This window comes from Microcoleus sp. MON2_D5 (assembly GCF_036701905.1).
In the GTDB taxonomy this organism is placed as follows: Bacteria; Cyanobacteriota; Cyanobacteriia; order Cyanobacteriales; family Microcoleaceae; genus Microcoleus.
Genome location: NZ_JAUBRM010000059.1, coordinates 1 through 47,624, shown reverse-complemented (window position 1 = coordinate 47,624; position 47,624 = coordinate 1). Strand labels below are relative to the sequence as shown.

General features: G+C 46.1%; 36 protein-coding genes and 2 pseudogenes. 30 read left to right on the top strand and 8 right to left on the bottom strand.

The annotated features are described in order from the left end of the window. Positions 1-651: 651 nt before the first annotated feature. The 7 genes from QUA47_RS21190 to QUA47_RS21160 all read left to right on the top strand — a co-directional run bounded on the left by QUA47_RS21190 (position 652) and on the right by QUA47_RS21160 (position 9,448). Entirely contained in the window at positions 652-1,218 is a 567-nt protein-coding gene (locus QUA47_RS21190; RefSeq protein WP_333432203.1) for a photosystem I assembly protein Ycf4, read from the top strand. 309 nt (positions 1,219-1,527) lie between these two features. Next, positions 1,528-2,313 carry a peptidylprolyl isomerase gene (locus tag QUA47_RS21185; protein WP_445302533.1) on the top strand — a complete coding sequence of 262 codons (786 nt, stop codon included), beginning with the start codon at positions 1,528-1,530 and terminating at the stop codon, positions 2,311-2,313. 218 nt (positions 2,314-2,531) lie between these two features. Next, entirely contained in the window at positions 2,532-3,788 is a 1,257-nt protein-coding gene (locus QUA47_RS21180; protein WP_333432201.1) for a beta-ketoacyl synthase N-terminal-like domain-containing protein, read from the top strand. Positions 3,789-4,124: 336 nt separating this feature from the next. Next, on the top strand, positions 4,125-5,234 hold the full coding sequence (locus QUA47_RS21175) for an ATP-binding protein (RefSeq protein WP_333432200.1): 1,110 nt from the start codon (positions 4,125-4,127) through the stop codon (positions 5,232-5,234). Between the two features lie 182 nt (positions 5,235-5,416). Continuing rightward, on the top strand, positions 5,417-7,294 hold the full coding sequence (gene mutL / locus QUA47_RS21170) for a DNA mismatch repair endonuclease MutL (RefSeq protein WP_333432199.1): 1,878 nt from the start codon (positions 5,417-5,419) through the stop codon (positions 7,292-7,294). A 322-nt stretch (positions 7,295-7,616) separates the two neighbouring features. Further along, the gene (locus QUA47_RS21165; protein WP_190736049.1) at positions 7,617-8,441 is read left to right on the top strand and encodes a SirB1 family protein; all 825 of its coding nucleotides are present in this window, start codon (positions 7,617-7,619) and stop codon (positions 8,439-8,441) included. 320 nt (positions 8,442-8,761) lie between these two features. Beyond that, complete coding sequence (locus QUA47_RS21160; protein WP_333432198.1) at positions 8,762-9,448, top strand: alpha/beta hydrolase; 687 nt, start codon at positions 8,762-8,764, stop codon at positions 9,446-9,448. A gap of 140 nt (positions 9,449-9,588) precedes the next feature. On the opposite strand, the gene QUA47_RS21155 is transcribed toward QUA47_RS21160, so the two are convergent. Continuing rightward, positions 9,589-10,053, bottom strand: coding sequence for an SRPBCC family protein (locus tag QUA47_RS21155; protein ID WP_190661051.1), 465 nt, complete (start codon positions 10,051-10,053; stop codon positions 9,589-9,591). Between the two features lie 147 nt (positions 10,054-10,200). Between QUA47_RS21155 and QUA47_RS21150 the strand changes: the two genes are divergently transcribed. The 7 genes from QUA47_RS21150 to QUA47_RS21120 all read left to right on the top strand — a co-directional run bounded on the left by QUA47_RS21150 (position 10,201) and on the right by QUA47_RS21120 (position 16,168). After that, entirely contained in the window at positions 10,201-11,418 is a 1,218-nt protein-coding gene (locus tag QUA47_RS21150; RefSeq protein WP_333432197.1) for a transposase, read from the top strand. Between the two features lie 84 nt (positions 11,419-11,502). Then, the gene (locus tag QUA47_RS21145; RefSeq protein ID WP_333217558.1) at positions 11,503-13,179 is read left to right on the top strand and encodes a mechanosensitive ion channel; all 1,677 of its coding nucleotides are present in this window, start codon (positions 11,503-11,505) and stop codon (positions 13,177-13,179) included. 303 nt (positions 13,180-13,482) lie between these two features. Continuing rightward, positions 13,483-13,638: a hypothetical protein gene (locus tag QUA47_RS21140; protein ID WP_333432196.1), complete on the top strand. Its 156-nt coding sequence runs from the start codon at positions 13,483-13,485 to the stop codon at positions 13,636-13,638. Positions 13,639-13,727: 89 nt separating this feature from the next. Beyond that, positions 13,728-13,937, top strand: coding sequence for a hypothetical protein (locus tag QUA47_RS21135; RefSeq protein ID WP_333432195.1), 210 nt, complete (start codon positions 13,728-13,730; stop codon positions 13,935-13,937). Positions 13,938-14,132: 195 nt separating this feature from the next. Further along, complete coding sequence (locus QUA47_RS21130) at positions 14,133-14,615, top strand: Hsp20/alpha crystallin family protein (RefSeq protein ID WP_333432194.1); 483 nt, start codon at positions 14,133-14,135, stop codon at positions 14,613-14,615. A 293-nt stretch (positions 14,616-14,908) separates the two neighbouring features. Further along, positions 14,909-15,046: a hypothetical protein gene (locus tag QUA47_RS21125; protein WP_333432193.1), complete on the top strand. Its 138-nt coding sequence runs from the start codon at positions 14,909-14,911 to the stop codon at positions 15,044-15,046. Positions 15,047-15,169: 123 nt separating this feature from the next. Continuing rightward, positions 15,170-16,168 carry an alpha/beta hydrolase gene (locus QUA47_RS21120; protein WP_333432192.1) on the top strand — a complete coding sequence of 333 codons (999 nt, stop codon included), beginning with the start codon at positions 15,170-15,172 and terminating at the stop codon, positions 16,166-16,168. Between the two features lie 522 nt (positions 16,169-16,690). Here the strand turns inward: QUA47_RS21120 and QUA47_RS21115 are convergent. Continuing rightward, positions 16,691-22,027, bottom strand: a complete 5,337-nt coding sequence (locus QUA47_RS21115) for an AAA family ATPase (RefSeq protein WP_333432191.1) — start codon at positions 22,025-22,027, stop codon at positions 16,691-16,693. Positions 22,028-22,409: 382 nt separating this feature from the next. After that, positions 22,410-22,646: a hypothetical protein gene (locus QUA47_RS21105; protein WP_333432190.1), complete on the bottom strand. Its 237-nt coding sequence runs from the start codon at positions 22,644-22,646 to the stop codon at positions 22,410-22,412. Positions 22,647-23,068: 422 nt separating this feature from the next. Between QUA47_RS21105 and QUA47_RS21100 the strand changes: the two genes are divergently transcribed. Beyond that, positions 23,069-23,659 (top strand): class I SAM-dependent methyltransferase, encoded by a 591-nt coding sequence (locus tag QUA47_RS21100; RefSeq protein ID WP_333432189.1) that lies wholly within the window; start codon positions 23,069-23,071, stop codon positions 23,657-23,659. A gap of 244 nt (positions 23,660-23,903) precedes the next feature. On the opposite strand, the gene QUA47_RS21095 is transcribed toward QUA47_RS21100, so the two are convergent. Continuing rightward, the gene (locus QUA47_RS21095) at positions 23,904-24,110 is read right to left on the bottom strand and encodes a hypothetical protein (protein WP_333432205.1); all 207 of its coding nucleotides are present in this window, start codon (positions 24,108-24,110) and stop codon (positions 23,904-23,906) included. A gap of 30 nt (positions 24,111-24,140) precedes the next feature. Here QUA47_RS21095 and QUA47_RS21090 point away from each other — a divergent pair. Beyond that, a pseudogene (locus QUA47_RS21090) lies at positions 24,141-24,227 on the top strand (IS1 family transposase); the annotation flags it as partial. Further along, positions 24,210-24,464 (top strand): Uma2 family endonuclease, encoded by a 255-nt coding sequence (locus QUA47_RS21085; protein WP_445302534.1) that lies wholly within the window; start codon positions 24,210-24,212, stop codon positions 24,462-24,464. The pseudogene QUA47_RS21090 and the gene QUA47_RS21085, both read left to right, overlap by 18 nt. 432 nt (positions 24,465-24,896) lie before the next feature. Here the strand turns inward: QUA47_RS21085 and QUA47_RS21080 are convergent, their stop codons facing one another. Further along, positions 24,897-25,976 (bottom strand): PIN/TRAM domain-containing protein, encoded by a 1,080-nt coding sequence (locus QUA47_RS21080; protein WP_190661066.1) that lies wholly within the window; start codon positions 25,974-25,976, stop codon positions 24,897-24,899. Between the two features lie 375 nt (positions 25,977-26,351). On the opposite strand from QUA47_RS21080, the gene hemW reads away from it, so the two are divergent. From hemW to QUA47_RS21055, 5 genes are all read left to right on the top strand, one after another. Beyond that, a complete protein-coding gene (gene hemW, locus QUA47_RS21075; protein ID WP_333432188.1) occupies positions 26,352-27,722 on the top strand; it encodes a radical SAM family heme chaperone HemW in 1,371 nt (456 codons plus the stop codon). A gap of 226 nt (positions 27,723-27,948) precedes the next feature. Then, the gene (locus QUA47_RS21070; protein WP_190661069.1) at positions 27,949-28,209 is read left to right on the top strand and encodes a hypothetical protein; all 261 of its coding nucleotides are present in this window, start codon (positions 27,949-27,951) and stop codon (positions 28,207-28,209) included. Between the two features lie 113 nt (positions 28,210-28,322). Next, positions 28,323-28,595, top strand: coding sequence for a DUF1830 domain-containing protein (locus tag QUA47_RS21065; protein WP_333289601.1), 273 nt, complete (start codon positions 28,323-28,325; stop codon positions 28,593-28,595). Positions 28,596-28,664: 69 nt separating this feature from the next. After that, entirely contained in the window at positions 28,665-29,066 is a 402-nt protein-coding gene (locus tag QUA47_RS21060) for a hypothetical protein (protein WP_333432187.1), read from the top strand. Positions 29,067-29,087: 21 nt separating this feature from the next. Then, positions 29,088-29,345: a hypothetical protein gene (locus QUA47_RS21055; RefSeq protein ID WP_333432186.1), complete on the top strand. Its 258-nt coding sequence runs from the start codon at positions 29,088-29,090 to the stop codon at positions 29,343-29,345. Between the two features lie 86 nt (positions 29,346-29,431). Here QUA47_RS21055 and QUA47_RS21050 read toward each other — a convergent pair whose 3' ends face one another. Beyond that, positions 29,432-29,785, bottom strand: a complete 354-nt coding sequence (locus QUA47_RS21050; RefSeq protein WP_333432185.1) for a hypothetical protein — start codon at positions 29,783-29,785, stop codon at positions 29,432-29,434. A 1,227-nt stretch (positions 29,786-31,012) separates the two neighbouring features. On the opposite strand from QUA47_RS21050, the gene QUA47_RS21045 reads away from it, so the two are divergent. The 3 genes and pseudogenes from QUA47_RS21045 to QUA47_RS21035 all read left to right on the top strand — a co-directional run bounded on the left by QUA47_RS21045 (position 31,013) and on the right by QUA47_RS21035 (position 36,231). Then, the gene (locus QUA47_RS21045; protein WP_333432184.1) at positions 31,013-33,550 is read left to right on the top strand and encodes a DUF7507 domain-containing protein; all 2,538 of its coding nucleotides are present in this window, start codon (positions 31,013-31,015) and stop codon (positions 33,548-33,550) included. A gap of 192 nt (positions 33,551-33,742) precedes the next feature. After that, a pseudogene (locus QUA47_RS21040) lies at positions 33,743-34,003 on the top strand (aromatic amino acid lyase); the annotation flags it as partial. A gap of 662 nt (positions 34,004-34,665) precedes the next feature. Continuing rightward, on the top strand, positions 34,666-36,231 hold the full coding sequence (locus QUA47_RS21035) for an FAD-dependent oxidoreductase (RefSeq protein WP_333432183.1): 1,566 nt from the start codon (positions 34,666-34,668) through the stop codon (positions 36,229-36,231). Positions 36,232-36,404: 173 nt separating this feature from the next. On the opposite strand, the gene QUA47_RS21030 is transcribed toward QUA47_RS21035, so the two are convergent. Then, positions 36,405-37,274, bottom strand: coding sequence for a lipid kinase (locus QUA47_RS21030; protein ID WP_333432182.1), 870 nt, complete (start codon positions 37,272-37,274; stop codon positions 36,405-36,407). A gap of 224 nt (positions 37,275-37,498) precedes the next feature. On the opposite strand from QUA47_RS21030, the gene QUA47_RS21025 reads away from it, so the two are divergent. Then, complete coding sequence (locus QUA47_RS21025) at positions 37,499-38,791, top strand: HEAT repeat domain-containing protein (protein WP_333432181.1); 1,293 nt, start codon at positions 37,499-37,501, stop codon at positions 38,789-38,791. Positions 38,792-38,903: 112 nt separating this feature from the next. Here QUA47_RS21025 and QUA47_RS21020 read toward each other — a convergent pair whose 3' ends face one another. Continuing rightward, positions 38,904-42,305, bottom strand: a complete 3,402-nt coding sequence (locus QUA47_RS21020; protein WP_333432180.1) for a PAS domain S-box protein — start codon at positions 42,303-42,305, stop codon at positions 38,904-38,906. Positions 42,306-42,918: 613 nt separating this feature from the next. Here QUA47_RS21020 and QUA47_RS21015 point away from each other — a divergent pair. From QUA47_RS21015 to QUA47_RS21000, 4 genes are all read left to right on the top strand, one after another. After that, positions 42,919-43,893 carry a LysR family transcriptional regulator gene (locus QUA47_RS21015; protein ID WP_333432179.1) on the top strand — a complete coding sequence of 325 codons (975 nt, stop codon included), beginning with the start codon at positions 42,919-42,921 and terminating at the stop codon, positions 43,891-43,893. 121 nt (positions 43,894-44,014) lie between these two features. Beyond that, positions 44,015-45,079: an anthranilate phosphoribosyltransferase family protein gene (locus tag QUA47_RS21010; RefSeq protein WP_333432178.1), complete on the top strand. Its 1,065-nt coding sequence runs from the start codon at positions 44,015-44,017 to the stop codon at positions 45,077-45,079. 166 nt (positions 45,080-45,245) lie between these two features. Continuing rightward, on the top strand, positions 45,246-45,851 hold the full coding sequence (locus tag QUA47_RS21005; RefSeq protein ID WP_333432177.1) for a molybdenum cofactor guanylyltransferase: 606 nt from the start codon (positions 45,246-45,248) through the stop codon (positions 45,849-45,851). Between the two features lie 63 nt (positions 45,852-45,914). Further along, on the top strand, positions 45,915-47,090 hold the full coding sequence (locus QUA47_RS21000; RefSeq protein WP_333432176.1) for an aminotransferase class V-fold PLP-dependent enzyme: 1,176 nt from the start codon (positions 45,915-45,917) through the stop codon (positions 47,088-47,090). Positions 47,091-47,624 lie beyond the last annotated feature (534 nt).

The window sequence follows — 47,624 nt, the reverse complement described above, 5'->3', positions numbered from 1 at the left end:
CGATCGCGTTTGAGCCAGTCGTCGAGTACATCAAAGATGCCTCTTTCGGTCTGGGCGCGTCCGACTGCGATTGTCATAAAAAAAACTGGGTAAGTGGGAAACGAGCGTGTCTTCCGACCTGAGAGGAAAACAACGCGGCGATTTCAATCGCCTTGAATCTTTCCCCTTTCGGGGTTGGAGGGGTATGGTTGCCCCTCCGATGAGGTATGGTTGCCTCAGTCTCCCTTGCGGGGTAATGTTCGCCTCGACCTGGTTATAAAGGCTTGTTAGACCTGCGACACTGTTTCAGTGACTTTAAAACTGTTTAATCGCAGGTGACAGAGCGGAAAACTGGCGTCGCATTCGCCGGTGTCGTGACCTAAATAACGTCTCCTCTTGCGAGGGGTCTGGTCAGAACAGCTTGCAATTTCTTACAAGCTCAGTGGCCTTAGCCCTTAGTTCCTGACTGCGGTAAAATCCTTTTGCTTGTTAAAAAACTAAGGTTTCTAATTAAACTTAACATAAGTATATATTAGAAGTTCAGAATTTTTCAACATAATTAGCAGGAGTTGATACACAATGCCGATCGGTAGATGACGCGATCGCGTCAGCGAAGCGTGACGCTCGGTGGACTAATTGAATTAAGATTTGGCTTTAAGGCTGTTTAATTTTATGACTGCAAAAACAACGACCTCGATCGATCCTCTCCTGCGCTACCCGGTTTTGGGCTCCCGCCGCTTCAGCAATTACTGGTGGGCGACGGTGGTCAGCATTGGAGGGACTGGTTTCCTGCTGTCGGGCATTTCCAGCTACTTGCACGTTAACCTGCTGCCTTTTGCTGACCCGACTCACCTTGTTTTCATCCCCCAAGGCATTGCGATGGGTTTCTACGGTGTCTGTGGCGTGCTGTTGGCGCTATACCTGTGGCTGACTATTCTCTGGGATGTGGGTGGCGGTTACAGCGAGTTTGATCGACAAACTGGCAAGATTCGGATCTTTCGCTGGGGTTTTCCCGGCAAAAACCGCAAGCTTGATTTTACTTGCAAGACATCGGACGTGCAATCTGTGCGGGTAGACATTAAAGAAGGTCTCAGTCCCCGCCGCAGTATTTATCTTAAGCTCAAAGACCGCCGTCAGTTTCCCCTGACTAGAGTCGGACAGCCGATTGCTTTGTCGGAAGTGGAAAATCAAGCGGCTGAATTGGCTCGATTTTTGCAAGTTCCCCTAGAAGGACTTTAGGGATTTGCGATTTTAGATTTTAGATTGGTAATGTCTCGTAGGGTGCGCCGGGCCGCGCACCTTACCTACCTGGTAAGTGAAAAAGATCGATCTGCGAGTAAGCCCGTTACCAATTTTTGAATCTATCAATTAACAATACTTCGGATAGTTTTTGATGGCCAACCGTAGAATAAGGGTTTCAAGGCTCCAATGCCTGTTCGCTACCAAAGCAAAATCGCGGGTTTCAGACTAGGAACTAAAAACAGTTCGGACTATTGAATTAAAATCTTTAGTTGCAAAGTCCGTAATTGACTCAAAGTGAAAATACAAATGCAAATGCAAATCAAAATTCAGCGGTGGTTGTTCTCACTTTTAATAATTGGCGCGTTGTTTGTCGGAGGATGCGGTAGTTCCCCTGTGGCAGACTCGACTGCGACATCGAATCCGGCGTCGGGTGAAAATATTTCTTTGTCTCCGTCTCCTTCTCCTGCTGCTGCTGCGGCGAGTTCACAATTGAGCAATTTGCCACGATTGCAAGGAAAAGCAACGGTGGTGATGACGGTTAAAGGTGCTCCAATTACGATCGAACTCGACGGCACAAATGCGCCAATTACTGCAGGCAATTTTGTCGATTTGGTTCAGAAAGGAGTCTACGACGGGCTGGTATTTCACCGAGTCGTGCGGGAACCTCAGCCTTTTGTAGTTCAGGGCGGCGACCCTCAGGGTAAAGACCCTAAATTCCCTACAGCGCGACTGGGAACTGGGGGTTTTATTGACCCAAAAACTACTACCGAACGCAGGATTCCTCTGGAAATTAAAGCTAAAGGTGCTGCCAATCCGACTTACAGCCAAACGCTAGAAGAAGCTGGGGTTAAGGAGAAACCCGTGTTGGTGCACAGTCGCGGGGCTGTTGCTATGGCTCGATCGCAGAGTCCTGATTCGGCTTCTTCTCAGTTTTACTTTACTTTGACCGATGTACCGTTTTTGGACGGCAGCTATGCGGTTTTTGGGTACGTGAAACAAGGCATGGATGTGATTGATAAGATTGAAGCGGGCGATCGCATTGAGAAGGCTACTGTTACTCAAGGTTTGGAAAATTTTAAGCCTGTTCAGTAGTCAGTAGTCAGTCGTCACTCGTCATATCAATTCCGGTTGCACGATCGAAATGATTGTTGACTGTTGACGGTTGACTCGATTTTATTATTCCGATGCAACCGGGAACGATATCAGTCGTTGGTCGTTGGTTAGTAGTTAATAATTAGTTCCAATCATAAATAACTAATGACTAACGACTAATGACTAATGACTAAAAATTTGGGATTCTGAGGGCAGATGTGGATGTTGTTGTTACGGGAATTGGCCTGGTTTCTGCTTTAGGCACTCTGGATGGTAGCTGGAAAAGATTGTTGTCTGGGGAATCAGGAATTCGGCAACATCAACCTTTTATAGAACTTGAACGGCGACCTTTGGCTTTAATTGGCACAAAACCTGTCGATTTAATAACTTTAATTCGGCAGGTTTTAACAGATGCTGTGCAAGATGCTAATTTGACTTTGCCTTTGCCCGATTGCGGAATTGTGATCGGTTCTAGCCGAGGCTTCCAGGCAAATTTGGAACTGTTGGCAAGCGAAGGAAGAGGGAAGAAGGAAGAGGGAAGAAGGAAGAGGGAAGAAGGAAGAGGGAAGAAGGAAGAGGGAAGAGGGAAGAAGGAAGAGGATAGAGAATTCTCAATTACCGATTCGCAATGCCCAATGCCCCATGCCCAATGCCCAATGCCCAATTCTCAATTTGTGAATTTTTTGCCTCACATGGGGGCGATCGCAGCGGCGAGGACAATTGGTTCGACGGGGCCGGTACTGGCGCCGATGGCTGCTTGTGCGACGGGTATTTGGTCGATCGCCCGCGCTGTTGATTTAATCCGCACCGGTGAGTGTCAGCGGGCGATCGCAGGTGCTGTCGAAGCGCCTATCACACCGCTGACTCTGGCTGGATTTAGCCGGATGGGTGCTTTGGCAAATAATGGATGCTATCCCTTTGATGAAAATCGGGAAGGCTTTGTTCTCGGTGAAGGCGGCGCTTTATTTGTATTAGAATCTGCCGAGTTGGCAAGGCGTCGTGGTGCTAAAATTTACGGGCAAATTTCCAGTTTTGGCTTGACAAATGATGCTTGCCATGCTAATACGCCGGAGCTGGGGGGGCAAAGTGCGATCGCGGCGGTAAATCAATGTTTGAAACGCAGCAATTTAGCGACGATTGATATAGATTTTATTCATGCTCACGGTACTGCAACTAAGTTAAATGACCGACACGAAGCACTGTTAATTGAGAAGTTATTTCACCCAGGAGTTGCTGTTAGTTCGACTAAGGGGGCTACGGGTCATACTTTGGGAGCTTCAGGAGCTTTGGGCGCGGCTTTTTGTTTGATGAGCATTAAATATCAGATGTTGCCGCCTTGCGTTGGAATGACAAAACCGGGGTTTGAATTAGATTTTGTTCGCTGTGCGCGATCGGCTATTGTCAGAAATGCGGTTTGTTTAAGTTTTGGCTTTGGCGGGCAGAATGCTGCGATCGTTTTATCGGGCGAGCGTTAATTTTTGTAAACTCGGTCGATCGACATTTAAATTACACGATCTCTCTACAGTTAAAATCTTCTGAGGTGGCCGGAGAACCCCCCGCACATCCAATTTAAATCTCAAAAATAGTACAATACTTATGTATTTTAGTCAATTAACTGAGGATTTTGGTGAGATTGCTGGTGCTGCTATGCTAGTCTGGCTCTGCATCCCGACGCTGATGCTTGTGTCAAAGCCTAGGAGGCTCGAAAAGAGACGCAGATTAAAGCAGTATTGTATTTTATTAACGCACTGATGGCGATCGGCGAAAATAGAAAAAAGAAACTGTTTAAATTAAGCCTCAGGTATTTTCACATGGATCTGGCCTCTCATCGATTTATGTCTTATTTTGAACCCGAGCAAGCTGCTCACCTTTACCAAATAGCTGTTTTGGAGAGTTTTGCTCAGGAAACGCTGGTTTTTGAAGAAGGAGAAACAGCGGATTTTTTATATCTAGTTTTAGAAGGTAAAGTCGAGTTTAGCAAGCGTCTTGAAAATCATAAATATCAAACTGTTGCTGTGGCTAAGCCAGACGATTATTTTGGCGAACTCGGAGTTTTAGACGGAGAACCTCGCAGTGCTAGAGCTGTGGCAGTTGCAGGCTCGACTTTGGCCAAAATAGCCCGTGAAGAACTAATAGCAACTCTCCAGTTTGCTAAAGGCAGTTCGGTACTGCAAATGTTTAGTTTCATTACTAAAAATTTACGAGAAACCACGGATCACTATGTTAGCCAGTTGGTACACAAACAAAAAATGGTATTGGTAGGAGAAATGGTGAGTACAATTATTCACGATTTCAAAAGTCCTTTTACCGGAATCAAACTCTCCATTGAAATGCTCAAAGAAATGCACGAAGATGAGGAAACTCAGGAGTGGTGCGAACTTATTCAATTGCAGGTTCATAGAATGTTGGGGATGGCTGAAGAAGTGTTAGAATTTTCGCGCGGTAATTCTGTATTAAATAAAAAACCAGTTAATCTAATTCAGACGTTGCAGCAGTTTGAAAAGTTGAACAGAGTTTATTGTGAAGCAGCAAACGTAGATTTGATAGTACGGGTGACAGAAGTCATAGTGGAAGCGGACGAAAATAAGATTTTGCGTGTTTTACAAAATTTAGTTGGGAATGCTGTTGAGGCTTTTGGCGGAAGAGGGGGTCGGGTGGAGATTGCGGTGACACAAAGTGAGGAGTGGGCAGAAATTAGCATTTACGATAACGGCCCAGGCATTCCACTGACAATTAAGGAAAAGTTATTTGAACCGTTTGTGACTTATGGCAAGCGGACTGGTACTGGGTTGGGAACGGCAATTGTTAAGTCGATCGTTGAGGCTCACAAAGGGAAAATTACTTATGAGTCAGAGGACGGAAAAGGCACAACTTTTTATATGCGCTTGCCGAAAAGCAGGGCTTTAGCCGATCAAAATTAAGTAGGGAGGAAGATATATACTTAGGACTTTCTCACTAAGCCTCAGAGACTTGGTTGATGAATAGATATCTTGTTATAAAACAATATTTTACTAATAAACCGGGTTTAAGAGCCTAAGTCCTAATACTGTGTAGCGACTTGCAGAATCAAGTAGAATTGAATTAACGAAGCGCTAAAAATCTGATGCCAGTTACTATTCAAACCTTACCCACAGAAGTTATCAATTTAATTGCCGCCGGCGAAGTGATTGACTCGATCGCCGCTGCGGTACGAGAATTAGTTGAAAATTCTCTGGATGCTGGTGCAACTCGCATAGTTGTTTCTGTCTGGCCCGAACAGTGGCGGGTGCAAGTTGCAGATAATGGTACGGGAATGGATCTGGAAAATTTGCGACAGGCGGCTTCGCCTCACAGTACGAGCAAAATTACCACTGAAGCAGACCTTTACAAAATTGATACTTTGGGATTTCGTGGGGAAGCTTTGCACAGTTTAGCTCAGTTGGGCTGTTTGGAGGTTTTGAGCCGATCGAATGATTTGGGATTGGGGGATTTTTCGGAAAATCGAGAGTCGGCGCAAACCCCCGCCAAATCTTCCTTTAACAAAGGGAGAGTTGAAAATGCTCGATCGGGCTGGCGGGTGGTTTACAATAACGCGGGCGTTGCTGTGGAGGTAGAAACAGCGGCGATCGCTCCGGGTACGGTGGTGACTGTTGATAATTTGTTTGGCAATTGGCCTGTGCGCCGCAGTTTTTTGTCGCCGGCACAGCAAATGCGATCGATCCAATTAACCCTTCAGCAAATTGCGATTTGTCACCCGCACGTTAATTGGCAGTTGCGTCAAGGAAATACGCCTTGTTTGCACGTAACTCCTGGTAGCACAGCGGAACAACTTTTACCTCAATTCGTGCGCGGTGTGCGATCGAGCGATTTGCAGTATTTAAAGTTAGATTTGCCGGCGAGTCCTCAAAATCAGAAAGCAGCAAATTTATTGATAGAAACTCAACTTGTTGGAGCTACAGTTAAGCCTAATTACCAATTACCAGTTGCCAGTTCCCATTTCCAAATGCCCAATTCCCAGCGTTTGGAGTTAGTAATTGGTTTGCCCGATCGGTGTCACCGCAGGCGGCCGGATTGGGTGAAAGTTGGGGTAAATCGGCGAGTTGTGCGATCGCCCGAATTAGAGCAAAGTATTCTCAGCGCCTTTGCCCGTACTTGTCCGCGCGATCGCTATCCCGTGTGTTTTGTCCACCTGCAAATCTCCCCTTCGGAAATTGACTGGAACCGCCACCCGGCTAAGGTTGAAATTTATCTGCATGATCCGAGTTTTTGGCAAGCACAAATTAGCGCAGCAATTGCTCGTGCTTTGCATTTGAACGACGAAGTTTTGCCGCCTGCCCCAATTCCCGATCGAGTGGGAAAATTGCTGAAGGCATCGGAACAAAAAAGTGCTTACAGTGTCGGGATTTCGGCTAGGCAGAATGATGAAGGTGGCGCACAGGAAAAAGCTAATAAAATAGGATTGATGGAATTGAGGGCGATCGCTCAAGTCCACAATACTTACATTGTTGCCGAACATTCCAGCGGAATGTGGTTGGTGGAACAACATATCGCTCACGAGCGCGTTTTATACGAGCAATTGTGCGCGGATTGGCAGCTAAAATCTCTAGAAAAACCAGTGATTCTCAGTCAATTATCGGCGCTGCAAATTGAGAATTTATCCCGCTTGGGTTTGGAAGTAGAAAGTTTTGGCGAACAGCTATGGGCTGCCCGCGAAGTTCCTGAATTGTTAGCCGATCGAGATGACTGTGCGGATGCGCTTTTTGAACTCAGTAAAGTCGCAGATTTACAAGCGGCTCAAGTTGCGACTGCTTGCCGTAGCGCTATGCGAAACGGTACTCCTTTGAGTCTTTCCCAAATGCAAAAGTTGTTGGATGAATGGCAGCAAACTCGCAATCCGCGCACTTGTCCTCACGGCCGCCCTATCTATTTTGCTTTGGAAGAATCGACTCTGGCTCGGATTTTCCGCCGCAGTTGGGTGATTGGTAAAAGTCACGGGATTTGAAAGTTGATTTGACATCCGAGGGCGTTCACCTCAATCTGGCTCGATTTTTAAAAAATCGTGAAGCTTTATTAAAAATAGTGGCGGATTTAGATGAAAAAACTTAGAATATATTAAAATTTAAATAATGCAGTGTTTTTAATATGTTTTGGGCAACAAACCAGATGGCTGTTTCACAATAAGAAGTACCTGTTTTACAATAACAAAGGTTAATTCTACTACAAAAAATGCCTGTTTCCCAGAATAATCTTTGTTGTGGAACAGGCATCTTGCCTGTTCATGATGTTGGTACAAAAAGTAAATTAAAAATAAATCAATAATAAATATGGATTTTCCGATCGCCCGACAACTCTTTTATCGAGAAATAAACCAGCCTGATGGCTCGATCGACTTGGCGAAAGCTGCTCTTTATATGGCTTTGGAAGAATACCCAAATTTAGAGCCAGAGGAGTATCTCAACGCTCTCGACACGATCGCAGATGAAGTGCGCTCACGCCTGCCGGCACAGAATTATCCGCTGCGGATTATCCAAACTATTAACGGCTATTTATACGGGGAATTGCAGTTTGCGGGCAATGATGTTGATTATTACGACCCCCGCAATAGCTTTTTGAATGAAGTGATCGATCGGCGTACTGGCATTCCGATATCTTTATCTTTGGTTTATTTGGAGGTTGCTCAGCGCATTGATTTTCCGATGGTGGGAATTGGGATGCCGGGACATTTTTTAATTAGACCGGATTTTGAAGATGCTGGTATTTTTGTTGATGCGTTTAACGGCGGCGAGATATTATTTCCTGAAGATTGTCAAGCCAGACTTTCTCAAATTTACGGTCAACCTATGGAGTTGCAGCCGACTTTTCTCGCTCCGGTAAGTCGCCGACATTTTTTGGGGCGAATGCTGGGAAATCTGAAGGCGATTTACTTGCAACAGGGAGATGCTGTGAGGCTACTCTTGGCGATAGAACGGATTTTGCTGCTGTTTCCCGATGCGCTGGGGGAACGGCGCGATCGCGGAATTCTCTATTATCAACTGGGACGCTTAGTCGAAGCGCGCCACGATTTGGAACTATACCTGAGAAATGCTCCGAATGCTCCTGATGCTGCTAGAATTCGCCAATTGGTCGATCGGCTCGATCGGGATATGTGAACATTAAATTTGGTATCGATCGCAGACTATAAGACATATTCAAGTGACACTCAATACACTGCTGCCCGACGACCAAATTTCGCTTTTATCATTTTTGCAAAGGTATGTAAAATTATTAAAAAAATAATTATAACATATTAATTGTCAATTAACACCTATCTTTTGATAGGTTAAATTTGCTTGACTTGACTGTAAAATTATAGGTCATTTACGGAAATCCCGAGTCCACTTTCCCGACTGGTACGCGCACAGATACCTGCACGGATACCGGCACAGACGAGCGATCGAAAAAGTATTTTGAAGTAAAGAGGCACAAACTCATGAACTTTCAGTTTCAACAAGGTTATCTCAACCGAATGCAACCGCTCTCAGCCCATTTAACCAAAAGAATGTTAAAGTCTTTATCATTAGGTGTGGCTCTTTTACTGGGAACAAGTGCAGTATTCCTAAGCAGCGACAAAGCCTTTGCATTAGACAATCTTACCGTAAAATACGGTGCTGTTGACGTAACATTACCGATGAGCGACTTGCAAAGCTTTGCACAAACTGGCAAAGCATCATCTCAACTGCAAAGCGTTCTGAGTCTTGCGAAACAAACTCCCGAGTCGGTGCGCGAAATATTAACGCGAGAAGTGCCTTTAGATTCCCAATTAGTAGCGCGGCTGGCAACTACTTATTTTGGGGAAATTGTTTTCAAACAATTGGGCGAGGTTGCTTATGCGCCGACTGCTCGGCTTCAAAGCGTGCCCGCACTGCGCGATGCTTTAGTCGCAGCTTCCAAAGATGGCAAAATATCGCTGATTGAAGTGATGCAAAATTACAGCCCTGCGGCTTTAGAAGTTGACGGCAATCAAGCTATTGCTATCTACGAGCGAGTGATTAAAGACGTGCAAGATTTGCAAGCTTTGTATCAGAATTCCCCGGCTTTGCAAAATACCGCCGGTCAAGCGGTGAATTCTGCCAGACAAATGATTTGTCAGCCCAGTCCATCAGGAAGTACGAAGTAAATAACTGAAATTCCAGGGAATTGGGAATTGGGAATTGGGAATTGGTGCTTTTTTTCCTATTAGCTCTTAGTTTTCCGCTATTACCAATTACCAATACTTCGGCTACGCGAGCGAACAAGTTCCCAATTACCCCTTCTCCATTACCCCTTACCCATTTTTTGAGATAGTTGCTCGGCTACCCGCTTGAGTCGGCGGAGTTGGTCTTTCATATCTTTCTGCGTCCAAGGGGCGGCAAAGCGATTGAAACCAAATCTAATTAAACGATTGGGAATTTGAAATTCAAAGCGGTTAATCAAGAGAGTTCCTTGGATTTGGGGCTGGCATTCCCAGCGATCGCATCCTTTGAAAAATCCGTCAAACCCCCACACAATTAAACCGGGTTGTCGCTCCAACACAACACTCTCTAAAGTGGGTTGCAAAACGGGAATTTTTATGATAAATAAGCTGCGACTTCCTACAGCCGTATCCCATTCGCCCTCGGGTTCGCAGCGTAGCAGGGGATTAAGCCACTTGTGCATCAAAGTTCGATCGACTATACAGCGCTCCACCAGAGTAGCAGCAGCCTGAATTTCAATGGATTGCTCGAAAACTTGACGAATTGACATGAGAACCTGCAACAACGAGGGTATTACAAAACTTTGCTTACTTTATAGTCCTTTATTTACTTGTACCGTCAATTTTTCCAGAAATTAAAAGATTGACACACTCATAAAGACAGTGTATCATCTTGAATTAAAGTATATATACCGATTATGCAGTTAGTCGAAAGGCACGTCATTAAACCAAATCATAGGTTTTATCGAGAAGCCGATCGACTGTCTTGGCTGTGCAAAAATCTTTACAATAGCGCTAACTACATCTACCGTCAAAACTTTTTCGCCAGCCAACAAACAAACGCTCTGGCTGTTTATCACACGCTCAAAACAAGTCCTGATTACAAAGCACTGCCCGCAAAGGTAGCACAAAGCACGCTCGGCTTAGTGCTCAAAGCATGGACTAGCTATTATCTGGCGGTGCGGAACTATCAGGAAGACCCAACTAAATTTAAAGCCGCCCCGAAAATCCCTCATTATAAAGGTTCAAGAGAGCGAAAAAGAGAGGACGGGCGCTATGTAGTTGTATTTAATTGTCAAGCTGTCAGCAAAAGAGCCTTAAAAAAAGGATATGCTCGTCCCTCTGGGACTAATATTTGGTTGCCCTCAAAAGTCACCTCGATTCTGGAAATCCGGATTGTTCCCAAGGTAGGTTGTTATGTTGTCGAGGTGCTCTATGAAAAGTTAGAACAGCCTTTACAAGTTAATCAGAGAGTAGCTGCCATAGATTTAGGATTAAACAATCTGGCAACATTAACCTACAATGTTCCTGGGTTAGTACCGACAATCTTCGACGGACGGGCTGTTAAGTCAACCAACCAATACTGCAATCAAGTTTCATCGGCCTTGAAATCCTTGCTGCCCGCAGCCCAAAAAACCAGTAAAAAACTCGCCAAATTGTGGCACAAGCGTAACTGTAAAGTGGATTACTACTTCCACACGACGAGCTCCGCAATTATTAAAGAACTCGTCAATCATCAAATTGGCTTGCTGGTTATAGGCTGGAACCAGGATTTCAAAGATGGGATTAAGACTGGCAAGGTTAATAATCAAAATTTTGCCTGTATTCCCCATCGCCGCTTCGTGCAAATGTTGCAGTACAAAGGACTGATTGCGGGAATTAAAGTTGTGTTAGTAGAGGATAATTACACATCCAAATGTTCAGCCTTGGATTGGGAACCAATTCAAAAACATTCCGACTACATTGGCAGTAGGGTAAAAAGAGGATTGTTCAGAACCCAAACTGGACGCTTCATTAATGCCGATGTAAACGGTTCTTTGAATATTGGCCGGAAAGCAGTCGGAGATGGGTTTGTCCCTAATTCGATAGAGGGTTTTGTAGTTAACCCAGTACGAGTAAAAGCGTACAAACATTAAATTTAGGCAATGTCTAGATTTTGTGGAACTATTATTAAAGTTTCGTCTTCTCCCTGTCAAATCTGACGTTAACCTGAGAAAAAAATGAATGAAACTTGGCAAGAAATAACTCAACCGATCTCGGGCCCAATAGCGGCTTTGTCCGATCGCATTTTGGCACAGGCCCAATCCGGGAATCCCCTGACAGATGCGGAACGCGGAATTAACAATTTCATTCAGGGCTCAAACATTGAAAATCTCCTCTGGGCCGTCGGTATCCTGCTAATTGGCTTGATAGTATCAGCCCTCGTCTCATCTGTAGTCGGGGGATTGCTCAAGAAGACTACGCTCGACAATCGGCTGGCTGCTTGGATTACCGGCCGGCCGGAAGGAGCTGGAGCCCCGCAAGTGGAAAAATGGATTTCCACAGCGGTGTTCTGGATCATTTTTATCTTTTTCCTAATTGCCTTTTTCAACCGCCTGAATCTAACGGCTGTCTCCCAACCCCTCAATACTTTTCTCAATCAAATTACCGGTTTCTTGCCGAAGTTAGCCGGCGCGCTAATTTGGTTGGGGATTGCTTGGGTGTTGGCAACTGTCGCCAAAATGGCCGTATCGCGGGCGATGCGGACTTTTAGCGTGGACGAGCGCTTGAATCAGGAGGTGGGCACTGCGTCCACTGAGCGCCCTTTGCTGCTGAGCGATACTGTGGCGAATGCGCTGTACTGGTTCATTTTTCTGCTGTTTTTGCCGCTGATTCTCGACTCACTGGAAATGCAGCAGGCTCTGCTGCCAGTTAATAATTTACTCAACCAAATTCTGGCGGCAATTCCGAAAATTCTGGAAGCTGTGCTGATTGGGTTTGTGGGCTGGCTGCTGGCTATGGTGGTGCGGCGGATTGTCACGAATCTGTTGGCTGCTGCTGGGGCGGACAGTTTGGGCGCTCGGTTTGGAATTTCGCGGACTTCGGGCGGACAATCCCTGTCGTGGATTGTCGGGACGATAGTCTATGTTTTGATTTTGATTCCAACGGCGATCGCAGCTCTGAACGCTTTGGACATTCAGGCGATTTCGCAGCCGGCAATCGCGATGCTCAACGACATTTTGGGCGCGCTTCCCAACATTTTTACAGCAGCCCTAATTCTGGCGGTTGCTTACATTTTGGGCCGCTGGATCAGCGATTTGGTGACTAATATCCTGACGGGAATTGGCTTCAACAATGTCTTTTCTTGGTTGGGAGTGCAGCCACCGAAACAGTCGCTGAGGCTACCGCCAAGTTCGATCGATCCCGACGCAACGATTCTTCAGGAACCGGAACTTCCGGCTCGCACGCCTTCGGAATTTGTCGGCATTGTGGTACAGGTGGGCATCATCCTGTTTGCTGTGGTGGCGGCTACCGACGTGCTCGGGATTCCAGCGCTGACGGCGATTGTTAGCGGTATTGTCCTGGTTGCAGGTCGGGTGCTGGCCGGTTTGGTGGTATTTGCGATCGGCTTGTATTTGGCGAATCTGGCGTTTAGTTTGATTGCCAGTTCTGGAACTCGTCAAGCGCGGCTTTTGGGCCAAACGGCTCGGATCGCGATTATTGCCTTTGTTTCGGCCTTGGCGCTGCAACAGATGGGCATTGGCAGCGATATTGTGAATTTGGCTTTCGGGCTGCTGCTCGGGGCGATCGCAGTTGGTATTGCTCTAGCTTTTGGTTTGGGCGGGCGCGAGATTGCGGCCGACCAAATTCGCGAATGGTTAGCGTCGTTTAAACAAGATAAGACGCCGCGTTTGTAATTCTATAAAAAGGCGTTTGTCAAGTACAAACGCCTTTTTTTTATAATTATCGATCTTCAAAATTGATGGTGGGTCGAGCCCGACGGGCTTCATCCATAAACAGCAACTGGGTTTGGATCATTTTAGGCTTATACTCGCATCACAGTGACACAAGAGCGCTAAACCAAAACCTCAACACGCCCGCCATGCCCAAAATCTCGGAATGCAATGGCTGCACTTTGTACTCAAACAACCCTTCCATCATTGCACCGGCAAACTAACTGAGTATTTCGCGTTTCTCCATGTCAAGGTTGTGTTGAGCGATTGGTACGAGAGGAAACGCAAAGTGCGAGGGTGATTTTGAGTTGGATGCGATCGGCGATCGAGATGGAAGATGGGGTGAGTCAAAATCCAGATGTCAACCGATTAGATAGATGCGTCGGGAGGGGCGTAGCCATCGCTCCCAAGTACAGCTATTGACTCTTACACAGTTTAGAGAAGCGCTTTGGGCTCTTACTACATGGTTGAACTAACGACACATAGCCTCTTGGGCGATCGCGTTTTTAAGAGTGGGATTATGCGAGATCCCTCATACAGCAAGCGATGGCTATAGGAAACCAGCGATAGCCGACAAATCACGTCCTTACGGTGCTACACATCATCCGCACCGCATTTTGGGTACGGTTGGCAACACCGACGATACTTCCCCCGACGATCGCGCCGTTAAGGCTTCGATCGGCAAGGTCATCATGGCGTTGGCACAGCATTTCGGTTTCTAGGAATAGCTTTGTACGGTTTTCTTCAATGCGAATTACTATGATTGTTTCGCACTAATTCTGGCAAATACGACTAACAAAGTGGGGTTTTCCTGACTGTCCCTGCCAGTTATAAAGCGGCATCATAATAACTGTAAGCAATGAGCTTCAACCCAAACTTTCCTTATAAAGCTTTACCAATCTTTGAGGTGACAGATTATGTTGATGCGCTATTGGCAACCCTTCACGGAAATTGAAACGATCCGCGAGCAACTCGATAAAGTTTTTGACCAACGGGCAGCAACGAGAGATAACTCAGAAGCCGCTTGGATGCCAGCTCTGGAATTGGTTGATGCTGGGGACAACTTCGTATTAAAAGCGCAACTGCCTGGAATTGACCCCAAAGACGTTGACGTTCAAGTCACTCGCGAAGCAATTTCTATCTCTGGCGAGCGCCGCTACGAAAACACAGAAGAAAAACCCCGCTACGTCCGCTCAGAATTCCGCTACGGCAAATTCCACCGGGTGCTTCCCTTGCCCGCACACATCCAAAACGACTCTGTGCAAGCTGAATGCAAAGATGGCATTCTAACGCTAACCCTGCCCAAAGTGACTGAAGCCCGCAATAAAGTAGTCAAGATTAATTTGGCAGAAATTGCTGGAGCTTCAACGAATCCCGCTTTGGAACAGGCTAACCAATAACGATCGGCTGTGCTTAATTGAGTGAGGCAAATTTTCCTTTCATTGAGCCTGATTGGATTTACTTAACAACAACGGAACTGGAAAAGCTGATACCGGGAGCGACCATTGCTCCCGGTATTCTTTATTTGGGGAAGCTGAGCGAAAAGCTACCTACAACTGTCCTGAGCCCGCAGTGAATTTAGTAACGCTTACAAGGCCCGCTTCCAGTAAATTCAGGAGAGCTGGACGAGCAGAATACCCAATCGTGATCCCAGGGGCATTGAAATCCCTCAGTCCTCCGTTCCACCACTTCTGTGGCAAGTAAAGAGGCTGGGATGTCTGTGGCGATGGTTGAGACTGGAGGCGATCGCGGTCATGAAAGAGCTCGTCACACCTATGAAAAGGTGGGCTTTGAGCTATTCCCAGTCGCCAGATACTTCAAGAAGCTCTAAGTGAAGATGTTAAGTCTCAAGGTTTACTTTGTTCTATAGCTAGTCAATCGCGATCGCCGAATCGACTCAGAAAAGCCATCTGTGGGACAATTGCAAACGTACTTAAGTTTGGGGAGCAACTGAATGCTATGGCTTGTTGTGCCCCTTGGGGTATTGATTGGAGTAGTCGGGCTGGGAGCAATTTATCAAGCACTTGCCACAAATCGCGATCGCCTTATGTTTCTGCCACCTGGAAAGGTAATTCAAATTGACGGCAAAAACTGGCACTATCAAGTTATGGGTGAAGGTCGCCCAACAGTCATTGTCGATAGTGGAAGCGGAGGTACTCACCTAGATTGGCAATTAGTGCAGCCCGAAGTTGCCAAATTCACAAGAATTTTGACCTACGATCGGGCAGGCTATGGCTGGAGTGATTTAAGTTCAGAACCACGCACGGCTGAGCAAGTTATTAGTGAGTTGCGGCAACTTTTGAGAGAGGTCGAAATTGAGCCACCTTATGTCTTGGTGGGGATGTCTTTAAGTGGTTTATTCAGTCGCTTATTTGCCTATCACTATCCAGAAGAAGTGGCTGGAATGGTTTTAGTGGATGTCGCTCATGAGAAAATGTACGACGAGACACCAGTCGAATGGGTTGAATTAAACAAACGACTTGAAGGACTGTTAACTTATGTAGTGCCGATTATGGGACGTATCGGTCTGCTTCGTTTGCTGGTCACTTTTGATTCTGTGCCTATGGCGGCTGGTTTATTCCAAAAATTTCCACCTTCAATGCGACCTCTTGCTAAAGCACTCTATTCTCAAACTCAGTTTGGGAAAACTTTTGCTCAGGAATCGGCGGCGGTATCAATCAGCATGAACCAGGTTAAACAGATACGTCAGACAAAGCCATTTCCTGATATTCCTCTCATTGTCTTGTCGGCTGGAAAGCCAGACTTCGACATAACACAAGATGTGCTTCAGAAACTGCAAGAATTACACGCAGATCTAGCCAATGAGTCGCCCCAAGGCGTTCACATTGTTGCTCATGAAACTGGACATGCAATCCAACTTGATAAACCAGAATTAGTCATTGATGCAATTCGTCAAGTTGTTGAAAAAGTGCGTTGCAGTAGTGAGCCCTAACAACCCTGCTGGAGCGGACTGCCGATAGATGCCGAGGAGTGTTGCCAAGGTTAATGGTAGCTGCTCAACAGGAACGTTAGCTGTCAACCTACTAGGACTGAGCTGCTGTCTGTTGTATCCAACTTAGCACTTCACTTAGTGGCAGAGGTTACTGGTTGAAGATTTTGATTTCGCGATCGCATTCTATCCTTCAACTTAATGCGATCGCCCGCTCTATTAGAAGAAACAGGTTTTAGGAGAGCTAAAGAGAGGCAAACAAGCTCCCAACTATAAGCCTGCTCAAAAAGCTTTAAGACGATTAATCGAATTGGCTACTACAACAACGACAGCAACAACCCCTTCCGAGTAATATATAGATAACTTCCCTTTCCCGTATATTACTTGAATAAGGACTTTTTGTGAGTGAAGTCAATGATTGTTGGATTCCCGGAAACGGCTCACCGGAGGCAGCTAATTGTGAAGTTTGCCAACAGTATCGATTGCTACTCAAAACCCGATTTCAAGATTTGAGCTAACGCCTCCTTAGTCCCGATCGAGTTGAGTGCAGCGCTGTTGATAAACTTGAGCCACTTTATCTGTAGGATTGCGGCGCAGGCACTCAGCAAATAATCGCTCAGCATCTCTAAGCTTTTGCCCTTGGTAGAGTAACAAAGCTTCTTCAAATAGCGTTCTCGTGGCTACCTTGCCCTCATAAGTCTCAGGCGGATCGGCATCGAAAACTTCAAACATCGATACCGCTTTTGATTTTCCCTTAACTTTTACGCGATCGATAAAACGGATAGCATACTGGTTAGAATCTGGCAAAGACTGGAAAGTTTGGTGACTAATTAACATCGAAATCCCATATTGCTTAGTCAAGCTTTCTATCCGCGAGGCTAAATTCACTGCATCGCTAATCACCGTGCTATCCATCCGGTTTTTTCCCCCCACTGTACCGAGTATTAAAGAACCTGTATTGATGCCAATGCCAATCTTAATCGGCACGTATCCAGAAGCGGTGCGATGTTGATTATATTCAGTCAGATGATGCAGCATATCAATTCCTGCTTTCACTGCATTATCTGCCTCGCCACTAAATAGGGCCATAATTGCATCGCCAATATATTTATCAATAAATCCTTGATTGTCAGTAATAGCTGGCTCCATGTGAGACAAATAGGAATTAATAAATTTGAAATTGTCTTGAGGGTTCATACTTTCCGATAAAGTTGTGAATTCGCGAATATCGGAAAATAGTACCGACATTTCCTGTTGAACTTGGTCGCCTAATTTAACATCAATAATACTTTCTTTATCCAATAAGTGGAGGAATTGACGGGGGACAAAGCGCTCAAAAGCTTGGTTGAGTTCGGTGAGATTATTGTAGAGACGGGCATTATCAATGGAAATTGCTGCCTGAGAGGAAAGCAGATTTAAGAGTTCTACGCGATCGCGAGTAAAAGCCTCTGTGGTTAAATTATTTTCTAAATATATAATTCCTGCCAGTTTACCTTGATGTTGGAGAGGGAAGCACAAAATTGATTTAGGCTTATGTACTTTGATATAGGGGGAATGAGCAAATTTAGGGTCATTAGCAGCATCATTCAAGACTACACTTTTACAAGTGCGAGCGACATAGTTGATGATGGACACGGGTAGGGGTGCAACGCCTTGTGCCCCTACAGATTCAATGGGGGTTGATTGTAACACCGTAATGATATCAGAACTTACGGAACCTGACGCTTTAATCCGCAGTTTCCCCTCAGTTTCTAAAATCAAATAGCCACATTGCGCTCCAGCATTTTCAATGATAATTCTCATCAAAGAGGTGAGTAATTTATCCAATACAATTTCGCTGGAAATTGCTTGGGAGGCTTTCATGAAGGTAGCTAAATCTAAGGCTTCACCTGACTGACTACCACTTGTGGAGTTGGTAGTTGTCCTGTGCGTGGAATTAATGCTTTTGGTGGCCGATAATTTACGACGTAACTGCGGGTACTTGGCTTCTAAATCCTCCACTTTGCGTTGAGCACCCCAGCGTTGGTAGCCATAGTGAGCTTTTTTCATGTAGAGTTGAGCGATTTCCTCTTTGCCTTTACCTAACCAAAACTTAGCTGCTAGTTCCGACGCTAGAGCTTCGTTCTGCAAAAATTTATTTTCTCGGGCTGAGGAGATCGCTTGGTCATACAAATCCTGCGCTTCCAGAGTCTTGCCTGTAATTCGCGCCAACTCAGCTTCGATTAGCAGACGTTGATGAAGGTAGGTACTCGGAGAATGTTGACTCCAGAGTTTGAATTTCTCAAGATTGGATTTAATCTTCTCCACATACTGTGCCTGTTTTTCACCATCAGCATCGTCATACCCAACTGATAAGGCTAGACATTGATGAAAGTGGAAAGCCGGATTAATAAAAATCCCCGTCGCGCCTATCAAATATTTTTCGGCAGCGTTAGCATAGTCGATCGCTTTCTCAGAATCTGAATACCAGTTGGCTAAAGACAATTTACAGGCTATTTCTATAAATACCGTGAATAAATCATTTTTTTCAAGGCAAGACTTAATGATCTCCTTGGCATTCGGCCATAAGGATTCATCAAGAACACTCCAATCTTCAACGGGTTCAATCAAATTATAAATAGTCGCTTTAACCGCATAATAATATTGCACCATGTTTGGATCAACTTTTTTCAAGCCGGGGATAATCTTATCAATTTTTTCTGATAATTCTTTTAACGAATTAGTCCCCCAAAAACACATGAACAAAAAATTGATTGCACAATATCCTGCCCATTGATAGGCACCGTTTTCTACGCCGCTATAATAACCTCTCATTAAATGCTCTTTAGAGCGATCGAGAGGTTCAGTGTAATGGGAAACAAATCCTCCCCACATATTTAAAATTAATGCTTCATAACGCTTCATTTGATACTGGTCATCGTTCAATCTCAAGGCTAAATTTCCAAATTTATAGGCGGTTTCAAAATCTTGTGCTACAAAGGCCAGTGTTAACGAATAATAGATATACCCAACTGAAGAGTGAGGACTGTTCCCATAGGTGAGCGATAGCTCAATCATTTTTATGCCTAGGATGAACAGCAATCTAGACCCTAAAAAGTAAGCTGGAGGTACACATTCTCTGAGGAGTACCATAGCAGCAAGTTTTTCAGGGTCTTGCATTTCAGGAAGGTCTATAAAATTTTCAATTTTCCGGGCAGCGATTGTCTCATTAGCCTGATTCACTTCTGCGATAAGTTCATCTTCTTCAGGAAAAGCTTTCAACTTGATTCCCAATAGTTCGAGGGTCTGTACTCCCAGATATAAGGAGGATTCCAAATCATTTTTCATTCGATATAACGTCACTTTATATTCATTGACTTTACATCGATCTAACAAATTATCGATATGCTCAAGGGCTTCATCAAAAGTTAATAAAGCTTCGTCCCAACTAGCCGTTAAATATTCTATTTCACCTTTTTCAAGGTGATATGAAAATGTCCCCTGATAGTCCTCCTCCCAGCTATTAGGGGGTAAAAGTTTTATCCCGTTCGTTATATATATTAATGCGGGTTGATAGGCTGAAGATAATTTAGCTTTTCTTCCAGCGATTAGATTCAATCTAGCTAATTGTTCTTTTTCCCATTTATCACTGAGCAATGCTTGTCCTGTGTTCAGGTGATTGACTATATCAAAGATTCGTTCTTCTAACTCATGTTTTTCAAACTTATTCAACAGAAGGCGACCAATTTTTAAGTGAATTTCTTGTTTATGTTTTTCGTCAATTAGAGAGTAAGCTGCTTGCTGCACCCGGTCATGCAGGAATTTATAATTTTGAATTAACAGTTCTTCATCTAACTCGGATGTGGGCAAGATTAACCCGGATTGAACTGCTGCTGTTAGATCCTTAAAAACTTCCGCTGTAGATTTTTCACTGATGATAGAAAGGATGTTTAAATCGAAATCAGCACCTACACAAGCTGCTAATTGTAAAACTTGCTGTGTAACCAGAGGCAGTTTCTTTAACTTGCCAATCATCAACTCCACCACATTGTCAGTAATGCCCTGAGCTTCAATGGTTGAAATATCCCACTGCCAGCCGTGACGTTCAAAATAAAAAGTGATCAGGTTTTCGGCATATAGGGTTTTGAGAAACTCATAGACAAAGAAAGGATTGCCTCCAGTTTTATGCACTACCAACTCCGCCAAGGGTTTTACTGAAGATGTATCCCTGTGCAAAGTATCGGCAATTAACTGGTTAATATGCTGGCTATTTAAGGGAGCTAAGGTAATAAAGTTGACAGTTGCCCCCAGATTCCGTAGTGCCTCAAGAGTTATCATCAACGGATGAGTGGGGTTGACTTCGTTATCCCGATACGCCCCAATTAGAAATAGGTATTCTGTATCCGTATCCGTCATCATCAGTTCGATTAACTTGAGCGTTGCGGAGTCTGCCCACTGCAAATCGTCAAGAAAGATAACTAAAGGATGCTCTTTTGCACAAAATGCCCGAATGAAGTTTTGGAAAACCAGATTAAAGCGATTCTGGGACTCAGCGGGGCTTAATTCTGGCACGGGTGGTTGTTTGCCTATAATCAGTTCCACTTCCGGAATCACTTCAATAATCACTTGTCCATTGGAACCAAAAGCAGCCAGGAGTTTTTCTCGCCAAAGGTTTAGTTGTGCTTCGCTTTCGGTTAACAGTTGGCGCATCAATCCCTGAAAGGCACTGACAACAGCTAAGTAGGGAATATTGCGCTGAAATTGGTCAAATTTTCCGGAGATGAAATAGCCGCGCTTTTGAGTGATGGGTTTATGAACTTCTGCCACCAACACTGATTTACCGATGCCGGAATAACCGGCCACTAGCATCATTTCAGTTGTGCCTTGACTCACTCGGTCAAATGCTGTTAGGAAGGTTTTAACTTCTGACTCTCGTCCGTAAAGCTTTTGGGGAATTTGAAACTTGTCGGAAATATCCTTAGAACCGAGAGGGAAATCTGCTATAGTCCCATTAGCTTGTAACTGAAAGAGACATTCTTCTAAATCAGCTTTGAGTCCCCAGGCACTTTGATATCGTTCCTCTGCCGTTTTCGCCATCAGCTTCATGACAATATCCGAAATGGCTTTAGGACAAGGTTCTCCCCTTCTGCCTCTCTCCTCCTCTCCTCCTCCTAAAAGATGAGGGGGTATTGGCTGTTTGGCGATATGATAATGCACCAGTTCCAACGCATCGGTACTTTCAAAAGGTAACTGTCCCGTCAGTAGTGCGTAAAAGGTAACGCCGAGAGAGTAAAAGTCAGTCCGGTAATCTAAAGAACGATTCATTCGTCCCGTTTGCTCCGGTGACATATAGACTAAAGTGCCTTCTAAAACATTGGGATTTTTCAGCGTAGGATTTTCGCGGGTTAATTGAGTGGAGATACCAAAGTCGATGATTTTGATAATTTCTGTTTCTGGGTTAAAGACGATGTTGGCAGGATTAATATCTTTATGAATAATATTGGCGGCGTGAATCGCGCCCAATATCTCTGCTGTTTGGATGGCTAAGTTGAGGAATTTTGCTAGAGATAAGATATGCCCTGCATCTACAGAGTCCTTGAATAATTGCCTTAAGGATGATGCGCCAAAATCCTCTAAGATAATGACCAGAGTTCTTTGATAAGTTTCTAAGGCATAAGCTTTAACCACACCCTCTATGTTCAGATTGCGAGTGATTTCATATTCCTGCTTATATCGAGTTAGTTCAGAGGGGGTGGGATAGTCTTGTTTCAGAACTTTGAGAATTACTGCTTTGTGGTCTTGTTCTCGAATCCCTCGATAGACAACAGAATTGTCACTTTCATAGATTTGGGCTAAAACTTTAATTCCAGGGAATCTAATCATGTTGGGATCTCCAGTTTTGGCAGTTATGAACGTTACGGGCGATGGTCAATGACTGCTGATGGTACTCGATCGCCTTGACCGAGTTGCCCAGGGAAGTGTAAACATTTCGCAGATTACCCAATGCTGCCCCCTCACCTTAGCGGTCTTTAATCTCTCGCTAGATAATCAAGGTCTGTTGACAAGACTCAAGGCTTCTTGAAATTGACTTGTCTGACCCTACTGATTTCCTCGCTCCAACAAGTTAGCATCGCAGCCAATAGGCTAGTATTTTTTCTAAAATTCCTCCCAGGATAGCCGAGAGGCTTCCGGATAGTATTGAGACTGGCTCCTTCATTAACCAGTTCGATCGCGTGTGCGTGTCTGTGTTCATGGATGGTACAGCTTATGCCTGCCTTGGCACAATAACCAACCCACTTCTCCTGAACCGATCGATCGCGTAATAAGCCACCCCTTCCATTCTTTTGAAGCTAGATGCCAAGCCCAATGAGATTTCTGCCATCCCCAAAGTGCGCCAGATGCGGGAGATGCTGGCGGGGTTGAAGGATGAAACCCGACACTCATCACTGCTTCTCCACCTGACCCCTGTGCGATCGCCCAATCGAGTCATGTTTGGTTTCACGTTACCTATTGATTTACAAGCAATGACGTGACAGGCTCAACCCAACCTACAGCGAGGGGCGATCGCACTCGTTCCTGCTCTGCGAAGGCTCCGCCTCAAGCAAGCGGAAAAGCTGCATCGGCGTGGTAGATTGCGACATTAGGTTAATGCTGGATAAGACCGATCTAGAGGATATTATCAGCAAAAGTGACAAATAACACCCCTGATTTCCAGGATTAACTATCAGAAGCGATGGATAACACCCAGGAACCCGGACTTAACCTGCAAAGTTTCTGTTTAATTCCTTAAAACTAGGATGTTGTCCAACAGATATGATGGATAATCCTGGAAGGTAAAGGTATTATCCAGCATATCTGCGGTTGAATACATAGCTATATTTTTTTGGCATCAAATGTGCCAACAGCAACAATTGGAGAAAACAGATGTGGGATGAAAGATACAGTGCCCAAGAGTACGCATATGGCACAAACCCGAACAAGTTTTTGGAAGCAAACGTCAGCAGTATTCCAAAAGGTAAAGTTCTGAGCTTGGCAGAAGGAGAAGGGCGGAATGCCGTTTTCCTTGCGAAACAGGGTTATTCTGTAACCGCTGTAGATGCTTCTTTAGTTGGTTTGAATAAGGCCAGAAAGTTGGCGGAAGATAATGGGGTGATTGTTGAGTTTATTCATACTGATTTAGCAGAGTATGATTTAGGCGAAAATAAATGGGACGGAATTGTATCTATATTTTGTCCATTGCCTTCTTCAATAAGAAAACAACTTCATAAAAAAGTTGAAGCAGGGTTAAAGCGAAACGGTGTTTTTCTGCTTGAGGCTTATACACCCGATCAGTTGAAGTATGGTACTGGCGGCGGCAATTCAGTAGATTCGATGCAATCTAAAGAATCTTTAAGCCTTGAGTTGGCTGGCTTAAAGTTTAAGCATCTAATTGAGCTTGAGCGTGATGTAGTAGAAGGTATTTATCACACTGGCATTGGCGCAGTAGTTCAGGCGATCGCATCAAAAGAAATATAACATTCTGGTGCAGCGGATTGCCTGAAGCTGCTTAGGTGAGATGCAGAGCTCCCAACAACCGCTGACCAGAACCGTTAGCTATCTTTGCACAAAGGTGTTGCACTCTCTCCGTACAGCCAAGAGTCTGCTTCTGGTGCCATCCCAAATGCAACTATTGGCACCGTTAAACCATTCGCGATCGCCTAGCTGTTTTGCTAGCCATTGGTAATACTCAGCGATCTGTTCTTTCGCGTTCCCTTCCACCTCAACCAGCAGTGCGATCGCCCCATCGAGTCATGTTTGGTTTCACGTTACCTAGTGATTCATAAGCAAAGACTTGATAGGCTGAATCTAATCTACAGCGAGGGGCGATCGTACTCGTGCCAGTGTTCCGCCTTGGCATACTCCGCGAAGGCTCTGCCTCCAGCAAGCGGCAAAGCGTTTCTAAACGTTGGCTACAACTATATGTCAATCAGAAGTTCTACGAGACTCCAAAGGGGGGCGATTGGTTCGTAAAACCTTGTCGTTCTCGAAGAAATTGAGTAAGCCTATTGGTGCAATTTGGTACTTTGTGCATCATTACAAGGCCTCTTGGCTCTTGACCATTACTATTCACCACTACCATTTTTTTTACTATCCTGATGTAGCGGTAAGTGGCGATGAACGGGACCGAAATACTGCTGAAGATTTCATTCGCTACCCGCGCTTAATTGGGGAAGTTTTATCGCCGACAACAGCGGCTTTGGACAGAAGCGATAAATTTGCGGATTACCGCACTTCTGAAAGTTTGCAAGAGTATGTAATTAATCAATCAAGAAAGAGTTAGTGTAGAGTATTTTCGCCGGAATACAGAGGATTTGTGGGTGCTTTATTTTTACAGTCAAGGACAAGAAGTTCAGTTTGCTAGCGTTAATTTTAGCTGTGCGATCGAGACATTGTATGAAGATGCGATCGAGATTTGTTGATTTTAATTACTCCTGAATCACTGATATTGAGATGATTGAACCGCGAAGACGCAAAGAACACGAAGGAAGAGAAAAGAAGAAGAAGCTGGTAATTGCTATTTTTTCTTGGTGGCTTTCCAAGTGCCGCCGTAGAAGTAAAAAGGATTGTTTTTACTTACCGATTCCCAACATTTAAGACACAAAAAAAACCACTGCCCCGACTCGTCATACCGCGCGCGGTAGAGAGTCGGGGCAGATTGGGAACAACGATCGCACTATTTGATTCTGAGTGCCCTGGCCATTGTTACTCAGTTTCAAACAATAACGGACTCTTGAGGGCGGGCGAATATCATGCGGCCGGCGCTAGTTTGCAGGGCGCTGGTGACTACGACTCGGGCTTCGCCGCCGACATAGCTGCTTCCTGCTTCTACGACAACCATGGTGCCGTCATCCAAGTAACCGATTCCCTGAGAGGGTTCTTTGCCTTCTTTGCGGATTTTTAGTTCGATCGTATCTCCCGGCAAATAAGTGGGACGCACCGCATGAGTCAAATCGTTGATATTCAAAACTGGCAGTTTTTGGACGGTAGCTACTTTCGATAAGTTGTAATCGTTTGTGAGCAAAATACCGTCGATCTCCAAAGCGAAGCGGACTAATTTCGCATCGACTGTGGCAATATCTTCGTAGTCAGCCGAGTGAATTTGAATGCGTTCTGGATATGTTTCTTTGATGCGGTTGAGAATATCTAAGCCGCGGCGCCCGCGCACTCGCTTTTGATCGTTCGCGGAATCAGCTATTAGTTGCAGTTCTTGGAGCACGAATTGCGGCACGATAATTTGACCTTCGAGGAAACCTGTTTCTAGCAAGTTTTCTATTCGGCCGTCAATAATGCAGCTAGTATCGACAACTTTGGCAGTTGCTGGTTTGAAAGTACCTTCGGCTACCAACACGGTGTCAAAGCTTTTGGGGTTGATCAGCCGCAAGAAAGCGCGGCCGTGGGTGTCGGTCAAACTGACGCCTGTGAAGCCGAACATGACGCTACCCAAGACTGCGACTAGAGGTTTGATGAAGCCGAACTCGCGGGGAATTGGCAGCAGGAACAGCGGAGCCAGCATTAAGTTTGCTACTAGCAGTCCGATGATTAAGCCGATCGCCCGCGTCAGCAGCATCTCCACTGGCATATCGCGGACTTGTTTTTCCAGGCGCCGATAGGTTGTTTGAGCCACTAATCCCATCACGAAGCCGATTAATGCTCCAAACGAACCTAGTACAGAACTTAAACCTTGTATATTTGTAACTTGCTCCAGCAGCTCGGTCGGCAGGAGTTCGACTCCGTAATAGCCGATGCCTCCGCCTGCGATTATGAATGAGATTATTATGATTGCGTCTAGCATTAGTTCTAGGTTAATGAATTTATTCACATTATATCTTTGCAGTGCTGATACTTGTTTTCATGCTTTGGTCGGATATCGCTATATTTACTCAGGGATTTTCATAAACTTATATTTCGCGGTTGTACCCTTTGGGGGATGTGCCAGGGAGTCGCTCGGAATTTACCACGCCTTGCCGAAAGCAGGCACGAGGTTCCAATAGACCGCCCTGCGGGCTATGCGGGAATTGTAGCCGATCGAAATTGATACGAGGTTACATTAAAACAGCCGATCGTTCGCAGCGCTTTTTTGGTAAGAAAATGTCATAATATACATAATTATTCATGATTGTTTAATTAAAACTTTAGATTTGAAGTTGCGCTTTCGGCTTGAGATGTAATGAACCCTCCCACAGATTATTTAACATTTGAATTAAAAAAAAGTGTGCAAGCGACAAATTCCGGCATTCCCAGTTCGGCTTACCTGCACATACCTTTTTGTCGCCGTCGCTGTTACTACTGCGATTTTCCGGTTTTTGTGGTGGGCGATCGCAAAAATGGCGATAATTCCGGCACAATTGTGCAATACGTTGCTGTACTGTGTCAAGAAATTCAAGAAACAAAAAATTTAGGCGCATCTCTGAAAACAGTTTTTTTTGGTGGCGGCACGCCTTCGCTGCTTTCTGTGAGTCAGTTGAGTAATATTTTAGAGACTCTCGACGGCAAATTTGGGATTGCTGCTGGGGCGGAAATTTCTATAGAAATAGACCCGGGTACGTTTACTTTAGAACAGTTGCGGGGATATGCAGCGGCGGGAGTAAATCGAGTTAGTTTGGGAGTGCAAGCTTTTCAGGATGAATTGCTGCAAGCTTGCGGGCGATCGCACTCGGTAGCCGAAATTTTTGAAGCAGTAGAAATAGTGCGATCGGCTGGTATTGTCAATTTTAGTTTAGACCTGATTTCGGGACTGCCGCACCAAACTTTAGAACAGTGGGAAGCTTCCCTGAAATCAGCGGTGGAAATTAGCCCGACTCACCTGTCGAGTTACGACTTAATTGTTGAGCAGGGAACTGCTTTCGGGCGCTACTTTGAAGAAGGCGCGCAGCCGCTACCAGCAGATGAAACCGCTGCTCAAATGTACCGTTTAGCGCGGGAAATTCTGACCGGCGCTGGCTACGAACATTACGAAATTTCTAATTACGCTCGATCTGGCTATCAGTGCCGCCACAACCGCGTTTATTGGGAAAATCGCCCTTATTACGGTTTGGGAATGGGGGCGGCGAGTTACGTGGAAGGCCGGAGGTTGACTAGGCCTCGCAAAACTCAAGAATATTATCAGTGGGTGCGATCGATCTCTGGCCTCAATTCCCCTGCTACTCCTCAAATTGGGGGGAAAACCCAGCAGGATATTTACCCAGCAATTGATGAGCAAAATTTTCAAGTCTCAGAAAATGACGTTTTGTTAGAAACGCTGATGCTAGGTTTGCGTTTAGCAGAAGGAGTTAGCCTGTCGGCGCTGACTGAGAAGTTTACTCAACAAACGGTTGACAAAATTTGGCGTTGTTTGCAGCCCTACTGGCGACAAGGATGGGTGGAAATTATAAGTGCGGATGGGGCGATTCCCTACGGGATAGCTCCGCTTCACGCAACTTTAGGCGAGGGGGCGAAACTGCCACTTTCGGGCAATTTGAGGTTGAGCGATCCCGAAGGTTTTTTATTTTCTAATACAATTTTAGCCGATTTGTTCAGCAAGTTAGGCGAGGATAATTAGCTCTGCCTGAGGAAGTATATCTCCAGCAAGCGCGATCGGCCCTAAAGCCGGGGCCGCCAATGCGACCGAAAGAAAATTCAATTGCTCCCTAGCTCGATCATCTCAAAAATCATCTATTTTCTATCGATCCCTAAACAAAACTTAAAGGCGAACTAAGCCTTGAGATAGACGCCAGGACTGCACTCCAGCCGTCATACTTAAGACTGAACATTTAAAAAGTAATTTAATGAACACTTTAACTATCGACCGCAACCAAACCCAAAACCAGCCCTGCCTTGTAATTAGCGAGCGCGGGTGCAATCCGACTTCCAAGTGTAATTTTTGCGGTCACTACCAACAGGCAAGAGGTTCAGTTGGTCACTGTCAATTGTTGAACGCACCTGTTAGGGGAGGATGGAAATCTTGCGCTTTAGCAATGCCGGCTTTTGCACCTTCTTGGGAATACCTGGAAGGCGCTGATGTTTCTCCGGCGAAAATTATTAATTAAGTCAAACAATGTAAAAAAAATGTTTAAAAAAGTGTGTTTTAACTGGTAATATGCTATATTAATTTTAGGTGCGTCGCCGATGGCTCGCACAATTGCACAAACAAGTTAAAAAGATGAATTTGACACTAAATCAGGTAATTTCCGAAGGTCATACGCGCATTTTGTGTTGGTATCTTAATAATACTAGCAAAGTGCAAATCGCTCGCATTACAAATATTCCTAATTGGTATTTTGAGCGGACAGTGTTTCCGGGGGAACGTTTTTTGTTTGAAGCGCTGCCGGAAGCTCAGTTAGAAGTTTGCAGGAGTGCGGAGACCGGTGTTATAGTGTGCGAGCGAATTTTGTGCGATCGGCTGCGAGTTGAAGAATTAAGCACGGCTGATTGAAGATAATTATTTAGACTTACCAACGAGAGGTAGAAACCCGGTTTTTTTTCAGAAACCGGGTTTCTCTGTATGAGGATAAAAACTCCGTTCGCGATCGCACTTTTTACCCTCGGACTGACCAAAACAAAATATACGGATATGCTCGGCTACGTCCTCGAACTTTGGCAAAGATTCGCCTCTCCAAAAACCCTTGATTCGATGCTTGACTTTTTTGACGTGCTGGTGTTATATCCCTGTCCTTCCCTAGAGACGCGATCGCAACTTCTGTTTGCTCTTTCTGAACTACTGTGGCGCTTTTCCAGACGTATTGATGAAGCTCAATGGCGAATATTTCGCTCTATAGTTAAAGACTTAAAGCTAGAAGAATCTCTTGCTGATTTACTCGGCGAAGCAGTCACTTCGATTGGGCAAAACCTTGCAGATGAAAGCAAGATTTTCCAGAAGCTTACAGGGAAATCTGTTCTCATCTAGACCTTAACGGAATCCGCAGCGTTGAGGGTAAAAACTATTTTAGAGGCAGCTTGCCAACCAATTACAGTTGATCTCAGCCACGATCGAGGTGGCAACGACAGACTCAGCCAGTGGGTGAGAAATTCCGACCTAGTGGTAATGGCGACAGCAAGTGCCAAACACGCCGCCACTGGTTTTATTGAGGCAAATCGTCCGCAGCATCTCTCGCCTATTCTGTTCATGAATAGTAAAGGGAATGCGAGTATGTTGCGGGAAATCAGAAAGTATTTAGAGAGTTGAGGTATCTAGAGGCATGAACAGGTTGTCTTCAATTCAACATGGAGCCGAAACCGCGACCAGAGCGATCGCCAACCAAATTGAAAGTTCTACGATGAACGATTAGTAGCAACACCACAGGTGGGCGCCATGCCTACAAACTCGTGGAGTACCCTGTGACAAGCATCGACAGTTCGACGTTGTTGCGGAACTGAGGGACTCGCTTCAATAGTTCTTTTGCAGTTAAAACCGCCGGCGATCGCCCCAAGAGGGACTGAAGTCCGTGCTACCAACTGATTCGCCTGCCTAGATACACTTACTCGCATCGCGAAACCACTGCGGGGAAGCCTTTGGAGGAGTTTTTGGCTATCATTGTTGGCTTTCGGAAAGAGGTTCGGAACCTGCGATCGCCAAGGCGTGCAAGTCGAGGGCGATCGGGCGATCGCTCCCCTGGCTGGCTGCACCTCAACCTGCTTCCCAAGCGGTCAGAGCTGCTGTTCTGACTCTTTTTACTTGAGGGAGCTTCGCTCCTCTAGTAGGAATTCCCATCTTTAGCTTCCGCTTCCCTCTACTTAATTTTTTTACTGGTTGGCTGGCATCTATCTTGAGATATATTCCTACTTGACAAGCGCTTATCTCCGAAGATATACTTAGATTCTCTAGGCTTCCCTGTGATATATCTTTACTGGCTGTCAGGCGTCTATCTTAAGATAGATTTCTACTTGACAAGCCACGATCTCCGAAGATATACTTAGATTCTATCAACCACAGAAAATTTGCTTGCCCGCCGCGAAGGAGCAGAGGACAGGCATTGATTCTCTTTCCCAAATGTCTCGATCCCAACAGTTTTGGCTGAGGGTGGCGGGCAGCTCACAACCAAGAGGTAGGTAACATCGACTGAAGAATCAACGCTTTGGCGTTATTAAGCTATTTTATAGGTGCTCGCCTGAAACCGGCTCCTCAAGTTTGGTTGACAGCCTCTAACCAAGGTGTTCTTTGCTGTGATGCTCAATCACAATTGTAAACAAAGACAGCCCAAGGTTTAGGAAAGTTCCCTAGACAAATCATCGCAAATAAGGGTAGAGCCAGAAAAGTTACTATTTGCAGATCTACTCTCAACGGCATCGCTTAGAGGTGATTTCTTGCTGCAGTTGAGTGGTAGTTTTTGATTTCAAATAAGGCTAAGTTTCAGCTTCAGACGAGCCTAATTTTTTCTACTGCCAATAAATTGAATTTAAATTAAACGCGCTTTTAACGCAGTTTAGTGATTTGTATTGCTGATACTTCGTTCAGAATGGCTACATAAATAGTGACGCTTGATTATTTTATAATAGCAAGCGAGTGCTTTTATCTGTCAGTATTTATGGGAAATACTGCGGTTTTTTCCTACTTAAATATGACCTAAAAAAATACCAAATAAATTATTAAAAAAGTTCCCGATTTACTTGACACTAAAAAAATAGTAGAGTAACTTACTAATTAACCAAGTAAAAATCATTGGAACAAAAACTTTAATGCCTGATTGATGGCTGTTCACCTTCTAGAACAAGCTATTTGGCAGTGATTGATTAGATCAATATTCATTAATCTTAATCGACTGATTGCAGATTAACAGGCTTATTGTATATATCAGGTCTATCACTCAAGTACCACACATAAAAACCAACAAGTAAATCACAGGAAAACCACAAATGACCACCTATTCAACTCTTTTTAATCAGCAAATTGGCGCGTCAAATGAGCCTATTAATACCTCTTTTGATTTCGGTCAAGACTTGACGGGTGATGGCTCTAACGATATTAAAGTCACGCTCAGCTTAAACGGAGCCGCTAATTCTGGCACTGAGGATATGGTCGGTGTTGCCTTCCATGTTGCAAACGATGCCGTCAGTGGCTTGCAGATTGTGAAGATCGATCGGTCTGAGCAAAGTAATACTCAAACCCTGAGCACTTTCACCCCCAGAGTTGTTATTGGTGCCAATCAGGTAAGCGATGGTGGACCCCTCGATCCTGGCTTTAATACCACTGGTGACGGTTCGGCTGAACCCTACGATGTGGGCATCAAATTCAGCGAGCAAGGATCGGGAGAAGGGATCGTCCAGACAGCGACCTTTGTGATCAGCAAACCAGGTGCAAATCTTGACAAGTTGCTGATCGAGAACACCAACTGGTGGGTGCGCTTGCAGTCTACTGATGGCGGTGCTGAGAGTGCCAAAACGGGCGGCTTTATCGGCACGATTCCTAGTGGCCCACCTCCAAATCCAAGCATCTCGATCGACAAAGTAACCAACGGCGCGGACGGCGTCAACATTCTCGCAGGTCAGCCGATTACCTGGACTTACAAAGTCAGCAACACCGGCAACGTCCCACTCTCAGGCGTCAGCCTCACCGATAACAAAGAGGGAGTCATCACCAGCTTCAGTGGCGACGCGAACAACAACACCCTGGTGGATACAAACGAAGTTTGGACTTACACGAAAACCGGCACTGCCCAGGCTGGCAACTACAGCAACGTTGGTACCGTTACCGGGAGCTACAACGGCAAATCTGTAACCAGTTCTGACCCCAGCAGCTACTTCGGTGCGGCTCCTTCGTTCACCCTCGAAAAGCTGACCAACGGCTACGATGGCAAGGAGATTTTGACCGGTAAGCCAATTACCTGGACTTACAAAGTCACCAACAACGGCAACATTGACCTGACCAACCTCGAGGTCAAAGATGACAACGGCACTCCGCTTAACACCAGTGACGACTTTGTAGTTGGCACCATTGCCAGCCTGCCCGTGGGTGAGAGCACCACTCTGCTGAAAACCAGTACCGCCATCACAGGCGCCTACAAAAACATCGGCACGGCAAGCAATACCTACACCGATGGTTCGGGCAATCCCAAAGACCTCAGCGCCACCGACCCCAGCGACTACTTCGGTGCGAATCCTGCCTTGAAAGTTAACAAACTGACCAACGGCTACGATGGCAAGGATATTTTGACAGGAACGCCAATCAAATGGACTTACGAAGTCACCAACACCGGCAACGTTAACCTGACTAACGTCCAGGTCAAAGATGACAACGGCACTCCGGCTAACCCCAGTGACGACTTTGTAGTTGGCAGTATTGCCAGCCTCGCCGCAGGTCAGAGTACCACTGTGCAGAAAACAAGTACCGCCGTTGCCGGCCCCTACAAAAACATCGGCACGGCAAGCAATACCTACACCGATGGTGTGGGCAATAGCACAAACGTCAGCGCCACCGACCCCAGCAACTACTTCGGCGCTCGCCCCAGCATTGCGATCGACAAAGTAACGGACAACTCTTCTGTGCAAGGGGATGGCCTGTTAATTGAGCAAGGTAGTCCAGTGAGCTGGATTTATACTGTCACCAACACCGGCAACGTGCCTCTCTCTGATGTCAAGGTCACAGATGACAAAGGTGTGGTTCCTGTTTACAGCAGTGGTGACACCAACCAAGACGGCAAGCTCGACCTCACAGAAAGCTGGGTTTACAGCGCCAGCGGCACTGCCATCTTGGGCGGCTATCAAAATATCGGTACGACCACAGGTTCCTACACCGACGAGTTGAACAACCGCGCAACCCCGACAGCATCCGATGCTAGCTCCTACACAGGCGTGCGGTCTCTGGGAGCGCGGACACCAGGCTTCTGGCAGCGTTGGACTGATGTGTGGGATGGCAATGCCAGCACCGATTCCTCCTTTGCCGGCAAGCCAGATTTCCCAACCAGCGACATCCTGCTCTCACCTTACTCCGCGGCTACAGTAGATCCAGTCACAGGACAGACTGCCTTGGGCATTCTGGTTGGTGACTATAACCGGAACGGAAAGACGGATGCAGGTGAAAATATCCTGTTCTACACCCTTCAGGAAGCTCAGACCATTGTCAACGCTAACCAGAAAGTCCAGCAGGACGTTCGCTACACGATCGATCGCTCCTTGGTTGCCTCTTGGCTGAATTTCCTCGCCGTCAACCCCGCGCCGACTGGAGATATGAACCAGGCGATCACTTGGTTGCAAAAATACACTCCCGACGAAAACGGCGATGGCAAGGGAGATGGGAATCTCTCCTTGCAGGCATCAACCTACAAAATGGCTGCGAGTTCCCCAGCTTGGGCAAACGCAACTAACACCTACAACGGATTGCCTACCGGCGAAGTGATCAACGGCAAGCTCGATTACTACAACAACACCGGAAAGTTCGGGACTCAGCCTATCTAGTGTTGGCATAACCTAAGTTGCTAGTTAACGCTAGTTGCTAGTTATCACCGTTACTGGCTCTTAAAGGGAAAGGGGAAAGGGAAATAGCTTTTCCCCTTTTCCCTTTTTCCCATTTCACCTTTCAAACGCATCTGCCCAGCGAACAATTAAGCTTGGCGACCCACATTTTACCCACTTCGATTTTTAGGAACGGAAAATACCGTTCATGCCTATGGTGCAATTCAGAAAACTTTCGTGTCCTTAGCTATAGAAAATCAGGAACTAGCAGCGCCAATACTTGATAATTTTGCTATAGCTGGCAATATTGAAGATGTGCCAACAAATGCTCGAAGAACTGTGCAGCGTGTTAGGACACAGATTGATACCCTCTCTTACATTTTAGGAAGCGAAATGATGCACGCTGCACAAGCTATTGACTTAAGATGGCAAAAAAATCCTAAGTTGAAATTATAGATAGTCACTAAAAAAATATTTTAACAGTACAGACAGGTTGTTCCTTTCATGAAAAGCGATCGGGTGTTAACCTATGATATTTAAAAGTCATATTCATTTTTAAAAAGTTATCAAAAAGAGGTAGAATCAAGTTTTCACACTTGTCTAAAACTTACTCGCTTTTGACTAGCTTAAGTACCATCTTTTATTGGCGTATAATATTATGAATGCGATTGCAGAATAGAACTGGCTAGTGCCTAATTATTTCAACTTATATTCCTCCTCATCTGGAGCAGATAACTTCCTCCCAGAGACGCACGCAACAGGTTAAGTGTTCACCATCAAGATTAATAAAAAAGATATTAAATCCCCTAAATCGCTTGCGTAAGTTCCGTAATGGCTCACTAGGTAATCTCAAAGGGGGCCACTGGACAATTCAATCCAAGCTGCAAGCGTTGCTCCTAGGAGTTAGCCTCGGTTCTGTAGTGGTAGTTAGTGGGATTGGCTGGGGTGGTGACAACCCGCCTGAAACTCTGATGGAGTAAAGATTTAGTCAACTTATGCTAAAAAAAGATAGGTAGAAAGCGGGTTTCTCGCCACCCATGCGTCAGCCCTGAAACTGTCGCAAAAGTTAATCTAAGCTAAATTATAAAAAATCCACCACTGTTTAATACTAAAACCCGATGTCCCTCACCGAACAAATCCTCTCCCAACTGCCAGGAGACGCCCTCGGAGGCCTGAGAAAAGTCGATCGACTCTGGGAAAACCTCAAACAAAACACCGCACCAGCACCCCAAGCAGTCAAATACAGCCAACAACCCCTGGAAAACCTCGACTTCGACATAGTTATCGGCGGCGGAACCCTAGGAATATTAATCGGTACAGCCTTAGTGCTGCGGGGTTGGCGAGTAGCCCTGCTCGAACGCGGCACCCTGCGAGGCCGCGAGCAAGAATGGAACATTTCTCGCAAAGAATTAGACGCATTCTTAGAACTAAATTTGCTATCTGTTGAAGAGATAGAAAAAGCCATCGCCACCGAATATAACCCAGCCCGCATCAGCTTTACCAACACCCCAGACATTTGGGTGCGCGACGTACTCAACATTGGAATCGACCCAGTTTACCTCCTAGAAACCCTCAAGCAGCGATTCCTCCAAGCTGGAGGAAAGCTATTTGAAAATACACCATTTAAAACAGCAACCATTCACCCGGATGGAGTCTTGGTAGAATCTGCAAATACCGATACACAACCTGCTACAAATTTATTTAAAACCAGATTATTATTAGACGCAATGGGACATTTTTCGCCCATTGTGCGCCAAGCAAGACAAGGCAAAAAACCCGAGGCCGTATGTTTAGTAGTCGGCAGTTGCGCTCAAGGATACCCCAAAAACGACACTGGGGATATATTTGCATCCTTCACCCCAATGCAAAATCAGTGCCAATATTTTTGGGAAGCATTTCCAGCCAGAGACGGCCGCACAACCTACTTATTTACCTACATAGACGCCGACACCGAAAGATTCAGTTTAGAAACATTATTTGAAGAGTATTTGCGCTTGCTTCCCCAATATCAAAACGTCGAACTCGAACAGTTAAAATTCCAAAGAGCACTTTACGGATTTTTCCCCTGCTATCGTCAAAGTCCTCTAAAAACGCCTTGGGATCGCCTACTCCCAGTCGGAGACAGCAGCGGTAGCCAATCTCCCCTCAGCTTCGGCGGTTTCGGCGCAATGGTGCGCCACCTCAAACGATTAACTCTAGGAATTGACGAAGCTTTGACAAGCGACAGTCTCAGCAAAAATGCCCTCGCACTTTTGCAACCCTACCAGCCGAATCTATCAGTTACCTGGTTGTTTCAGCGTTCGATGAGTGCTGCGATGGATCAAAAAATAGACCCCAATCAAATTAATCAACTTTTGGCTGCCGTCTTTCAGGTAATGGAAGAGTTGGGAGAACCGGTCCTCAAACCTTTTCTTCAGGATATCGTGCTGTTTCCGGCTTTGTCAAAAACCTTGTTTAAAACAGCAATTAGCCATCCCGGATTAGTTATGAAAATTATCCCGCAGGTAGGAATAGCTAATTTGCTCGATTGGATGGTTCATTATCTAAATTTAGGCATTTATACGGGATTGCAGCCTTTGGGGAAAGCCGTAGAACCGCAGGTAAAAAATTTAGCGCCGGAGCAGCAATACTATTTTCACCGATTAGTTGAAGCATGGCAATATGGCGCGGGAGGCGATTATTGATTAATTGTGGCACGGGCATCTTGCCCGTGGCTAACAGATGAACAGGCAAGATGCCTGTTCCACAACACAATATAATTTATTAAGTGATTAATTGTGGCACGGGCATCTTGCCCGTGGCTAACAGATGAACAGGCAAGATGCCTGTTCCACAACATAATTATATTAGTTGTGAGTTATGAAGGAGCTATAACTGCTAAAGCTTCGGGAATCACTCGGAATTGTGCAGGCGTGTGAGTTGTAATTTCACCGTCGGTATTAATCGAACGGCGTTTGCTAGTATTAACCTCAAATTCTTGAGCGTACAAGACGCGAACTTTAGGCGACTTGGTATAATTTCCTTGCCTCATAGCCGGGAGCAAAGCAATGATTTCCCACCAATTTATTGTTTCCAAACTGTACAAATCCAGTCGCCTGTCGTCGATGGTGGCATCCTCGGCAACTGTCATACCACCTCCGTAATAGCGGCCGTTGCCAATGGCAATTTGAATAGTTTTAACCTTAAAAGATTGGTTGTTTATCTTAATTTCTGCTCGGAAGGGTCGCGCTGAAAAAATGGTCTGCAAAGCAGTAAAAGCATAAGCTAAAACTCCCCAGCGCTGCTTCACCTTTTTCGTCAGCCGCTGGGTAATTTCCACGCTTAGTCCCAAACTTGCAACATTAAAAAAATGTTGGCCGTTAACCCAACCCAAGTCTATTAGCCGAATTTTACCGCTGGCAATTACTTGACAAGCTGCTGATAAGTCTGTAGGAATTGCCAGAGTGCGGGCTAGGTCGTTAGCAGTTCCCATCGGCAAAATACCCAAGGGTAACTTGGTATCTATCAAACCTTCTATGGCAGCGTTGAGAGTGCCGTCGCCGCCGCCGATTATTACTAATTCGACTCGATTTTGGTAGCGGCGAATAGTGTCGGAAAGTTCGTGGGCGTGGTCAGTAGATTCTATAATTAACTCAAAACCGAGTGCTTCTAATTCTACAGTGGCTTGAGATAATAGCTTTTGCCCTTTTCGGGAGTGCTGGTTTACTAAAAGTAGAGCTTTCTTCATTTGTTAATTTTTCATTAGGAATATTGCGTATTTTAAATTACAAAAAGTATAGCTTGATGCTTTAACAGGATGAAATTAATGCTTTACTTCTATTTTACCAGTTATGATGGATTGACAAAAATGTCAAAAAATGGATAATTGTAGCAAAAGATTCCTAAAAAGTACCTCCCGCTCTCACCTAGCAGCAAAAAACCTCGCTTCTCGATCGAACTTAATTTAAAATCATGGGTAATATTTTACAAAAAGCGCAAGTCGCTGCCGATCGCCAAAACTGGTCTGGGCTAGTCGAATGCTTGCAGGAAGTGACAGCCAAGGGCAGTAAGCCGCAGGAACAGCACATTTTAGAACAAGCTGTCAGTTTAGCAATACAAGCCTTGGAATGGGGCGATTTTCAAGACCGTTGGGAAATTGCTAAAGTATTGCCCAATCTAGGGAATTGCGCGATCGCACCTTTAATTGCCGTGCTCGAAGACGAAGACGCAGACACGGAACCCCGGTGGTTCGCCGCCCGCATCCTCGGAAAGTTCGATCGTCCAGAAGTGATTCAAGCTTTAGTAGAATTGGTCAAAAATTCCGACGAAGAATTGAGCCAAATCGCCGCCGAAACCCTAGGGAATTTGGGCCAAACAGCCATAGAATCCCTAGCAACTCTTTTGCAGCAAAAAGACTCGCGACAGTTTGCAACAGCAGCACTCGCCCAAATTCGGCGCACCGAAACCATCGCACCGCTGTTGAGCGTAGTCGCAGACTCTCAAGTTGCGGTGCGGGCAGCCGCAATCGAGGCCCTGAGCAGCTTTCACGACTCCCGCATCCCGCCGGTACTGGTAGCAGCGCTCAAAGATCCGGCGACAGCAGTCAGAAAAGAAGCCGTGCGATCTCTTGGCGCGCGCGCCTATTTAGACGCAGAATTAGATTTAGTTAACTTGCTCAAACCTTTACTTTCGGACATCCGATTAGAAGTTTGTCAGCAAGCGGCGATCGCGCTCGGGCGAGTCAAAACTGATGCAGCAGCGGCGGCTTTATTTGAATTGCTGCGATCGCCCACAACTCCGGTTGAATTGCAAATCGAAACTGTACGCGCCCTAATCTGGATGGAAACTGCAACCGCTTTAGCATATTTGCATCAGGCATTAATGGCGCAATTTACTAACATAAATTCTACTGTTTATCAAGAGATAGTCACTGTTGTAGGCCGAGTAGAAAAGCCGGAATTAAAAGCTGTTGCTGCTGAAATTCTGATTGATTTGTTGAAAACAAATCATCCGGCCGTGCAGGAGGCAGTTAGCAAAAAATCTTTAGCTTTAGGTTTAGGAAAATTAGGAGATATGAGAGGGCTAGATGCTCTGATTTCACTGTTGGGCGACGCAGACAGCAGCGTCAGGCTGCACTGCATGGCAGCGCTCAAACAGCTAGGTGCTGCCGAGGCCAGGCAGAAATTAGAAAACTTAGTGAAACAAGAGAGTCTCGAACCGAGATTGAAACAAGGAATTGCGATCGCCCTGCAAGAATGGCAATAAAATCAAGAGCGAGCGGATTTGCGGAGAACCCTTAAATATAAGGTGCGCCATCAACACCTTACGTAGAAATTAAATAGTGAATTTTGAACTCGATAACTGAAAAATCCAAACTTTAGCTGTGCTCAATTGGCAGCCGCACTCCGAAAGTCGAGCCGAGTCCTTCCCCAGGACTTGCGGCCCACACGCTGCCGCCGTGGAGTTCCACGAGATGGCGGACGATCGCCAACCCCAGTCCCAGCCCGCCGTAATTGCGCGTAGAAGTGCTGTCAGCTTGGCGGAAGCGATCGAACACAAAGGGCAAAAACTCCTTGCTGATGCCAATTCCCGTATCGCTGACAACGATCGAAACAGAGTGAACCGGAGACGGCCCTGACAACATGGCGCCACCCCCTGCTCCCGGTTCCCCATCCTCCGAGAGCGTGATTTCCACGCGACCCGACGGCGGCGTAAACTTAATAGCATTCGAGAGCAAATTAGACACCACCTGCTGCAAACGAGTAGCATCGCCCCTCACCAAGCTCACCCCTTCGCCACAAAAACTCACCAATTCAATTCCCCTAGCTTCAGCATCAGGGGTCAGCGCCTTCACTGCCGTTTCTACAATCCGCACCAAATCCACCGGGAACAGCTTCAAACACACTTTGCCGCTCACAATCCGGGAAACGTCGAGCAAATCCTCAATCATCTGAGTCTGCAACCGCGCGTTTCGCTCAATAGTCTCCAAACCCACAGCCGTTTTTTCCGGACTCATCTGGCGCTGCCGCAGCATCTGGGCCCAGCCCAAAATCGCGTTCAGAGGCGTCCGCAACTCGTGAGAAAGCGTTCCCAAAAACTGGTCTTTAATCCGGTTGGCCTCCGCTGCTTCCCGGTAAAGCCGCGCATTGTCGATCGCCACCGCCGCATCTCGCGCCAAATCCTCCAGCAAAACCAAATCCTCCTGCCCGCAGCGGCGGCCCGACTCCCCGCACAGCAGCGAAATCGCTCCCAGCGTCCGCCCGCGAGCGATCAGCGGCACGCAGATTGCCGACAGCACCTGGGATTGGGATCGCAGCACCAACTGCAGTTCCCTGTCCGGCACAACCGCCTCGATCACCCATTCCGGTATTTCTGGGTAGAGCTTCGACTCACCAGTCCGCAGCACCTTTGCTACTCCGTGCCGTCCCTGGGGGTCTAGTGGCATACGCCGATCGATTTGCCACAGCAGAGCGACTTTGCTCGGATCTGAGTGAGCAACTGCTTGCAAGCGGATTGAGCCGTCTGCATCAAGCAAATGCACGCAGCACCAATCCCCCAGCCCCGGTACTGTTAAATCTGCCAAACCTTGCAGCGCCTTTTCGTAATCCAGGGAAGCCGACGACAGCAAAGCCAAAGCTTGAGCGCTAAAATAGGCTGTTTGGGCCAATCGCTGGCGATCGTCAATATCGGTACAAGTCCCGAACCATTTGAGAATTTTCCCGTCAGCGTCCCGCACGGGCAACGCCCGGCCCAGATGCCAGCGATAAGCTCCGTCAGATGCCCGTTTAAAACGATATTCCACCTCGTAAGTCTTCCCTGTCTCCACCGAGGTCTTCCAGCTTTCTACGGAATTTTCCACGTCATCTGGATGCAGGGCTAGCTGCCACCCCCAGCCTTGAGTTTCCTCCAGCGTCAAGCCAGTATATTCAAACCAGCGCTGGTTGTAGTAGTCGAACCAGCCGTCGGCTCTGGCAGTCCAAACTATTTGCGGGATGGCTTCAGCGAGGACGCGGTAAAGCAGTTCGCTGGCTTCTGCTTGGCGACGTGCGGCCTGTTCCCGCGCCAATGCCGAATTCCGCTGTTCTTCGGCCTCTTTGCGAGCGGTGATGTCGCTAATCACGCCGATCCATTTGCAGGGATTGCCTTGTTTGTCAAGCACTGCTTTGCCTCGATCGATCCAGTGGAGCAAGCGGCCCCGGTGGCGCTGAACGCGGTATTCCTGAAAAAATGGGGCGGCAGAACTGTCTGGCGCACTTAAATACCGCTCGACCGCAGCCAAAACTCGAGCGCGGTCGAGCGGGTGCAAGATACTGTTCCAAGCTGCTCTTGTCCTGGGAAATCCGCCTTTTTCGTACTCCAAATGTTCGTCTACGTGACCGAACCACAGCACGATGTCGGTCTCGATATCCCATTCATAAATTAAATCACTGGCACTTTCGGCAGCAATCCGAAACCGCTCTTCAGACTGTCGCAGCACTTCCAGAAATTTAAAGCGTTCCGTCACGTCCAAAACCAGAGACAGCACCGATACCAACTGTCCCGAATCGCTGTAAAAAGCCGAATTGTACCACTCGCAATGTACCAACGAACCACCCTTATGATAATTGCTGTTGCGAACTACATTGCAGCGACTACCTGGTTTGTTTAAACTATAAATTGCCGATTCTACCTCTTCAAACTCACCCCGAGCGATAAATTTCCATTCGCTAAAATGCTTGCCGAAAACTTCTGTTTCCTTCCAGCCAAAAATTTTCTGGGCTGCCGGCGACCACCCGCTAACCCGGAAATTTTCATCCCACTCAATCACCGCTAGGGGAGTATTTTCAAAATGAGAAGTGAGTTTTTGCAGCGCCTGGCGCAGGGATGCTTCTACTTGCTTGCGCCCAGTAATATCGCCAAAAGAAATAGCAATGCCGTCGCCCAATTTAACGGTCATAATCCGAAACCAGCCGACAATGCCTTCCCTGTTGTAATAAATCTCGGTATCGAGGGGAATTCCTGTTTGTACAACTTGCACGCAATGGTCGAACAAACCGCTATCTTTATGACCGGGCAGGACTTGCAGCAGTCGCTTGCCGATTAATTCTTCAGGTGTACGTTGTTGAATTTTTGCCGCTGCGGGATTGACGTATTCCCATTCAAAATCCACAATTGTGGAGTCGTCACGAATGCTGCGGAACACGTTAAATCCGTCTAGAGATAATTCCTGAAAAACGCGGAAGCGTTCTTCGCTTTCTTGCAGCTTGCCTAAAGCGTCAAGCAGGAGTTCCTCGACTCGCTCGCGCTGCGTTATTTCTGCGAGCAATTGCTCGTTAATTTGCTGGAGTTCGGTTGTGGGGAATGGGACGGAATTTTTAATGGCAGAGTCGGCTTGCCGTCGATCGACCTCTTCAGTTCCCAGTGCCGTATTTCCTGGAAAAGAGGCCGCCCCAGCCAAAGCCAACATTTGAGGAACCCAGGGTATCAGGGATGCTACAGCCCACAAAGAGATGATAGCGGTAATGGCGGCGATCGAACTTGACAGCCAGTAACTGGGATGCACCAGCATCCAAACTTGCACCAAGTGAGTTGTCCCGCCGCAGAAAAACCAGGCTCCCAATAGGAGAAACCCCTTGCTCAAAGGCACGTTCCGCTGCTTCCGGGCATAGTATGTCACAATTGCTGGAATTGAATAATAAGCCAAGGCAATTAACAAATCGCTGGCTGCGTGCAGTCCCATCAACTGGGGCTGCCACTGGCAACATCCACCCTGCGGAATAAAATTGTGGTTAAATGACATAATCTTAATAAAATGGCAGCATTTCGGCTTTCCTGTGCGATCGATCCTAGTTGCACTTGTGTTGCTGACCCGCTAATTCCTAGTTTATACACAAAAAAACATAAAACAAGAGTGACTTTAGTCCGGGGAGGAAAGTTTACAGCAGGCTTTAACCTGCCTGAAATATTCTTACATTTATTAAGAGGTTTAGGGAGAGTGAGGTAATATAATTCCCAAGGAGGTACGAAATTCAATGCTATCTTTTGAAGTCACCACTTACGGAAAAACAGAGCAATTGAGCGCACTTGATGAAGGGATTACTAGAGTGCCGTTCATTGAAACGGTTTAGCTAGAAGCTTGCAATATTCGAGAAATTAATCTTTATTGAATCTATTTTTTGATAAATTTGCAGATTCAGAAATTCCTTCAAAATAGGAGAATCGACCTCTACTTGGGCGCTCGTAAATCCTACCCGAGCAAATTGATTCATAGAGCCAAGCATCCCCGCGTCTCGCCCCGGAATCAAAACTAATCTCTACCTGTATCAAAGTCTACTAAATTCTTCTACTAAATCGGTTAATGTCACAGATTATCTTCCAGTAAAATTTCTGAAACCATCTCGAATTAAACATCCATGCGCTTAGAGCAGCTTCAAGCATTTCTTTCAGTTGCTGAAACTGGTAGCTTTCAGCAAGCGGCCCGGAAGTGTGGCGTTACCCAATCGACTATTAGCCGCCAAGTGCAGGGATTAGAAGCGGAAGTGGGTTTGTCGCTGTTTCACCGCACGGCCCACGCGAAATTGACTGTGGGAGGGGAATGCCTGCTGCCTCACGCTCGCAAAATCTGTCAGACTTGGCGAAATGCTGCTGAAGAATTGGGAGACTTACGGGCGGGAAAGCAGCCGGAACTCTGCGTGGCTGCGATTCACTCGGTTTGCGCTGCTTATTTGCCGCCTGTGCTGCAAAAGTTTTGCCGCGACTATCCAGACGTGCAGTTGCGGGTGACTTCCCTCGGAAGCGATCGAGCTCTGAAAGTCCTCAAAGACGGTTTGGTGGACATAGCGGTGGTGATGAACAACCGCCATTTTACTCAAGCCCCGGAAATGTTGGTTGAGGTGCTCTACAATGAGCCGATCGAGGTGTTGATGGCGGCGGGTCATCCCCTGGCCCAGTACGATCGAGTACCTTGGCCGGAATTGGTTTGTTACCCGCAAGTGGTGTTTAAGGACGGGTACGGAATGCAGCGGATGGTGCAAGAACAATTTGGACGCATCGGTGCTAAACTTCATGCTGTTTTGGAACTCAACACTCTTGATGCTTTTCGGGGTGTGGTGCGACAGGGAGAATTGATTGCTTTGCTGCCGCATTCAGCTTTGCTGGAGGCGAAGGGCGATCGCACTTTAGCAATTCGGTCGATCGCCCAAGAGCGGTCAACTTCCAAGGTTTCGACAATCGGTCAATTGGCGACCGATCCGACTTGGACTCGCGAAGTGGTGTTGGTGACAACTCACGATCGAATGCAAATTCCGCCGATCGCCCATTTCTGGAATCTGGTACGCGAATTTGTGCCGCCATTGGATGTAATCAAGCTAGAAAAATCAGGGAGTTAATTCGATAATTTTGAATTGAGAGTTCGGAATTTTAAATTTAAAACGATTCAAATATTACCAATTACTAACTACCAATTACTAACTACCAACTACCAATTACCAATTACCAACTTCAAAAGTTATGAGTGACGCATTTAGAGAATTGCTGCGAAAAATTGGCAGCGGAGCACACACAGGAGAAAACTTAACTCGCTCCGAAGCAGCAGCAGCCACGCGGATGATGCTGCTCCAAGAAGCAACACCGGCTCAAATTGGAGCTTTTATGATTTCCCACCGCATTAAACGGCCCACCGGCGAAGAATTAGCCGGAATGCTCGATGCTTATGAAGAATTGGGGCCTATGCTTGCCCCCCCAAACCGAGAAAAAGGGTTTTCCGTCTCTACCGTCGCCGTGTTTGGCGTTCCTTACGACGGGCGATCGCGCACGGCTCCAATTAGCCCTTTAACAGCCTTAATTTTAGCAGCCTCTGGCGTGCCAACCCTCATGCACGGGGGGGATACTATGCCAACCAAGGAAGGCATTCCCCTGATTGAAATTTGGCGCGGTTTGGGAGTTGACTGGAGAAAACTGAGTTTAGAAAAAGTCCAGCAAGTTTTTGACAGTACCGGTTTAGGTTTTGTTTATCTTCCCAAGCATTTTCCTCAAGCCACCGCTTTAGTTCCCTACCGCCGCGAAATCGGCAAACGGCCACCTTTTTCGACAATGGAGTTGATGTGGTGTCCCTGTGCCGGCGACGTTAACGTCATCTCCGGCTACGTCCACCCGCCCACAGAAGGTATGTTTCAAAAAGCCTTTGAGCTGCGGGGAATCAAAAATTATACCACAGTCAAAGGATTGGAGGGAAGCTGCGATTTGCCGCGCGATCGTACTGCGATTATCGGCATTGCTAAGCCGGACACTGAGTTCGAGCGAGTGCTTTTGGCCCACGGAGATTACGGTTTTAGCAGCACCAATCCTGCCTTTGAATCAGCCTCTGAGTTATTCAAACAAATGCAGGAAGTGTTGTTGGGAAAACCCTCGGAATTGATGCAGTCCGCTATCTGGAACGGCGGATTTTATCTGTGGCGCAGCGGAGTTTGTTTGGATATGAACTCGGGTTTGATTCAGGCAGAAACTTTATTGAGTAGCGGCCAAGTCGTGCAAAAACTTGAGGAAGTTAGCCAAGCCGTTAGTGTTTTTAGTTGAGAATGATTAATCAGGTTTTGTGTGCAGTGGGAACCTACATTGAGCAGGTTTTGTACACAGCACCCTAAATGGAGAAATTTTACTTCCTTCTTCCCTCTTCCTTCTTCCCTCTTCCTTCTTCCCTCTTCCTTCTTCCCTCTTCCTTCTTCCCTCTTCCTTCTTCCCAATGACTAATCATAAAATTGCTGTAATTGTGCTTGCAGGCGGTCAAAGTTCGCGGATGGGTAGGGATAAAGCTCTGCTGGAAATTGAGGGCAAATCCCTATTGCAGCGGGCGTTGGAAGTTGCCGCAGTTGTAACCCCCGAAGTTTATGTTCTGACTGCTTGGCCCGATCGCTATCGATCGACCTTAACCGAAACGTCCCAATTTCTGGTAGAGTACAATCCCGGTTCCGGGCCCTTGGTTGCATTGACTCAGGGATTGAAAGAAATTGCCGCCGAGTGGATTTTACTGTTAGCTTGCGATTTGCCTTTGTTGGATGCCCAGATTATCCAGAAGTGGGCGAGTCAGTTAACAGAGTTTCCCCCATCTACTTTAGCAGTTGTGCCTTATCAAAATTCGCGCTGGGAGCCTTTGTGCGGCTTCTACCGCCAACAATCTCTGCCCAGCTTGCAAAGTTTTATTGACAAAGGGGGACGTTCCTTTCAAGTGTGGTTAAATCAAATCCCCGCAATCCCTCTACCTGTAAGGGAACGAGAAGCAGTAATGTTATCCAATTGCAATACATTAGAAGAGTTTGAGAAATTAAAAGGTAAAATGGTTAACGGTTGACTGTTGACTGTTGACAGTTAACTGACTAATGACTAATGACTAATTACTAATTACTAATTACTAATGATTAACGCATATTGGTTGCTCGATCGCAATATAACTTTCCTCAATCACGGCTCTTTTGGGGCTTGTCCGATTCCTGTACTAGAAGCGCAAACCATTTTTCGAGAACAACTGGAAAGAGAACCATTGCGCTTTTTACTGCGGGAATTTGAACCATTGTTGGACAATGCGAGAAATCAGTTAGCAGCATTTATTGGTGCGAGTGAGGAGGACTTGGCGTTTGTGCCGAATGCGACGACGGGAGTAAATGCAGTTTTGCGATCGCTCTGTTTTGCTCCGGGCGACGAATTGCTAACTACAAATCAGGAATACAACGCTTGCCGCAACACACTTAATTTTGTAGCCGAGCGTACAGGGGCTAAAGTAATAGTAGCCGAAGTTCCCTTTCCAATTGAGTCACCTGACCAAATTATTGAAGCAATAATTAAGTGCGTTTCACCGCAAACAAAGTTAGCATTATTAGACCACGTTGTGAGCCAAACAGGTTTAATATTTCCCATCAAACAGTTAGTCGGCGAGTTAGCTAACCGTGGCGTGGATGTATTAGTAGACGGAGCTCACGCGCCGGGAATGGTAGCGCTGAATTTAGATGAAATTGGGGCGGCTTACTATACGGGAAATTGCCACAAATGGCTGTGCGCGCCCAAAGGTGCGGGCTTTTTATACGTGCGGCGCGACAAGCAAGATGCCATTCGCCCAACTACGATCAGTCACGGTGCTAACTCGCCCCGCGCTGATAAATCGCGCTTTCAATTAGAGTTTGACTGGATGGGAACTGTCGATCCGAGTCCTTATTTGTGCGTCCCTGTGGCTATTGATTTTATGGGTTCTTTGTTGGGTGGCGGCTGGCCGGAATTGAGGGCAAAAAATCATGCTTTGGCGTTGGCGGGGAGAAAAATAGTGGCCGACAAATTAGATTTGCGGCTGCCTTGTCCTGATGAAATGGTGGGTTCTATGGCTGTTGTGCCATTGGCAGACTCCCAGTCTGATGTGGTTGCAAAGGGAGGAATTCCACCTTTGCAAGAGGCGCTCTGGGAGATTTTTAAAATTGAAGTTCCGGTGATTCCTTGGCCGGATGCTAGCAAGCAGTTGGTGAGGATTTCGGCTCAGTTATACAATACATTGCCGCAGTATCAATATTTAGCTAAGGCGCTGGTTGAGCTGACGAGAAGTTGAGGGGGAGCTTCAAAAAAAACATAACACCCAGCTACAAACAGTTATAGGTTTGTAGTTAGGGTGTCGGTTCTCATAGTTTGGGAGAATACAGACTATAGCCTTTCTCAGAAAGATGAGGTACTCTCCGGCATAGGGCATAGGGCATAGGGCATAGGGCATACCTCACTTTTTTGAAAACCGCTATATTCGTTTTTACTATAAAGGTAGTAAAGGTTATACAAATAGGCTCAGAAAGAGTTAAACTCCTGCAAGGAATTACCTTGATTCCTGTTTAATTTTGCTACTATTTACCTAAAATAAAAAAATACAAAAAAAACCGCTCTAAAACCGCATAGCCCTAAACTTCGCCCATCCACCCAAACCGAATAAAATTTGTAAATAACCAGCGAAATTTCCTAAGTTAAAACAGGGTTGTCAAACCGGATAGTACACAACTTCCGCGCGACAGAATATAATGCAATACGGTTCAGTTAAGGCTCAAATAGTGGTAAATTAGGTATGGTGTCCAAAAATGGAGAGCAAGTAAGGTGCATC

Bases quoted from the DNA above. Each gene is read 5' to 3' on its own strand.
- QUA47_RS21190 (WP_333432203.1), top strand. From the start codon at position 652: ATGACTGCAAAAACAACGACCTCGATCGATCCTCTCCTGCGCTACCCG.
- QUA47_RS21185 (WP_445302533.1), top strand. From the start codon at position 1,528: ATGCAAATGCAAATCAAAATTCAGCGGTGGTTGTTCTCACTTTTAATA.
- QUA47_RS21175 (WP_333432200.1), top strand. From the start codon at position 4,125: ATGGATCTGGCCTCTCATCGATTTATGTCTTATTTTGAACCCGAGCAA.
- mutL (WP_333432199.1), top strand. From the start codon at position 5,417: ATGCCAGTTACTATTCAAACCTTACCCACAGAAGTTATCAATTTAATT.
- QUA47_RS21165 (WP_190736049.1), top strand. From the start codon at position 7,617: ATGGATTTTCCGATCGCCCGACAACTCTTTTATCGAGAAATAAACCAG.
- QUA47_RS21160 (WP_333432198.1), top strand. From the start codon at position 8,762: ATGAACTTTCAGTTTCAACAAGGTTATCTCAACCGAATGCAACCGCTC.
- QUA47_RS21155 (WP_190661051.1), bottom strand. From the start codon at position 10,053: ATGTCAATTCGTCAAGTTTTCGAGCAATCCATTGAAATTCAGGCTGCT.
- QUA47_RS21150 (WP_333432197.1), top strand. From the start codon at position 10,201: ATGCAGTTAGTCGAAAGGCACGTCATTAAACCAAATCATAGGTTTTAT.
- QUA47_RS21145 (WP_333217558.1), top strand. From the start codon at position 11,503: ATGAATGAAACTTGGCAAGAAATAACTCAACCGATCTCGGGCCCAATA.
- QUA47_RS21130 (WP_333432194.1), top strand. From the start codon at position 14,133: ATGTTGATGCGCTATTGGCAACCCTTCACGGAAATTGAAACGATCCGC.
- QUA47_RS21120 (WP_333432192.1), top strand. From the start codon at position 15,170: ATGCTATGGCTTGTTGTGCCCCTTGGGGTATTGATTGGAGTAGTCGGG.
- QUA47_RS21115 (WP_333432191.1), bottom strand. From the start codon at position 22,027: ATGATTAGATTCCCTGGAATTAAAGTTTTAGCCCAAATCTATGAAAGT.
- QUA47_RS21100 (WP_333432189.1), top strand. From the start codon at position 23,069: ATGTGGGATGAAAGATACAGTGCCCAAGAGTACGCATATGGCACAAAC.
- QUA47_RS21080 (WP_190661066.1), bottom strand. From the start codon at position 25,976: ATGCTAGACGCAATCATAATAATCTCATTCATAATCGCAGGCGGAGGC.
- hemW (WP_333432188.1), top strand. From the start codon at position 26,352: ATGAACCCTCCCACAGATTATTTAACATTTGAATTAAAAAAAAGTGTG.
- QUA47_RS21070 (WP_190661069.1), top strand. From the start codon at position 27,949: ATGAACACTTTAACTATCGACCGCAACCAAACCCAAAACCAGCCCTGC.
- QUA47_RS21065 (WP_333289601.1), top strand. From the start codon at position 28,323: ATGAATTTGACACTAAATCAGGTAATTTCCGAAGGTCATACGCGCATT.
- QUA47_RS21060 (WP_333432187.1), top strand. From the start codon at position 28,665: ATGAGGATAAAAACTCCGTTCGCGATCGCACTTTTTACCCTCGGACTG.
- QUA47_RS21045 (WP_333432184.1), top strand. From the start codon at position 31,013: ATGACCACCTATTCAACTCTTTTTAATCAGCAAATTGGCGCGTCAAAT.
- QUA47_RS21035 (WP_333432183.1), top strand. From the start codon at position 34,666: ATGTCCCTCACCGAACAAATCCTCTCCCAACTGCCAGGAGACGCCCTC.
- QUA47_RS21030 (WP_333432182.1), bottom strand. From the start codon at position 37,274: ATGAAGAAAGCTCTACTTTTAGTAAACCAGCACTCCCGAAAAGGGCAA.
- QUA47_RS21025 (WP_333432181.1), top strand. From the start codon at position 37,499: ATGGGTAATATTTTACAAAAAGCGCAAGTCGCTGCCGATCGCCAAAAC.
- QUA47_RS21020 (WP_333432180.1), bottom strand. From the start codon at position 42,305: ATGTCATTTAACCACAATTTTATTCCGCAGGGTGGATGTTGCCAGTGG.
- QUA47_RS21015 (WP_333432179.1), top strand. From the start codon at position 42,919: ATGCGCTTAGAGCAGCTTCAAGCATTTCTTTCAGTTGCTGAAACTGGT.
- QUA47_RS21010 (WP_333432178.1), top strand. From the start codon at position 44,015: ATGAGTGACGCATTTAGAGAATTGCTGCGAAAAATTGGCAGCGGAGCA.
- QUA47_RS21005 (WP_333432177.1), top strand. From the start codon at position 45,246: ATGACTAATCATAAAATTGCTGTAATTGTGCTTGCAGGCGGTCAAAGT.
- QUA47_RS21000 (WP_333432176.1), top strand. From the start codon at position 45,915: ATGATTAACGCATATTGGTTGCTCGATCGCAATATAACTTTCCTCAAT.